This is a genomic window from Liquorilactobacillus ghanensis DSM 18630 (assembly GCF_001435235.1).
Lineage (GTDB): Bacteria > Bacillota > Bacilli > Lactobacillales > Lactobacillaceae > Liquorilactobacillus > Liquorilactobacillus ghanensis.
On the sequence record NZ_AZGB01000022.1, the window covers coordinates 57672 to 115342 of the forward strand.

At 35.3% G+C, this 57671-nt stretch carries 59 protein-coding genes and 1 pseudogene (2 of these 60 cut by a window edge); 52 read left to right on the forward strand and 8 right to left on the reverse strand.

Annotated features, from left to right (window positions below):
• The 3 genes from FC89_RS09465 to FC89_RS09475 form a co-directional block, all read left to right on the forward strand.
• On the forward strand, positions 1-81 hold the 3' end of the coding sequence (locus tag FC89_RS09465) for a hypothetical protein (RefSeq protein ID WP_057872318.1). 567 nt of this gene lie to the left of the window's left edge; only the last 81 of its 648 coding nucleotides appear in the window; the start codon falls outside the window, past its left edge; the stop codon is at positions 79-81.
• A 70-nt stretch (positions 82-151) separates the two neighbouring features.
• Positions 152-388 carry an SHOCT domain-containing protein gene (locus FC89_RS09470; protein WP_157060705.1) on the forward strand — a complete coding sequence of 79 codons (237 nt, stop codon included), beginning with the start codon at positions 152-154 and terminating at the stop codon, positions 386-388.
• A gap of 165 nt (positions 389-553) precedes the next feature.
• Positions 554-838, forward strand: a complete 285-nt coding sequence (locus FC89_RS09475) for a putative quinol monooxygenase (RefSeq protein WP_057872320.1) — start codon at positions 554-556, stop codon at positions 836-838.
• Between the two features lie 58 nt (positions 839-896).
• Here FC89_RS09475 and FC89_RS09480 read toward each other — a convergent pair whose 3' ends face one another.
• Positions 897-1583 (reverse strand): Crp/Fnr family transcriptional regulator, encoded by a 687-nt coding sequence (locus tag FC89_RS09480; protein WP_057872371.1) that lies wholly within the window; start codon positions 1581-1583, stop codon positions 897-899.
• 208 nt (positions 1584-1791) lie between these two features.
• Between FC89_RS09480 and larA the strand changes: the two genes are divergently transcribed.
• The 8 genes from larA to msrA all read left to right on the forward strand — a co-directional run bounded on the left by larA (position 1792) and on the right by msrA (position 10147).
• Positions 1792-3069, forward strand: coding sequence for a nickel-dependent lactate racemase (gene larA / locus FC89_RS09485; protein ID WP_057872321.1), 1278 nt, complete (start codon positions 1792-1794; stop codon positions 3067-3069).
• Positions 3070-3073: 4 nt separating this feature from the next.
• Entirely contained in the window at positions 3074-3838 is a 765-nt protein-coding gene (gene larB, locus FC89_RS09490; RefSeq protein WP_057872372.1) for a nickel pincer cofactor biosynthesis protein LarB, read from the forward strand.
• Positions 3835-5073 (forward strand): nickel pincer cofactor biosynthesis protein LarC, encoded by a 1239-nt coding sequence (gene larC, locus FC89_RS09495; protein ID WP_057872322.1) that lies wholly within the window; start codon positions 3835-3837, stop codon positions 5071-5073. Before larB ends, larC begins: the two co-directional genes overlap by 4 nt.
• A gap of 2 nt (positions 5074-5075) precedes the next feature.
• Positions 5076-5912, forward strand: a complete 837-nt coding sequence (gene larE / locus FC89_RS09500; RefSeq protein ID WP_057872323.1) for an ATP-dependent sacrificial sulfur transferase LarE — start codon at positions 5076-5078, stop codon at positions 5910-5912.
• Between the two features lie 4 nt (positions 5913-5916).
• Positions 5917-6636 carry an MIP/aquaporin family protein gene (locus FC89_RS09505; protein ID WP_057872324.1) on the forward strand — a complete coding sequence of 240 codons (720 nt, stop codon included), beginning with the start codon at positions 5917-5919 and terminating at the stop codon, positions 6634-6636.
• Between the two features lie 86 nt (positions 6637-6722).
• Positions 6723-7721, forward strand: a complete 999-nt coding sequence (locus tag FC89_RS09510; protein WP_057872325.1) for a HoxN/HupN/NixA family nickel/cobalt transporter — start codon at positions 6723-6725, stop codon at positions 7719-7721.
• Positions 7722-8050: 329 nt separating this feature from the next.
• Positions 8051-9220, forward strand: coding sequence for a 2-isopropylmalate synthase (locus tag FC89_RS09515; protein ID WP_057872326.1), 1170 nt, complete (start codon positions 8051-8053; stop codon positions 9218-9220).
• A 108-nt stretch (positions 9221-9328) separates the two neighbouring features.
• Complete coding sequence (msrA, locus tag FC89_RS09520) at positions 9329-10147, forward strand: peptide-methionine (S)-S-oxide reductase MsrA (protein ID WP_057872327.1); 819 nt, start codon at positions 9329-9331, stop codon at positions 10145-10147.
• Positions 10148-10206: 59 nt separating this feature from the next.
• Here the strand turns inward: msrA and FC89_RS09525 are convergent, their stop codons facing one another.
• A complete protein-coding gene (locus FC89_RS09525; RefSeq protein ID WP_057872328.1) occupies positions 10207-10695 on the reverse strand; it encodes a ferritin in 489 nt (162 codons plus the stop codon).
• A gap of 123 nt (positions 10696-10818) precedes the next feature.
• Between FC89_RS09525 and FC89_RS09530 the strand changes: the two genes are divergently transcribed.
• From FC89_RS09530 to FC89_RS09555, 6 genes are all read left to right on the forward strand, one after another.
• Complete coding sequence (locus tag FC89_RS09530; protein ID WP_057872329.1) at positions 10819-12642, forward strand: DUF2207 domain-containing protein; 1824 nt, start codon at positions 10819-10821, stop codon at positions 12640-12642.
• An 84-nt stretch (positions 12643-12726) separates the two neighbouring features.
• Complete coding sequence (locus tag FC89_RS09535) at positions 12727-13569, forward strand: metallophosphoesterase family protein (RefSeq protein WP_057872330.1); 843 nt, start codon at positions 12727-12729, stop codon at positions 13567-13569.
• Between the two features lie 106 nt (positions 13570-13675).
• Positions 13676-15283 (forward strand): putative polysaccharide biosynthesis protein, encoded by a 1608-nt coding sequence (locus FC89_RS09540; protein WP_057872331.1) that lies wholly within the window; start codon positions 13676-13678, stop codon positions 15281-15283.
• 131 nt (positions 15284-15414) lie between these two features.
• Positions 15415-15987, forward strand: coding sequence for a GNAT family N-acetyltransferase (locus FC89_RS09545; RefSeq protein WP_235804411.1), 573 nt, complete (start codon positions 15415-15417; stop codon positions 15985-15987).
• 14 nt (positions 15988-16001) lie between these two features.
• Entirely contained in the window at positions 16002-16484 is a 483-nt protein-coding gene (locus tag FC89_RS09550) for an AAA family ATPase (RefSeq protein WP_057872332.1), read from the forward strand.
• A gap of 205 nt (positions 16485-16689) precedes the next feature.
• The gene (locus tag FC89_RS09555) at positions 16690-17133 is read left to right on the forward strand and encodes a GNAT family N-acetyltransferase (protein WP_057872333.1); all 444 of its coding nucleotides are present in this window, start codon (positions 16690-16692) and stop codon (positions 17131-17133) included.
• A gap of 1 nt (position 17134) precedes the next feature.
• Here FC89_RS09555 and FC89_RS09560 read toward each other — a convergent pair whose 3' ends face one another.
• The gene (locus FC89_RS09560; protein WP_057872334.1) at positions 17135-17692 is read right to left on the reverse strand and encodes a TetR/AcrR family transcriptional regulator; all 558 of its coding nucleotides are present in this window, start codon (positions 17690-17692) and stop codon (positions 17135-17137) included.
• 189 nt (positions 17693-17881) lie between these two features.
• Here FC89_RS09560 and FC89_RS09565 point away from each other — a divergent pair, with 189 nt between their 5' ends.
• The 11 genes from FC89_RS09565 (at position 17882) to FC89_RS09615 (ending at position 30249) form a co-directional block, all read left to right on the forward strand.
• Entirely contained in the window at positions 17882-19633 is a 1752-nt protein-coding gene (locus tag FC89_RS09565; RefSeq protein ID WP_057872335.1) for an MFS transporter, read from the forward strand.
• A gap of 200 nt (positions 19634-19833) precedes the next feature.
• Positions 19834-20649 carry a bifunctional hydroxymethylpyrimidine kinase/phosphomethylpyrimidine kinase gene (thiD, locus tag FC89_RS09570; RefSeq protein ID WP_057872374.1) on the forward strand — a complete coding sequence of 272 codons (816 nt, stop codon included), beginning with the start codon at positions 19834-19836 and terminating at the stop codon, positions 20647-20649.
• 162 nt (positions 20650-20811) lie between these two features.
• Positions 20812-21234: a nucleoside-diphosphate kinase gene (gene ndk, locus FC89_RS09575; protein ID WP_057872336.1), complete on the forward strand. Its 423-nt coding sequence runs from the start codon at positions 20812-20814 to the stop codon at positions 21232-21234.
• Between the two features lie 246 nt (positions 21235-21480).
• The gene (locus tag FC89_RS09580) at positions 21481-21933 is read left to right on the forward strand and encodes a LytTR family DNA-binding domain-containing protein (RefSeq protein ID WP_057872337.1); all 453 of its coding nucleotides are present in this window, start codon (positions 21481-21483) and stop codon (positions 21931-21933) included.
• Between the two features lie 3 nt (positions 21934-21936).
• A complete protein-coding gene (locus FC89_RS09585; RefSeq protein WP_057872338.1) occupies positions 21937-22647 on the forward strand; it encodes a LiaF transmembrane domain-containing protein in 711 nt (236 codons plus the stop codon).
• A gap of 32 nt (positions 22648-22679) precedes the next feature.
• The gene (locus FC89_RS09590) at positions 22680-24419 is read left to right on the forward strand and encodes an ABC transporter ATP-binding protein (RefSeq protein ID WP_057872339.1); all 1740 of its coding nucleotides are present in this window, start codon (positions 22680-22682) and stop codon (positions 24417-24419) included.
• Positions 24403-26184 carry an ABC transporter ATP-binding protein gene (locus FC89_RS09595; protein ID WP_057872340.1) on the forward strand — a complete coding sequence of 594 codons (1782 nt, stop codon included), beginning with the start codon at positions 24403-24405 and terminating at the stop codon, positions 26182-26184. Before FC89_RS09590 ends, FC89_RS09595 begins: the two co-directional genes overlap by 17 nt.
• Before the next feature lie 573 nt (positions 26185-26757).
• Entirely contained in the window at positions 26758-27315 is a 558-nt protein-coding gene (locus FC89_RS12955; RefSeq protein ID WP_057872341.1) for a hypothetical protein, read from the forward strand.
• Between the two features lie 86 nt (positions 27316-27401).
• Positions 27402-28340 carry an N-acetylmuramoyl-L-alanine amidase family protein gene (locus FC89_RS09605; protein WP_338040053.1) on the forward strand — a complete coding sequence of 313 codons (939 nt, stop codon included), beginning with the start codon at positions 27402-27404 and terminating at the stop codon, positions 28338-28340.
• A 324-nt stretch (positions 28341-28664) separates the two neighbouring features.
• Entirely contained in the window at positions 28665-29480 is an 816-nt protein-coding gene (locus FC89_RS09610) for an undecaprenyl-diphosphate phosphatase (RefSeq protein WP_057872343.1), read from the forward strand.
• Between the two features lie 139 nt (positions 29481-29619).
• Complete coding sequence (locus FC89_RS09615) at positions 29620-30249, forward strand: N-acetyltransferase (RefSeq protein ID WP_057872344.1); 630 nt, start codon at positions 29620-29622, stop codon at positions 30247-30249.
• A 72-nt stretch (positions 30250-30321) separates the two neighbouring features.
• On the opposite strand, the gene FC89_RS09620 is transcribed toward FC89_RS09615, so the two are convergent.
• Positions 30322-31080, reverse strand: a complete 759-nt coding sequence (locus FC89_RS09620; RefSeq protein WP_057872345.1) for a CPBP family intramembrane glutamic endopeptidase — start codon at positions 31078-31080, stop codon at positions 30322-30324.
• A gap of 280 nt (positions 31081-31360) precedes the next feature.
• Here FC89_RS09620 and FC89_RS09625 point away from each other — a divergent pair, with 280 nt between their 5' ends.
• Entirely contained in the window at positions 31361-32239 is an 879-nt protein-coding gene (locus FC89_RS09625) for a LysR family transcriptional regulator (protein ID WP_057872346.1), read from the forward strand.
• Between the two features lie 93 nt (positions 32240-32332).
• Positions 32333-33274: an NmrA family NAD(P)-binding protein gene (locus FC89_RS09630; protein WP_057872347.1), complete on the forward strand. Its 942-nt coding sequence runs from the start codon at positions 32333-32335 to the stop codon at positions 33272-33274.
• Positions 33275-33460: 186 nt separating this feature from the next.
• Here FC89_RS09630 and FC89_RS09635 read toward each other — a convergent pair whose 3' ends face one another.
• Complete coding sequence (locus tag FC89_RS09635; RefSeq protein WP_057872348.1) at positions 33461-34828, reverse strand: FAD-binding oxidoreductase; 1368 nt, start codon at positions 34826-34828, stop codon at positions 33461-33463.
• A gap of 253 nt (positions 34829-35081) precedes the next feature.
• Between FC89_RS09635 and FC89_RS09640 the strand changes: the two genes are divergently transcribed.
• From FC89_RS09640 to FC89_RS09660, 5 genes are all read left to right on the forward strand, one after another.
• On the forward strand, positions 35082-35495 hold the full coding sequence (locus tag FC89_RS09640; protein ID WP_415588588.1) for a GNAT family N-acetyltransferase: 414 nt from the start codon (positions 35082-35084) through the stop codon (positions 35493-35495).
• Between the two features lie 213 nt (positions 35496-35708).
• Positions 35709-36557 carry a PRD domain-containing protein gene (locus tag FC89_RS09645; RefSeq protein ID WP_057872349.1) on the forward strand — a complete coding sequence of 283 codons (849 nt, stop codon included), beginning with the start codon at positions 35709-35711 and terminating at the stop codon, positions 36555-36557.
• 128 nt (positions 36558-36685) lie between these two features.
• On the forward strand, positions 36686-38656 hold the full coding sequence (locus tag FC89_RS09650; RefSeq protein ID WP_057872350.1) for a beta-glucoside-specific PTS transporter subunit IIABC: 1971 nt from the start codon (positions 36686-36688) through the stop codon (positions 38654-38656).
• Between the two features lie 14 nt (positions 38657-38670).
• The gene (locus FC89_RS09655) at positions 38671-40107 is read left to right on the forward strand and encodes a 6-phospho-beta-glucosidase (protein ID WP_057872351.1); all 1437 of its coding nucleotides are present in this window, start codon (positions 38671-38673) and stop codon (positions 40105-40107) included.
• Complete coding sequence (locus tag FC89_RS09660) at positions 40108-41568, forward strand: glycoside hydrolase family 1 protein (RefSeq protein ID WP_057872352.1); 1461 nt, start codon at positions 40108-40110, stop codon at positions 41566-41568.
• A 118-nt stretch (positions 41569-41686) separates the two neighbouring features.
• Here FC89_RS09660 and FC89_RS09665 read toward each other — a convergent pair whose 3' ends face one another.
• A complete protein-coding gene (locus FC89_RS09665) occupies positions 41687-42562 on the reverse strand; it encodes a helix-turn-helix domain-containing protein (RefSeq protein ID WP_057872353.1) in 876 nt (291 codons plus the stop codon).
• Positions 42563-42848: 286 nt separating this feature from the next.
• Between FC89_RS09665 and FC89_RS12425 the strand changes: the two genes are divergently transcribed.
• The 9 genes from FC89_RS12425 to FC89_RS09710 all read left to right on the forward strand — a co-directional run bounded on the left by FC89_RS12425 (position 42849) and on the right by FC89_RS09710 (position 50848).
• Entirely contained in the window at positions 42849-44033 is a 1185-nt protein-coding gene (locus FC89_RS12425; RefSeq protein ID WP_083485463.1) for an MFS transporter, read from the forward strand.
• Between the two features lie 25 nt (positions 44034-44058).
• On the forward strand, positions 44059-45288 hold the full coding sequence (locus FC89_RS09675) for an ATP-grasp domain-containing protein (RefSeq protein WP_057872354.1): 1230 nt from the start codon (positions 44059-44061) through the stop codon (positions 45286-45288).
• 67 nt (positions 45289-45355) lie between these two features.
• Positions 45356-46519 carry a hypothetical protein gene (locus FC89_RS09680; RefSeq protein ID WP_057872355.1) on the forward strand — a complete coding sequence of 388 codons (1164 nt, stop codon included), beginning with the start codon at positions 45356-45358 and terminating at the stop codon, positions 46517-46519.
• Between the two features lie 82 nt (positions 46520-46601).
• The gene (locus FC89_RS09685) at positions 46602-47099 is read left to right on the forward strand and encodes a GNAT family N-acetyltransferase (protein WP_057872356.1); all 498 of its coding nucleotides are present in this window, start codon (positions 46602-46604) and stop codon (positions 47097-47099) included.
• 147 nt (positions 47100-47246) lie between these two features.
• Positions 47247-47711 carry an HIT family protein gene (locus tag FC89_RS09690; protein WP_057872357.1) on the forward strand — a complete coding sequence of 155 codons (465 nt, stop codon included), beginning with the start codon at positions 47247-47249 and terminating at the stop codon, positions 47709-47711.
• Positions 47712-47726: 15 nt separating this feature from the next.
• Positions 47727-48212, forward strand: a complete 486-nt coding sequence (locus FC89_RS09695) for a GNAT family N-acetyltransferase (RefSeq protein WP_057872358.1) — start codon at positions 47727-47729, stop codon at positions 48210-48212.
• 181 nt (positions 48213-48393) lie between these two features.
• Positions 48394-49206, forward strand: coding sequence for an alpha/beta fold hydrolase (locus FC89_RS09700; RefSeq protein ID WP_057872359.1), 813 nt, complete (start codon positions 48394-48396; stop codon positions 49204-49206).
• A gap of 285 nt (positions 49207-49491) precedes the next feature.
• Complete coding sequence (locus tag FC89_RS09705; RefSeq protein WP_235804412.1) at positions 49492-50283, forward strand: DMT family transporter; 792 nt, start codon at positions 49492-49494, stop codon at positions 50281-50283.
• A 100-nt stretch (positions 50284-50383) separates the two neighbouring features.
• Positions 50384-50848, forward strand: a complete 465-nt coding sequence (locus tag FC89_RS09710) for a GNAT family N-acetyltransferase (protein ID WP_157060707.1) — start codon at positions 50384-50386, stop codon at positions 50846-50848.
• A gap of 199 nt (positions 50849-51047) precedes the next feature.
• Here FC89_RS09710 and FC89_RS09715 read toward each other — a convergent pair whose 3' ends face one another.
• On the reverse strand, positions 51048-51410 hold the full coding sequence (locus tag FC89_RS09715; RefSeq protein ID WP_057872360.1) for a nuclear transport factor 2 family protein: 363 nt from the start codon (positions 51408-51410) through the stop codon (positions 51048-51050).
• 202 nt (positions 51411-51612) lie between these two features.
• Here FC89_RS09715 and FC89_RS09720 point away from each other — a divergent pair, with 202 nt between their 5' ends.
• From FC89_RS09720 to FC89_RS12605, 4 genes and pseudogenes are all read left to right on the forward strand, one after another.
• Positions 51613-51942, forward strand: coding sequence for an ArsR/SmtB family transcription factor (locus FC89_RS09720; RefSeq protein ID WP_057872361.1), 330 nt, complete (start codon positions 51613-51615; stop codon positions 51940-51942).
• 49 nt (positions 51943-51991) lie between these two features.
• A pseudogene (locus FC89_RS12430) lies at positions 51992-52156 on the forward strand (L,D-transpeptidase family protein); the annotation flags it as partial.
• A 68-nt stretch (positions 52157-52224) separates the two neighbouring features.
• Positions 52225-52407 (forward strand): transposase, encoded by a 183-nt coding sequence (locus FC89_RS09725; RefSeq protein ID WP_157060708.1) that lies wholly within the window; start codon positions 52225-52227, stop codon positions 52405-52407.
• Positions 52408-52864: 457 nt separating this feature from the next.
• Entirely contained in the window at positions 52865-52927 is a 63-nt protein-coding gene (locus FC89_RS12605) for a putative holin-like toxin (RefSeq protein ID WP_232457175.1), read from the forward strand.
• A 232-nt stretch (positions 52928-53159) separates the two neighbouring features.
• Here FC89_RS12605 and FC89_RS09730 read toward each other — a convergent pair whose 3' ends face one another.
• Entirely contained in the window at positions 53160-54080 is a 921-nt protein-coding gene (locus tag FC89_RS09730) for a DMT family transporter (protein WP_057872362.1), read from the reverse strand.
• Positions 54081-54111: 31 nt separating this feature from the next.
• On the opposite strand from FC89_RS09730, the gene FC89_RS09735 reads away from it, so the two are divergent.
• From FC89_RS09735 to FC89_RS09745, 4 genes are all read left to right on the forward strand, one after another.
• Complete coding sequence (locus FC89_RS09735) at positions 54112-54522, forward strand: MerR family transcriptional regulator (protein ID WP_083485466.1); 411 nt, start codon at positions 54112-54114, stop codon at positions 54520-54522.
• A gap of 85 nt (positions 54523-54607) precedes the next feature.
• On the forward strand, positions 54608-55858 hold the full coding sequence (locus FC89_RS09740) for a hypothetical protein (protein ID WP_057872364.1): 1251 nt from the start codon (positions 54608-54610) through the stop codon (positions 55856-55858).
• 361 nt (positions 55859-56219) lie between these two features.
• Positions 56220-56393: a hypothetical protein gene (locus FC89_RS12610; protein WP_157060710.1), complete on the forward strand. Its 174-nt coding sequence runs from the start codon at positions 56220-56222 to the stop codon at positions 56391-56393.
• 495 nt (positions 56394-56888) lie between these two features.
• A protein-coding gene (locus FC89_RS09745; RefSeq protein ID WP_057872365.1) for a D-2-hydroxyacid dehydrogenase crosses the window boundary here: on the forward strand, positions 56889-57671 show its 5' portion. The gene runs 177 nt beyond the window's last position; only the first 783 of its 960 coding nucleotides appear in the window; its start codon is at positions 56889-56891; its stop codon lies off the right edge, out of view.

Below are 57671 nucleotides of genomic sequence, written 5' to 3' on the forward strand. Positions count from 1 at the left end.
TATTTACCCTTATTGGTGATTGCTGCCAAGGATACCTTTTTATGGATTAGCGGCTTTTTCGCAAAGAATAACTCGCATTAAGATTTATATTTGTAATCAGAGCGATTTGATTTTATACTTTAGGCGAAGAAATCAACGTTAGGGGATGAATATGATGATGTGGAGTTGTGGAAATTGGAATTCATTCATGGGCTGGCACATGTCAAGAGGCTGGTTGTTGGTCGGATTATTAATTGCAATTGTAATCATTTTGGGCTTTTTCTTTAGCTACTTATTTATTAAAAATCAGCGACCGACAACTGCTTTTAAAATTCTCGATGAGTCTTATGCCAAGGGAAAAATTTCTTACCAGGAATATTTGACCCGTAAAAATAATTTAAAAAAATAAATTGGTTTGCTTAATATTTAAACAGGGCTTTCAATTATTAGTACATTAATAATTGAAAGCTTTTTGATTCTTATTTGCTTGTTAATTTTAATAAAAGGAATAAAATATAAATGGATGGTTATTTTTGTAGAAAAATATAATATAAATAGAGGAGATTTTATTATCATGAAAGTTATTAATGTATCCTTAGTTGTAAAACCTCAATTAAAAGCCGAATACGAAGAATTTATTGCTGATTTAGTCAGAAATTCAGCACAAGAGACCGGAAATTTGTATTATGGTCATTTTAAAAAACTAGACAGTGATAATGAATATGAAATTATTGAACATTGGCGTGATCAAGCAGCTGTAGAAGCACATAATGCAACTCCTCATTTTCAAAAGTTTTTAGCCGGAGTCAATGACTATTTGGTTAAGGAACCTGAAATAACCCGTTTGATTCTTGAATAAATTATAATTGGATAAGCAAAGAGTCAGCAACAGTGATTAAAAACTGCTGCTGGCTCTTTTAATATGCAATATAATCATCAAGCTTTTTTGAGTTTTTAATAATAATCCGTCGTTTATTGTCGTTACTAGTAGTAAATTCAATAACAGATTCATCTTTTAGTCTACGCATCATACGGCTGACACTAGTATGATTGGCAATGCCACAAAAACCGGCAATATCTTCATTAGTGACATTAAAGTCAATCAAGATTTTGTTTGAATTCGGTAAATGACGACCGAATTTAAGTGCCATGTCCCGCAAAAAATTTGCTAAAGCCCCCAGTTTGCCATTCATAGTTAGACGCTGCAGCCGTGAAAAATTTTCTGACAAGCGATGACGATAATATTGTTTAACATAATTTTGCAGTTGCGGATTGGAATTAACGTACTGCCAAAATTTCACACGATTTATCTGATAAAATGCTGCTGTTTCAGATTCAATTCGAACATTAAAGGGTTGTTCATCATATTGCAAGGCTTCATCGTGTAGTAGAGAAATTACATCGGGTTGGTTAATATACGAAATATTGAATTCCCGTCCATCCTGCAAAATAACTGATGTTTTTATAATACCTTCTTTTAAAATAAAAACGCTGGCTGCCTTTAATCCATGAAAAGTCAAATAGGTGTGATAATCTTTGGTGATCGTTGAAATCTGTTTATCTTTCAAAAAGTTTACTAAATAATCAATATCTTTGTTGGTCAACAATAATTTGTTCCTTCCTGCGATTCTCAATATAGTCAGAGCCTATTCTACCAATATCAGGTATCACATTACCTTATCATTTGATAATAACAAATGATATTAAAAAATGCTAATTGAATTTAACAATCATGATTGACAATGAGAATTGATTTTAAATAGGTATCATGAAAAAAGTAAGTTATCAAATAAGCAAGAAGGAGAAATTCACATGGTAGAAATTAAGCTTCCTTATGACCATGGTTTTGTAACTGCTAAAATTAATTCAGCTAACTTAGCTGGAACATTAGTTTCCAAAGCAGCTACTTATCAGACGCATTTTTCAGAAAAAGAACTGGTGGAAAAATCACTCGATGATCCAATTGGTAGTCCTAAACTAGAGACTTTAGCCAAAGACAAAAAGAATATTGTGATTATCAGTTCAGATCACACTCGGCCAGTTCCGTCACATATTATTACTCCGATTTTATTGCAGCGCTTGCGGCAAGCAGCTCCAGCAGCACGAATTAGAATCTTAGTTGCAACTGGATTTCATCGTCCCTCAACTCATGAAGAATTAGTTGCTAAATATGGTAAAGAGATCGTTGCTAATGAGGAAATTGTGATGCATAAATCTCAAGAAGATGCTGATATGGTCAAAATCGGCCAGCTCCCCTCTGGTGGTGATTTAATTATCAATAAAATAGCTGCCGAGGCCGATTTGTTGATTTCCGAAGGATTTATTGAATCACATTTCTTTGCCGGTTTTTCTGGTGGGCGCAAATCTGTTTTGCCAGGTATTTCATCTTATAAGACGATTATGGCCAACCATTCTGGTGAATTTATTGCTGATAAACATTCAAGAACCGGTAATTTACAGCATAATCTGGTTCATCACGACATGGTATATGCAGCAAAAAAAGCTGGATTGAAATTTATTTTAAATGTTGTTTTAGACGAAAACAAGAAAATTATTGCATCTTTTGCTGGTGATTTAGAGGCTGCCCATAAAAAAGGTACAGACTTTGTTGGCGATTTGGCTGGTGTTAAAGCTATCAAAAGTGATATCACAGTGACAACCAATGGCGGCTACCCACTGGATCAAAATATTTATCAGGCAGTTAAGGGAATGACAGCGGCTGAAGCAAGCAACAAACAAAACGGAACAATTATTATCGTTGCTGGTTGTCGTGATGGTCACGGTGGTGTTGGTTTTTATCATAATTTAGCAGATGTGGCTAAACCGCAAGACTTTTTGGAACTCGCTACCAATACACCGCGTTTAAAAACTGTTCCAGATCAATGGACTTCTCAAATTTTGGCCCGAATTTTATCTAATCATCATGTAATCCTGGTATCAGACTTAGTTGAACCGAGTCTGGTAACTAATATGCACATGGAGTTAGCGACCTCGATCGAGCAGGCTTTAGCCTCAGCTTACGATCGAGCAGGCGAGTCCGCAAAAGTTACAGTGATTCCTGATGGCTTGGGCGTTATTGTTAAGGACTGATCTGATGAAAAAAAATGAATTACTAATCGAGCTGGAACACGTTGCTGCTCATAAGATTACTCCGCAGCAAGCCGCAAATAAGCTGAGCAAAACTGATTTTACAGAATTGAATTATGCCAAAATTGATACAGCCAGAGAAAAACGCACGGGCTATTCAGAAGTAATTTACGGAGCAGGCAAAACAGCAGCACAAATTTGTGGAATTGCAAGCGTCATGAAAAAACAAGGTCAGTCGATTTTAGTTACTCGCGTAATACCTGAAAAAGCCGTTAAGATTCAAAAGGAATTTCCTGACTTGGACTATGATGCAGTCGCTCAAATTATGACATTAAACCCAAAGAAATCAGTTCATATTGGTGAGATTGCGATTGTTACTGCCGGAACTTCCGATATTAAAGTTGCAGAAGAAGCAGCGATCACAGCGGAATTTTTTGGTAATCATGTAACTCGCATTTATGATGTCGGTGTTGCTGGAATTCAACGATTATTTGCCAAGTTAGAAGTTATTCGTCAAGCTAAGGTAATTATTGTAATTGCTGGGATGGAAGGCGCATTAGTGAGCGTTATTGGTGGCTTGGTCAATCAACCGGTAATTGGCGTACCAACAAGTATTGGTTACGGCAGCCATTTAAACGGACTTACTCCTTTATTGGGGATGCTAAACAGTTGTTCTGCCGGAATTAGTGTTGTCAATATTGATAATGGATTTGGTGCTGCTTTTAATGCCAGCATGATCAATCATTTAGCCGTTAAGGAGAAAATCAAATGAAAACGTTAGTATTAGATGCTTTTTCCGGCATCAGTGGGGATATGTTTTTAGGAGCTTTATTTGATTTGGGACTCTCACGGTCAGCATTGGAAAAAGAATTGGCTAAGTTAAACGTTGGTGGTTATCAATTGCAAGTTAAACGAACAAGCCATTCAAGTATTTATGGAACTGATTTTGATGTCATTTTAGCTGATCAGCAAATTAAGGATAATGGAATTACTGAACATGGTCACCATCACGGCCGGAGTTTTGCGACTATTAAACAACTAATCGAACGCAGTAATTTAAATGATTCAGTTAAACAACGGACACTCAAGTTATTTCAAGAAATTGCTTTAGCTGAGGCGCATGTTCATCAAAAAGAAATCAGTGAAATTCATTTTCATGAAGTTGGTGCGATTGATTCGATTGTTGATCTGACTGGTGCGGCGATTGCACTTGACTTAATGAAAATTGATCAAGTTATTGTCAATAATTTAGCTGATGGAACAGGTACAATTAAAATCGCCCACGGAATTGTTCCCGTGCCTGTCCCAGCAGTTATGCAACTGCGAGTTGGAACAAAAATTTCGGTTCATCTGCGGCCGGAGGTAAAAACCGAGTTAATAACGCCAACAGGTATGGCACTAGTTAAATGTTTTGCAACTGGATTTGATACAAATCCCGACGGAATCCTTGAAAAAACCGGTTACGGTTTCGGTAAACGAGAAATTGGCAGTTTAAATGCTTTACGCGCCAGTATTTATAATTCTTTACTTAGTAATCAGGCTGTTGAACAAAAGCAAGATCAAGTCATGTTAATTGAAACCAATTTAGATGATATTACAGGTGAACAGTTGGCTGATGCAATTACAGATTTGTTGGAACGTGGAGCTAAGGATGCTTGGAGCGAACCAATTGTGATGAAGAAAGGACGACCGGCTTATAAACTTTGCTTATTGGTCGAACCAAGACAGCGGCAAATTCTTATTAAGTATTTATTCGCTAAAACACCGGCAATTGGTGTTCGGCAAAAATTACTGCAACGGGAAATTATGCAACGAAAAATTAAGTTAATCGCAACTTCTTACGGTGAGTTACACATTAAAGAACTAACTTATGCTGATATCAGTAAAATAACGTTTGAACATCAAGAATTAGTCAGGTTAGCTACTTTAAACCATTGCTCACTAACCGAATTAAAAACAAAAATTTTGGCTGAAATACGTCAAAATCCTCAAATGAAAGGAATTTAACAATGAATTTATTAAACAACAAGGAACAAAAATTACAATCAGTTTTAGCTAACTATGATCGGGTAGTTGTCGGCTTTTCCGGTGGAATTGACTCAACATTAATTTTAAATGAAGCTTTACAGGTTTTAGGTAAAGAGAACGTTTTGGCAGTTGTGGCTGATTCTGAATTATTCAGTGAAGAAGAATATGTAAAAGCAATTGATCTGGCTGCTAAGATGGAAGTTAATGTCAAAGGAATTCAGCTTGATTATTTGGCAGAAAAGCATATCAAGCATAACACGCCGGAATCATGGTACTACATGAAGCAGATTTTTTATCATCAATTGCATCGAATAGCTGCTAAATTTAACGCTGATGCTGTTTTAGATGGCATGATCATGGATGATGAAGCAGATTTTCGTCCTGGTTTACGTGCCCGTGATGAGGCTGGGGCGGTTTCCGTTTTGCAAGTTGCTGGATTTTATAAAACTGATGTTCGTCAATTAGCTCAAGAACACGGCTTAACTAACTGGAATAAAGTTGCTTCTTGTTCAGTTTCGTCTCGTTTCCCATACTATACTGAATTAACCAGTGCTAAATTGCAACAAGTAATTGCTGCAGAATCTTACTTGCGTCATGTTGGTTTTGGTACTGTCCGAGTTCGGGTCCATGATAAATTAGCTCGAATTGAAGTCCCAGCAGATCGCATGAATGACTTAGTTGCACAAAAAGATCAAGTTACTGCTAAATTGCAATCATTAGGGTACGAGTATGTTTCTGTTGATTTGGAAGGATTTGTTAGCGGTCGGATGAATCAAACTCTTTCAGCAGCGAAAAAAGAAAAAATTTTAGTGGGGTAAAAAAATGCATTATTCATTATTAGTTCGTTGCCTGGCAGAGTTTATTGGAACGGCAGTTATGGTGGCTTTGGGAAACGGCTCAGTAGCAAATGTTGAGTTAAAAGGAACTAAAGGCTTTCACGGTGGTTGGGTATTAATAGGTTTTGGTTATGGAATCGGTGTGATGATTCCGGCATTGATGTTTGCAAATGTTTCTGGAGCTCAGATCAATCCGGCGATGACAATTGCATTAGCTGCTACCGGTAATTTTCCGTGGAATGAGGTCTTGCCATATATTGTAGCTCAGTTATTAGGGGCAATTGGTGGACAACTATTAATCGTTTTAGCTTATAAACCGTATTACGATGAAACCACTAACTCAGAAAGTATTTTAGGGACTTTTGCTACGATCGATGCAGCTAATAGCTGGTTAAATGGCTTTATTAACGAATTTATCGGAACATTTCTGTTAGTGTTGGGAGCTTTATGCATTACGGCTGATAAAGTTGATTCACGTGCTGATTTTATTGGTTTAGGCTTTTTAGTGATGTGTCTGGTGGTATCTTTTGGTGGACCAACAGGACCAGCTTTGAATCCAGCTCGTGATTTGGGTCCAAGGCTACTACATGCTGTTTGGCCCTTTAAATTTAAAAAAAGTTCACAATTCAGCTATAGTTGGGTTCCAATTATCGCTCCAATTGCGGGAGCTGTTGTTGCAGCGGAAATTTATCAAGGAATTTTTTAGAAGTTGGGACAAATACAAACAGCAGGTCGGTCATTTTTATAATAGCCGTTCTGTTGTTTTTAATTTATTGATTTGGAGTGGAAAAAATGAGAAAAAAATTAACTACTATAAATTTCCGTTACTATTTCTTTGTGTTAATACTGCAGTCATTTGCTTTGGGTTGGTTATTCTTGATTGCTAAACAGCACACAGCCGTTTGGGGCTTGGGTTTAATTGCGTATACTTTAGGTTTGCGGCATGCTTTTGATGCCGATCATATTGCAGCTATTGATAATACTGTTCGCAAGTTAATTAATCAGCAGCAAGAAGCTGCCGGAACAGGGTTCTATTTTTCTTTGGGACATTCAACCGTTGTTTTTTTGCTAGTTGTTGCAGTAAATTTCTCACTAAAATTATTTAAAACGGACTTACCATTTCTAGAAAAAACTGGTAATTTAATTGGCGGAACCGTTTCAGGTATCTTTTTATTACTGTTAGCATTTGCTAACGTAGTGATTTTGAGTAATTTATTTCAAATTGCTAGAAAGAAAGCCAACCATCTTTTGAATGACCGAAAATTAAATCAATTATTAGCCAAGCGCGGTTTCTTAGTTCGAATTTTAATGCCTTTGTTGAATTTAGTTAAACGAAGTTGGCAAATGTATCCGATTGGTTTTTTATTTGGTTTAGGGTTCGATACAGCGACGGAAATTGCTTTATTAGCAATTGCCGCCAGCAGTGATCAAACATTGCTTGGTTGGAATAATTTAGTTTTTCCGGTAATGTTCGCCGCTGGAATGAATTTAATGGACACCACTGATTCTGTTATGATCACCAGTGCTTATCGTTGGGCCTTTGCCAGTCCTGATCGTAAAATTTATTACAATTTAACGGTTACTTTAGTTTCAGTCGTTGCTGCATTTTCCATCGGCCTTATTGAATTGCTACAAGTTGCTACCAGCTTTATCAAGCAAAGCAGGACTAAGTTAAATTGGCTATCTAATTTGAACTTTAATCAGTTGGGAATTTGGTTAACATTATGTTTACTGGCTGCTTGGTTGTTAGCATACTTTAAATGGCAGCAGCAAAATAAATCAACGATTTAGGCGTCAATTAATTTAAAACTATTAGTTTTTGATAATTGAAATCGGAATAAATTTATTACAATTTAATTATTTTAATAATTAAGCTTGACTTTCTTATAAAAACAAGTTAGATTAGTGACAAGCAATTACGAAAGGAGTTTTCATCATGGAAAAACTGCAATTTAATTATTCAATTGAATTCGCCCTACTACTATGACCGAGGACTCTGACAATTTGTCGAGTCCTATTTGGTATTGTAGGATGGGGCTCGTGCAAGATAGAAGCGTCTCATTCTACATGAATGAGGCGTTTTTTATTTTATATTTTTAAAAATTTAGGGGGAGTTAAATATGACCAAACAAATCCAATTTTTCGATACAACATTACGTGATGGCGAACAAACTATCGGGGTGAATTTCTCGATTCAAGACAAGCTGATACTGGCACAAAAAATTGCTGATTGGGGTGCCGATGTAATCGAAGCCGGTTTTCCAGTTGCTTCTGAAAATGATTTTAAGGCAGTTCGGCAGATCGGTAAGAATGTCACAAACTGTAATGTCATCGGATTAGCCAGATGCGTAAAAAAAGATATTGATGCAGTAACTCAAGCTTTAGCCGATGCTCCAACTGGTCAAATTCATGTTTTCATTGCTACCAGTCCAATTCATCGAGAAGCCAAACTGCATATGGATCAAGCAGCAGTAATTAAAAAAATCAATGAATGCGTTAGTTATGCGCATAAATCATTTGAACATGTTGAATTCTCACCAGAAGATGCCACTCGAACTGAATGGAATTTTTTAGTAACAGCTATTCGGACAGCCATTAATGCCGGAGCCGATGTAATTAATATTCCAGATACTACTGGCTATACCAATCCTGATGAATTTGGAGCATTATTTGATTATTTAAAAGAAAATATTCCAGAATTTGATCGAGTCACATTTTCAGTTCATTGTCACAATGATTTAGGGATGGCAACCGCAAATGCTTTGGCTGCTGTTAAACACGGAGCCAGTCGAATTGAAGGAACAATCAATGGAATCGGCGAACGGGCTGGTAATACAGCATTGGAAGAAGTTGCGGCTGCAATGGATGTCAGAAAAGATTTTTACCAAGTTGAAAACCAGGTTGATTTAACCAAAACCTATGAACTGGCAAAATTAGTCAGTGAAAAATCCAAGATGCCGATTCCACATAATAAACCAATTATCGGTGCCAATGTTTTTGCGCATGAATCAGGAATCCATCAAGACGGTTTTTTGAAAAATCATGCTACTTACGAAATTTTAACACCACAAAGTGTTGGAATTGCACATTCTTCAATTCCATTAGGCAAATTGTCCGGCTCACATGCTGTTGCTGCAAAATTAAAACAGCTGGGGTATCAAATTACATCTGCTGATATGCATAAGATTTTCCCGATTTTCAAACAGGTTGCTGATCAGCAGGCAATCGTTTCTGCAGAAGACTTGCGTCAAATTATGCAGCGCTTTGAAAAGACCGTTCAAAAAAGCTAATTTGTAAACCACTTCAGCATAAGTCATTCTAGTTGACAAAAGGACCTATTTTTTGGTTTTCTTACTTTGATAGGAGACTGAACGTATTTATCAAAGAAGGTAAAATCAATGAATGATCTGCCCAACTTATCTGAACAAGTTTATAATTTAATTTTGAATCCGGCTACTCGTGATTGGGAGAGGCAACAATTAGTTGCGGCTAAAAATGCACTAACAGAACGAAATGTAGCCACGGTTTGGGCTGAACTTGAATATCGTTTACGTCCACTCGCAGTTCGAAATAACCTTACGCCGGCGGTTGCTGATTTTTACGCCATTCTCAGTCATGATGAAAACGGTGGTCAATCATTTGATTTGACGATTCATTTTGCGTCAGATCCGCCTTGGCAAAAGCGGGCAATTTTTGCTGGTGGCTGTTTTTGGTGTTTAGTTGAACCATTTGAGCTTCGGCCGGGTATTATAGCAGTTATTTCTGGTTATACCGGTGGCAAAACTGCAGCACCAACTTACGAAACCGTCAGCAGTCAAAATACCGGTCATGTTGAGGCGGTTGAAATTATTTTTGACAGTCGCGAGATTGATTATGAAGATTTGTTGGAACTTTATTGGAAATTAATTGATCCAACAGATGTCGATGGTCAAATTAATGACCGCGGCAGCAATTATCGACCGGTCATTTTTGTTCGGGATCGGCAACAGCGACAAGCTGCCGAAAAATCTAAACAAGCATTAAATGATGCTAGAAAATTTTCTAAACCGATTGTTGTTCCAATTGAAACAGCAACCAAATTTTGGCCAGCCGAAAACTATCACCAACAATTCTATCGAAAACATCCGCAACGCTATCGATTGATCGCTCGGACCCGTAAGCAGTATTTGCTGGCATTGCGGGTTGCTGGTAAGCTTAAAAATATTTTTTCTAAGTAAAAAAAGGAACTGCGACAATAAAACTTGTCCAGCTCCTTTTAAATTTACAGCTAAAGCTATTATTTGTGATCAGAACTTTGACCCATTTGCTCATCCAGAGTTAATAAGTCTTTGCCATCAACTAAATCATATTTAGCGATCAAATTGCGGGCGTTGACTTCTTCTTCGATTTGTTCGCTGATAAAATAATTTAAAAAATTTTGTGTTTCAAAATCATTTTTTTCTTGAGCCAGCTGATAAATCTTGCGGATGCAATCGCTAATATATTGTTCATGCTTCAGCCCACCCTCCATAACTTCTTTAATGGAGGCATAGGTTTGTGAAGTATGCTCAATTGGTGTCAAATTAACTTTTTGATCCATATCATGTAAAAAGTTGATGAAACGCCAACCGTGTTCTATTTCTTCATTTGCCTGATCTTTATACCATTTTGAAAAGCCATGCAAGCGGCGTTCTTCAAAGAAATTATAAAAATCCAAATAAATATATGCTGATTGAAATTCTTTGTTGACCTGTTCATTTAACAGTTGATAGATTTGTTTTTCCATTGTTTTTTGCTCCTTTCAAGATTTATTTTAACATAATTTTTGCTGAATGATTAATAGTTCACAAAACAAGTTAAGTTTGAGATAATTCACTTAGGGGAAATTATTAAATTTTGGGGGAGTTAGATGAAAAAACAAGGGTTAGGTATTTTAGTAGGCTTCTTTGTTGGTTTATTAACTATTTTTTCAATAAATGTTCATGCTGATCCGGATTATGAAATTACAAATTATCGGGTGCAGGCTAATGTTCAAACTGATGGCTCGGTTATTTTAACGCAGCGAATCCGGTATAAATTTGCTGATTCCGCGCATGGCGTTTATTATCAGCAAGCGCTTGGAAAACAGCAGGAAATAGAAGATGTATCAGTTGCTGTCCAGCAAGCAGGGGAAACAAGACAAATCCCGCTCGCATATAATGGACTAGATAATACTTATCAAGAAACTGAACCTGGTAATAAAATTAAATTAAAAGTTTTTCATTCACTTGATAATCAGACTGCAACCTTTATTTATCGCTATAAAATCACTGATGTTGTTATCAATTGGATTGATACGGCGGAACTGAATTGGAAAATTATCGGCAGCGGCTGGGATGTGCCTTTAAATAATGTCAAAATTACTATTCAACTGCCACGACATCCGGTTGATCAGCTGCAGGCTTGGGTGCATGCCGATACTGACGGTCACGTCGATGTTGATCGAGCCAAAGGACGGGTGGTAATCACAGCTAAGAGCAATCCAGAAAACTCGTTCATTGAAAGTCATTTACTGTTCTCACCGGGAGTTACCTTTGAAAACGAATTGATCAAATCGGAAAAAAGAAAAAAGGTTGTCCAAAAACAAGAGGCTGCTTTGGCTAAAAAATCAAATCAACAGAAAAAACGACATATATTGTTACAACACCTACTTTTTGGCGGAATGTTTGGTCTAGGTTGTATATTGTTTTTATTAGTTTCCATACTTATTTTACGAAATAAGTATCCGCAACAAGCTTGGCCGGTGTCATGGCGACATGCAGTTCATTCGTTTGAGCTTCCCAGTTTGCCAGTCGCCGTTTGTCAAGCTATCTTGCATAATCGGAAGCCGGATACCAAGGCCTTGAGTGCAACTTTGTTAGAATTAGCAGTGCAGCGAAAAATAAAAATTGAAGAGCTGCCAGGTAAAACTAAATTTGGTAAAACCAAATCCGATTATCGAATTACGCTCTTGGATCAGCAGCTGCTAAAATCAGCAACTATTTGGAGACGACTCTTTAATAAAGTTGGCGATGGTGAAAGTTTCACTTTAACTCAACTTAAGCAGGCTGGTAAAAAAAAGACTACCAGTGCATCGTTGCAAAAAGCCTTTACTTCATGGCAAAAAAAGCAGAAAAAATTGGCTGACTCACAGAAATATTTAAAGGAACCCATTAGATTTCGTGATAATTTAATTACTATTTTAACAATTCTGGCGTGTGGATTGCTGTTGGCCGGTAGTATTTTGCTGCAGCAAAAACTATTGATTGTTGCTGCTGGAGTCTTAAGTTTGTTGATTGTTGGGATAGTCGGTTTCTTTTTGAAAAAACACTCGCCATATACTGCTAGCGGATTGGTATTGGTTAATCAGCTGCGCGGCTTTAAAAAAATGCTGGCAGATATCGGCCGTTTTAATTTGAAAGAAGTCGGCGAACTGGTTCTTTGGGAAAATGTGATGCCATATGCAGTGGTTTTTGGTTTAGCACCCAAAGTTGCAGCTGCAATTGAAACTAATTTCAGTGTTGAAGAATTAAATAATACTTTCTTTTTATATTATCCAATCTCGGCTAGCGGTAATAATATTAATTTTGGAGCAAACTTTGCCAAAAGTTTTTCATCCAGCATAACTTCAGCTTCAGCCAATGGTAGTTCCGGTGGCTTCAGCGGTGGCAGTTCTGGCGGCTTTGGTGGCGGCTCAGGTGGTGGAGCCTTCTAATTATGGTTAAGATTGAAATATGATTGGATTATTCTGAACAAAAAAATATTTTTACTATTTAAAATCATAAAAGAGGTTATTATTTTGAAAAAAATAGCATTGATTGCTGATGTTCATGGAAATTATACTGCCTTGCAAGCAGTTTTAACTGATGCGTCGCAACGTAAGGTTGATGATTATTTAGTTTTAGGTGATATTGTCAATCGCGGACCTGCTCCAGAAAAATGTCTTCATGCCCTTCAAGCCAAACATCCAGCAGCTTGGGTAATTGGTAACCATGAACAAGTTTATCAAAGTCTGCTGCAGCAAAAATTTCAAAATTTTGCTGATAATGAGAAGGCAATTTTGGCTATTATTACTTCCGAATTTGATCGTCGTTATTTAACGCATAATGAGTTTAGCTGGCTGGCTAACTTGCCTTTGTGTCAAGAAGTAACTATTGAAAAGCTTAAACTGCGTATTTTTCATGCAACACCAACCAGCTGTCGGGGACACTTGACCGTTCCAACAGCTCCGCAAGCTAATTTTGATGAATTGTTAGCTGCTTCAACTGCTCAAGTGGCAATTTATGGTCACACTCATCAGGTTTTATTGCGGCAAACAAGTGATGGCCGGTTGATTATTAATCCCGGTAGTATTGGATTGGCCGTTTCCAAGCAGCAAAGTTTGGCTGCTGCTCAGGCTAAGTATGCCATCTTAACGATTGCTGACCGGCAATTATTGGATTGCCAATTTCTGTCTGTTCCTTATGATGTAGATTCAGAAATCAAGTTAGCTGAAAAACGCCGGGTTCCATTTGCAAGATTGTATACTTTCTTATTGCAAACAGGAACTTTTACTTATACTGAAACTAATGTTCATAAAGAAAATGCGGCTCATAATTATCGTCAAACTGCCCAGCAATTAATCGCACAAAATAATTGGTGATCGGAATAGTTTAAAAAAATGTTAAAAACTCTGGGGCAGCTTTCGTGTTAAATTAGATACTAGTGGTATTAACAATTAACACGATTTGACGAATTGAGGAATTTTTTTGAAAAATAAAATGTTATCAGGGACATTTTGGATGTCTTTTGGCAGTATTTTTTCACGGATACTCGGAGTAATTTATATTATTCCTTGGTTGCTGATGTTAGGTTCACAACAAAACCAATATACAGCGCAGGCTTTATTTAATGCTGCGTATACGCCATATGCATTATTTTTAGCATTAGGAACTTCCGGTTTTCCAACAGCTATTTCACGAAAAATTGCTATTTATAATTCCGAGCAGCGTTTTCGTGACAGCCAACAACTATTTCGGGCTGCCATCTTTTTTATGTGTATCTCCGGGTTAGTCTGCGGATTGCTGTTTTACTTTGCAGCACCGGCTGTGGCTGGTAGTTCACCAATTCTGGGTGGCGCGTCAGCAGTCAGTATTATTCGTGCTTTGGTACCAGCCCTGTTTATTTTACCGGTAATGAGTATTATTCGCGGGTGGTTTCAGGGAAATGAAGATATGAAGCCCTTTGGCGTATCGCAATTAGTTGAGCAATTGGTTCGTGTACTCAGCATCTTGTTATTAACTTTTATCAGTTATACTTTATTGCATACTTCGTTGGAAGTTGCAGTAGCTCTAAGTACATTTGCGGCATTTACCGGTGCAATTGCGAGTTTGGCTTACTTAATGAATTATTATCACCGCCAAAAACCGCTTTACCAAGAATTAAAGGCTGCTAGTCAGCCAGCTACAGGTTTAAATACCAAACAATTATTTTGGCAGATTTGTAAAGAAGCACTGCCTTTCGTTTACGTCGGTTCGGCAATCACAATTGCGCAGCTGATTGATCAGTTTACCTTTAAGCAGATCATGCGACTCGGCAGTCAACTGAGCTTGACCGCTATTCAAAATATGTTTACACTTTTTTCTGCTAATCCCAGTAAGATTACCACAGTAATTGTTTCGTTGGCGATTGCAATTTCGGGGACGACTTTACCGCTTTTAGCCAGTGCACACGCTGATCCGCAAAAAGCGGCAGTAATTATTCAAGATAATTTTCGATTGCTGTTTGGTTTACTGGCCCCGGTAACTATTATCTTGGCTTTATTAGCCGGTCGAATCAATACAGTCTTTTTTGGTTATAATTTGCATGGTAGCTGGCTAATGTTTTGGTCAATTTTGATTACATTCGTTCAAGCGATTTTTACCGACGTTTTTACTTTGATCCAGTCGTTGGGGAAACATCGTATGGCGGTCATTTTACTCAGCATTACACTTTTAATTAAATTTATTTTGCAATATCCGCTGGTTTATTTCTTTCATGATTACGGAGCACTGTGGGCAACTGCCATTTCGTTTGGTTTAGTTGCAGGGTATTGCGTTTATTACTTGATGAAATTATCTAACGAAACCAAACTAGCTGATTTTGCCGATCTCGGACTATTAAGTCGAGCAAATTTGATTTTTGCTGTTTTAGCAACTGGATTGTTGGGAATCCTCAGTTTATTTTCAGTTGCTGATACGCGAATTGCTTCATTCCTATTTTCTTGTGTTTATGGCTTGCTGGCCTTAGGAATCTTGGCAGTAATTGCTTACTATTATAATCTGCCTAAAATAATTTTAAAATTAAAATGGGGCAGAACCCAATATAAGCATTTTTAAAAATTTATAGTAGATAATTTGAAAAGTCATGGAAGATAACCATGGCTTTTTTTGAGAAAATAAAAACGCGTGATAAATAAAAAATGCTAAAATATGAAAAAGAGATATTGACCACTTTACGGTAGTAATAGATGGGGGAGGGGAACTTAACGCAAATTAATAAATTGAAAATTGAATTACGGCAATTAAAGCAAGCAGAGTTGGCGAAATTTTGGCAACTAGCTTTTAGTGATACTGAAGCGGAATGGATCAATTGGAATGGGCCTTATTTTGCCGAGTCATTACCTAATAAACTTGAATTTATCCAAGGAATCAGTAGCAAAGACTATTTAATTAATCCATTTAAAAAAATTATTTGGGTAGATAATCAAATGGTTGGAATGGTTTCAGCGCGTTATGTTGATGGTGATTTAAAACGTTGGCTTGAAATTGGCATTTGTCTTTATCAGTCAGCTACTTGGCGACAACATATTGGTTATTATTCATTAAAATTATGGCTGGATCAATTATTTCGAGAGACTGATTTGCCACACATTGGACTAACAACTTGGTCCGGCAATTATCGTATGCTGGGATTGGCAGAAAAGCTTGGTATGAAAAAAGAAGCGCAAGTCCGTCAAGTCAGATACTGGCAAAATCAATATTGGGATTCAGTTAAATATGGAATTTTAAGAACCGAATGGCAGCAAATAAAAGACAAATAGGAGAAAAATCAAAAATGTTAAGTAGTTTGATTCTTATTCGCGGGAATTCTGGCAGTGGAAAATCGACCTTGGCCCAAAAACTCCAGCAGTTTTTGGGAACAGAGAGCTGCTTACTGCTGCAGCAAGATAAATTACGCCGGAATTTGTTGCACGCAGATGATCACGTTGCTTCACCGGCAGTTGATTTGTTAGATACACTGCTCAAATTTGGCAGTCAGCATTACTCACTAACAATTCTTGAAGGAATTTTACGTAAGGATGTTTATGGTGAGATGCTAAAGCAGGCGATGATTTATTTTAATGACCAAAAACTAATTTATTATCTTGACTACTCATTTGAAAAAACAGTTTCTTTTAATTCACTAAAAGAGCAACCCTTTTCCGTTATTTTACTGCAAAAATGGTGGCGTGAACAAGATTGTTTGACTGCTAATGATCGACTATTAAATGGAAATCTTGAAAGTAATTATCAAAAAATCATTAATAATTTGCAGTAGTAATTTGTAACAATAGGTAAGAATTACTGCTTTATTTTCAATCTCTTTTAGATTGCATGAATTAGAAAAAATTTATTTTATACTTGGCTAGTCAAAGTCATTACACCCTTACTGTTTATAATGCTGGCAATCATCTTGAATTTATGCTTAATTCATAAACTAATTAACTAACGGAATGAAGTGAAGTGTTATCAAACTAAGAAAAATGGATTCAAAAGAATTTAAAACGTATTGTGAATCATCGATCAAAAAATACGCTCAAGAAAAAATTCGTGTTGCTACTTGGTCATCGGCAACTGCTGAGAAACAAGCAGCTGCCGAATTTCAGCGTCTATTACCACAAGGCGCTGCCACACCGGCTAATTATCTTCTGAAAATTATTATGTCAGCTGATGTTGTTGGCAATCTTTGGTTAGCAAGAGTTACTCAAGAACCAGCAACCGCTTATATATATGATTTTGAAATTTTACCAGCCTTTCAAAATCAAGGTTTGGGTACCCAAGCAATTAATTTAAGTTGTAAGTTTGCACAACAACATGGTTTTACCAAAATTCGTTTGCATGTTTTTGGCGGAAATCAACGAGCAGTGCACGTTTACCAAAAAGCAAATTTCGTAACAACCGATATCATGATGGAACGAAAGCTGTGAATCAATGCTGACTGATTTTATTTAGACCTTTCAACAGTGTTTGCACCATAATTTGTGGTTCTTCAGGTTGTTTCTTGGCCAACCAAGTATTTAAAATATTCCAAAACCCACCAACTGAGAAGCTCATAATATATTCGATCTCAGTTGCGCTGCCTTCGATATGCCAAGGAGCTTTAAAATCTCGGTATAGATTGCTGGCCTGAGGTGACATTCTGGACAAAAAGAAAATAAATAGATTTTGATTGATCAAAATTCGAATTTTCTCACGTTCTGGCCACCAAAATTCAAAAAATACTATTAAAACCTGCTCAAAATTCATTTTTGATATTTCCAGACTTTGTAACTGCGCAATATATTTTTTAATCAGCTGATCAGCGTAATAATCCAGCAATAGATCTTTACTTTTAAAAGAGCGATAGAAGGTCCGGCGTGATAATTGCGCTTGTTCAGCTATTTCTTTAACTGTGATCTCATTATAATTTTGCTGTTGCATCAAAGTAAACAGTGCTTCTAACAACCATGTTCGCGACTGCATTGCTAATCGTTCTTGTCCATTCATTTTAAATTATTCCTCCATGTCACAATAGTATTTCCAATGTAGCACTTAACCAAATTGGCTAGTTTTATCATTCAGTAACTATTATAATAAATTTTAGCAGAGATGTCACACGTGCGCACTTGTGACTCTGTTGTGCCAAAATGGCTTAGCATGCTAGCCTTAAAGAGTAATCTGGAGGGCTTTATTACAATGAACAAACAAAAAAAGTATTTTTTACCAGTTTTGTTACTAGGAAATTTATTATGTATGATGGATACTTCTATCATGACAATTATTTTACCGAAATTACAGTCAGCTTTTAATGAAAGTTTGACTAGTTTATCGTGGGCACTAAATATTTACACAATCTTTTTTGCGGCTTTGATTATTCCATTTGGTGGCTTGGCTGAGCGAATTGGACGAAATAAATTTGTTTTTGGCAGTTTGATAGTTTTTGGCATAGGATCCTTGTTATCAGGTTTGGCTCCTGATTTAAAATGGATGCTGCTTGCACGAGCAATTCAAAGTATCGGAGCTGCCGGAATTATTCCGACTAGTATGGTGATTGGACTTGAGCACAGTACACAAGCTAATCGAAATAAAATTGTTGCTGCTTTAGCTGGTGTTCAAGGATTAGCAGTAGCTCTTGGACCGGCGATCGGTGGAGTTATTGCAGAGTTTTGGGGCTGGCGTTGGGTATTTTTAATAAATCTTCCTTTAGTAGTTTTAGATTTACTATTGTTTTTCCGTGCTTTTTCACTAAAACATGAATTAACTAACAAAACGTCAATTGATTGGTTGGGAGCTGTATTAAGTATGACAATGCTGTTTTGTTTGTCGCTGGGATTGATCCAAGGTAACAAATGGGGCTGGCAATCATTGCCGATTATCCTGCTTTTGGGCGGTGCCGCCTTATTATTAATTGGCTTCCTGTTTTGGGAGAAGAGCCAAAAGAATCCAATGATTGATTTGACTCTTTTTAAAAGCCGTAATTTTAATGGAGCCAGCTTGGCATTAGTTTTATGTAATTATTTTCTTGGCGGCATGGCAGTTTTGATTCCAACCTTTTTGACACGCGTTCAAGGAGAGAGTGAATTAAAAGCTGCACTATTGATTACGCCATATTCATTAGCTGTAATGTTTTCCGTAATTGCGACTTCGTTAGTTATTAAAAGAATTAATAACAAGCTGCTGATCAGCCTTGGTTTTTTGACCATTGCACTTAGTTATTATCTTTTAGGAAATTTAAAGGTCACTGACAATTATCATCAGTTGATCATTGCTGATATCATTTTGGGCATCGGTTATGGTTTGGTCGCCGCAACTGCTAATATTCTAGCGGTTGCCGATTTTCACGGTAGTAAATTAACGGCTTCGCAAAGTGTAGCGAATGTTTTGCGCCAAGTCGGAATGGTGCTGGCGATCGCGATTTTTACAGCTGCTTTATCCGCTAATATTTCAACAGCTAAAAAGCATACATTTAATTATGCTAAGCAGCAAATACAGATATTACATTTCTCTTCTAAGCAAAAAAATTTATTGACCGCTAAAATAAAAAAACGATTGGCTCCCAATAATACTCAGCTTGAACAAAATGGTCAGCAATTTAAAACTGTTCGGCCACAAATAAGTAAAACAGCGCAACAAAAGTTGGTTAAACAAGCCTATCAGCAACAACTAGAACTATTTAGTCAAAAAAATAAGTTACTTCCAACAAAGATTCCTAAGATCGTTAAAGTCCAAATAAAGCAAACCGTTGAAAAAAATGTTAAATCAGCTATCCGCCAACAAGAACAGCATTTTAAGCAACAATTGGCACAGTTAATTCATCGTATAAAAACAAAACTTAAACAACAGTTGACGGCAGCTTTTTTGAATATTTACAGTACCATGTTTTGGGGAGCATTGCTGGCGTTACTAATTGTACCGATATTTAAATTTGAGCATCAAAAAGAATTATGAAATTTTAAATTAAGTTGTGTTAAATTGTTTTTTAAAACGTAATACTTATTGAAAATAAACAATTTTGTTGGTTAGTTATGCTATACTGGGTACAATAATTTTACTTACTGTTGGAACTAATTTGATTGGTCGTCCAAGTAAGTAATTATTATTTTAATCATGAATGGTTTACTTTAGTAGTTAACAAGAAAGGTGATTTTATGGTGAATGAGTATCCTCAAGTAATGACAATTGCTGGTTCAGATAGTGATGGTAGTGCTGGAATGCAGGCTGATCTTGAAACTTTTTTCACAAGGAAAGTGTACGGAATTTCGATAATGACAGCTTGCGTTGCTGGTAATTCATATGGAATTCATGCCAGTGCTACTTTACCGCTTGACTTTATTCGCCAAGAATTTGCAGATACCGCAGCTGATTTTAAAGTAAAAGCTGCTAAAACCGGCATGCTTGCTGATACCGAACTGATCAAAGAAGTTGTTGCTGATTATCAAAAATATGCTTTTGGACCATTAGTAGTCGATCCAGTGATTATGACCAAGCACGGCAACCAGTTGTTGGAAGAACAAGCAGTTGATACTTTGCGTAAATTATTGATCCCACTGGCAACCGTACTTACGCCTAACTTTTATGAATCGGAAAAGTTGACGGGAATGCAGATTAAAACTGATGTTGATTTGGAAAAAGCTGCTCATAAACTACAAGAACTTGGTGCAAAAAATGTAGTTGCAAAGGGCTCCCATCATGATCCGCAGCAAACAACAGTTAAAGATTTTGTTTTGTTGGCATCCGGTAAAAGCTTTTGGCTGACTGACCGTTATTATCCAACAACACATATCAATGGAACTGGTGACTCTTTATCAGCATGTATTGCAGCTGAGATAGCTAAAGGAACAGACATTGAAAAAGCTATTCGCATTGCTAAAGATTATGTCAACACAGCTATCAAGCAGGAAATAGCCGTTGGTCATAAGTTCGGTCCAATTAATCATTGGGCACCAACTTTGAACAAATTCTGAAAAACAATTCTTTTTAATTAGACACAGCCAATTTAGTAAAAAAAGTACTGAATAATAATTTTTTTGATTTAAAAATGGTAATGTTTTTAAATCAGGTCTTGCTTTTTTAACTATAAAGCTGGAAAATTAAAATGTATTGAATTCTAGTTTGGAGGAATGAAAATGGCAAAAGAGAGAACATTAATTCTGATTAAGCCTGATGGAGTTGCTGCAGGACATGTTGGTGAAATTATTGCGCGAATCGAACGCAGGGGCTATCAGATTACAGCTTTAAAAGTAACACAAGCAACTGACGAAAAGTTGAAAGCTCATTATTCCGAAAAAATTGATAAACCTTATTTTGGCGACATTGAGTCATATATGAAAGAAGGACCGATTGTTGCTATTATTGCAACTGGTGTTAATATCATCAATGCCTTTCACAAAATGGCAGGAAAAACGAATCCAACCGAAGCAGCTCCTGGGACTATCCGGGGTGATTTTGGTCATGAATCCGAGGATGGCAATTTGCGCAATGTTGTGCACAGTTCTGATGGAATTGCTGCCGCTGAAAAGGAAATAAAAATTTGGTTTCCTGAATTTTAAATTCAATTCAATTTACTAACAAACATGAAACTTTAAAAAGCCAGAGCACAAGATGTGAAGTACCCTAAAGTTATCGGAGATAAGCTGACAATTTTAAGGCAGTTCAAAACTGCTGTGGCTTTTTACTTACTTTTAAAACAGTAAATTAAGACCTCTTATACTGAAAAACTAACCACTTGCGCGCTAAATATTTTCATAACTGCAAAATTATGGTTTACTTAATAGCAATGAGAGGAGGCCAAACAGATGAAAATTAAAGTTGAGATCGATCCTCAGCTTAGTGAAACAGAAGTCATTGTTCGAACTCCCAAAATTGACGAGCAAGAAATCAATTATTTATATGATGTCATTGCTGAAAAAAATAAGAAAATGAAACTCAAATTATTTCAAGGAGAGACAACTTATTATGTTAATTGCAATGAGCTGCTTTTTTTTGAAACAAGCGGTCGTTTCATTCAAGCACATACTAGCTCGGCTGTCTATGATACGCATTTTAAACTATATGAACTTGAAAAATTACTGCCTGCCAATTTTATGCGGGTTTCCAAATCAACTATTCTTAATACTGATCAAATCTTTGGCTTAACCCACTCGTTGACAAATAATTTGGTAGAATTTCAAAATACATATAAACAAGTTTATGTTTCTCGTAAATATTTCAAAAAATTAAAAGATACACTCGACAGTAAGGAGCTGTAGTCTATGCGAACAAGAAAACTTATTACCGGCGTTGGATTGCTGGGATTAGCCGTATTACTTATTTTGAATAAGTTAGAAATCATTTCATTTCACTTTGAAATCTGGACAATTATCCTTACCATCTTTTTTGGAGTTACTTTAATTCAAGGATTAGTTCATCGACGTTTGACAGAAAGTATCTTTTCAATTGCCTTTCTTTGCATGATCTATGCCTCAGAACTGGGAATTGAAAAATTGGTTCCGTGGACCATTTTAGTAACAGCCTTGTTAATCGATATTGGTTTATCGTTGATATTTCATTCGTTTTTCAAATATTCATTCGGATGGAGCAAGCTTGGAGGGAAAAATTATGATGATGCTAAACAAGCGATTAACTCCGATGAAAAAATAATTATTAACGAGCGGATGTCCAGTAGTATTCGCTATGTCAAAACTGATCATTTGCAGCGCATAAAAACCAATGTCACTCTTGCCACGCTTAGGTTGTACTTTAATCAAACCGAACTGCAAAATCATCAAGCTACTCTAATTATTAACAGCACGCTTAGTGAAATCCGATTATACGTACCTAAAGAATGGGATGTTGCAATTAATATTGATAATATCTTAAGTGAGATCAAGGAGGAGAATAAACCAGCGCATGAAGTGCTGACCGAGCGCTTAAATCTTCGCGGCAGTTTAAATCTGTCTGAAGTGAAAATAATATACGTTTAGCGTAGTAATTAAATTCAGGAGTGTAATTAATCATGGGAATATTAAAACCTTATTTCAGAAAAAATCTGCTTTCGATTTTGGGAGCAGTCATTTCGGTAATTATTCTAGCCGGTAATACTTTATGGCAGCCTAAATTACTGCAAGTTATCATGAATGCGATTATCGCCAATAATCGCGGGCAAGTTTTTGAATACGGAATCCAACTGATCGTCTTAGCGGTCGTCGGAATCATTGCCGGTATTTCAGGTACTTTTTTTGCAGCTAAAACAGCTCAAGCAGTCACTGCCGGTTTGCGAGCCGATACTTATCGCCAGATTCAGCAATTTTCTTTTGGAAATATCGAAAAATTTTCGACTGGCAGCTTAGTTGTTAGATTGATCAATGATTTAAATCAGATTTTAAACTTAGTGATGACGTTACTGACACAAATTTTGCGTATTCCAATTTTGTTTTTAGGGGCGTTTATTTTAGGAATCATGACCATCCCGCGCTTATGGTGGATTGAAATTTTGATGGTTATTCTGATTGTTGCTCTATCTGCACTTGTGTTTTCAAAAATGGGCAATTTATTTAGTCGTTTCCAAACATGGCTGGAACGGATGAATAACGTTGCCAAAGAATCGATGCAAGGAATTCGGGTGGTAAAATCTTTTAACCAAGAAGAAAACGAGACACAAAAGTTTGCGAAAACAGCCAATCAACTTAGAGATCTCAACTTAACGATCGGTTATTTGTTTGCCTTAATGATCCCGGGCTTTACCTTGATTTCAAATATTATGATATTATTGGCTGTTTATTTTATCGGCACGAGCATTGTTCAACATCCCCATGATTTGGCAGCAATTGCATCGTTTATCTCATACTTGATGCAGTTAATGTTTGCAATTATTATTGGAGCAATGACTATGACAATGTTTTCTAGAGGGATGATCTCTTTAAACCGGGTCAAAGAGGTGCTGGAAGAAAAACCGGCTCTGAAGTATTCGACCCAGGCTGATATTCAGCAATTAAATGGTGAGGTCGAATTTAAAGATGTGAGTTTTGCTTATCCCGGTGCTACTGAATTAGCACTGAAAAATATTTCTTTTAAAGCCGCAGCCGGTAGTTTTATTGGAATTGTTGGTTCAACTGGTTCCGGTAAAACAACTTTGGCGCAACTGATTGCTCGTTTATACGATCCAAGTTCCGGTTCAGTCCAATTTTCAAACCATGATTTGCGGGAAATACCTAGTGAGGTGTTGCGGCAAACAGTTAGTTTCGTCTTGCAAAAAGCTGTTTTGTTCTCTGGAACGATTGAAGACAATTTGAAGCAGGGAAAAAAGGACGCTTCTCATGCCGAAATGAACTGGGCACTTAAAGTTTCGCAAGCAGCTGAATTTGTAATGAATTATCCTGATGGTGTCAAACATTATGTAGAAGAACGATCAGCTAATTTTTCCGGTGGGCAAAAGCAGCGACTTTCAATTGCTCGCGGAATTATTAGCAAACCGCCTATTTTAATTTTGGATGATTCAACTTCAGCATTGGATGCTCAATCAGAGCAATTGGTTCAGCAGGCGCTTGCGACAGAGATGAAAGCAACAACTGTTTTCATGATTTCAGAAAAAATTTCTTCAGTGATCAAAGCTGATCAGATTTTAGTTCTTGATCAAGGAAAATTAGTTGCAGTCGGAACGCACCAAGAGCTGGTTAAGAATTCATCAGTTTACCAAGAAATTTATGCGGCGCAACTTGCCAAAGAAGGGAGAGTTGAAAATGCAGAGCTTTCGTGAACCATTAGCCTATTTTAAACATTATTTAAAACCGTATTGGAAAGGCTTGCTGCTGATCGTAACTTTAACGATAATTTCAACTTGGGCGCAGATTGAAGCTCCTGTTTATCTCGGCAAGGCAATGACTAGTCTCAGTAAGTATTTGACGGCTTATCTAAATCCCTTGACGCGGCAACAAGCATCCCTAAATAGTTTTTATCATATCCTTTGGCTGATTTTTATTTTTTATCTATTGTCTGCGTTCACTATGTTGATTTCGAGCTGGTGGACATCAAGAATCAATGCTCTGTCAACTAATCAAATGCAACGCGGTTTGTTTGGTAAGCTGCAGCGGCTGACCATCAGTTATTTTGATCGTCATCAGGATGGTAAACTTTTATCATTGTTTACCTCGGATTTGGATAATATTTTCAATGCGATGAATCAAGCTATTTTTGAACTGATTACCCAGGTGGTTCTGTATGTTGGCGTGATCTGGATGATGTTTTCACTCAATGTTAAGCTGGCTTTGGCTACGGTTGCTTCAACACCAGTGGTAATTATAATTGCCTATTTCATTATTCGCAAAGCACGATATTATATTGATCGCCAGCAAGAAGAAATTGGCAAATTAAATGGTTACATTAACGAACAAATTAACGGAGAAAAAATAATTATCACTAATGGCTTGCAAGAACAATCAATCCGTGAATTTAACCGTTTAAACGAGAATGTCCGGCAAGCAACTTTTAAGGGACAGTTTTATTCAGGTATTCTCTTCCCACTGATGCAGGGATTTTCACTCTTGAACTTAGCGATCGTAATTGCTTATGGTTCATGGATGGTTGTAAATGGTGAGGTCGGACAAGCGGTTGGTTTAGGTTTAGTTGTAACTTTTGTTCAATATTCACAACAATATTTTCAACCAATTACCCAAATTACATCAATGTATTCAATGCTTCAACTAGCAATGACTGGGGCGAAACGGTTGCTGCGTGTTCTTAAACAACCGGAAGAACATGTTAACTCTGCCGGAAAACAGTTAACACAAATAAATACCGGTGTGAAATTGGAAAATGTCCATTTTGGATATGATAAAGAAAATGAAATTTTGCACGGGATTAACCTTGAAGTGGCTAAGGGCAAAATGATTGCACTAGTTGGGCCGACCGGTTCTGGGAAAACGACGGTAATGAATTTATTAAATCGTTTCTATGATGTTACAGATGGTCATATTCTTTTTGATGATGTTGATGTTCGTGACTTTGAATTACATGCTTTGCGGCGAAATATTGGTATTGTTTTGCAGGACTCAATTTTATTTTCGGGAACAATTGCTGAAAATATTAAGTTTGGTAAGCCAGATGCCAGTGATCAACAAATGATCGCAGCGGCTAAACAGGCACATATTCATGAGTACATTGAAAGCCTGCCTGATAAATATCAAACCAAGGTTGATGAAGAAAATTCAATTTTATCAGTTGGGCAAAAACAATTAGTCAGTATCGCGCGAACTTTACTAACAGATCCGACTTTTTTAATTTTGGATGAAGCTACTTCAAATGTAGATATGGTGACTGAAGCTAAAATTAAACAAGCTATGGATAATGTCATTGCCGGTAGAACAAGTTTTGTAATTGCGCATCGTTTAAAAACGATTGTTGAAGCCGACAAAATAATTGTCTTGAAAGACGGTCAGATCATTGAACAAGGGAATCATCAGCAGTTGTTAGCGGAAAAAGGTTTCTATTATGATCTTTACACGAATCAAATGGTTTTTGAATAGACATTTTTAAATTTTAGCGTAACAAAAATTGGATATTTAGTCCGAAAAGACTAATTTTAAGCATTAATTTTGTTTTTATGTTGCTAATGTGTAACATTAAAATAAATCAATGCTTTTTTGTTACATTGATGACATTTTGAGATATATTTTTAATCTTTTGTTATCTAAAATTACAATAAAATGTTATAAAATTATTAATAGAGATAATAATATATTACTTACAAGCGGGGTGAAGCGATATTAAACGGAAGACTAAATTAAATTTCTGTGGAATTTTATTAACTGTCAGTTTAGTTTGCTTTGCCGCTGATCAAGCCAAAATTCCCAATATTTTAGCTGATGCAGCAAATCAAACAACCGCCAGAATACAGACAACCAGTTCAAGTGCAAGTTCGATCACCGATAATTCAGCAGCTAGTTCAAAACAAAGCTATTTAAAAGCGACTGTCAACAATTCTTCAGCATCTGACAATTCAATAGATAGTTCGACAACAAGCAGCAGTGAAGACCAGACAAGTTCAAGTTCTGCGGATTCAGCAAGTACGTCTTCTGCTGATAAAGGAACTGAAAGCAGTGCAGAAACAAGCAGCAGTGAGAATCAGACAAGTTCAAGTTCTGCAGATTCAGCAAGTACATCTTCTGCTGATAAAGGAACTGAAAACAGTGCAGCAACAAGCAACAGCGAGAATCAGACAAGTTCAAGTTCTGCGGATTCAGCAAGTACATCTTCTGCTAATAAAGGAACTGAAAACAGTGCAGAAACAAGCAGCAGCGAGAATCAGACAAGTTCAAGTTCTGCAGATTCAGAAGACAGCTCTTCGTCTAATAAAGAAACTGAAAGCAATTCGACGACTTCAATCGTCAGTTCAAGTGATGACTCAAGTTCTACCACAACTGCTGGTACGAGCAGTTCAGCAGCGGCGACCGAAACGCCACAGCCTGCTGCAAAATCAATGGCAGAAAAGACCGAGAGTATTGCACCACCAGCATCATCAACTCAGCAAACAACAACTAATAAAACTAGTACTTCTCAAGTTAGTTCCCAAACTAGTATTTCTACCAGCTCAAGCAGTTCGGCAACGATTGTTTTTTATTCCAAGAAAGCGACCACTGCTAAGTTGGCAACGGTAATTGCACCATTAAATCATAAAACAGTCAATATTGATTTAAAATTAGCAGATAAAATTCGTTCCAATCAGGCAGCCTATTTAAACCAAATGCGAGCTAAAGGTGTAATTAAACATGTTCGACCATTCAGCTCAAAAACTAGTCAGCAGGAGTTGAATGCTGAAATTGCCTGGGTGCATGAATTGATTCAACGACAATTACAACAAGTGGGGCAGAGTAATTTCTGGCGGGCAACCTTTAGGACCATTTTGAAGGATAATGATCCGTTTGAGAATCCTATTTTCCTGCGAGTAAATCATTTTAGTGCAGAAAATTTCTTGGATAACTATCAAAATTTCTCACAGACTCAATCAGAAGTTTCACTAGATCCATTACGTAAAATTTTGTTTAAAATTGACTCTCAAGGAACTATTCAATTATTAGGAATTAATTCTCAACAACGATTGCTTGAACTTGAAAACAATATCCCTGCCAGTGGTTGGTATCAAATTGGACAAGGAAATTTTTATTACAATCAAACTGGTACTTTGCTAAAAGGCTGGCAAACAATTGGCTCAAAGAAATACTATTTTGAACCAACTGATGGTAAGCTTCAAACCGGGATTCGGACAATTAATCAAAAGACTTATTTCTTTGATTTTCAAACCGGTGCAATGCAAACTGGTTGGCAAAAACTCGGCAAGGGTATGATTTATACTGACAATCAAGGACAATTGCAAACTGGTTGGCAAACAATAAATGGAGATCATTATTTTTTCAGTCAGCAAACTGGTTTTATGTTAACAGGTTTTGCTGAATTCAAGCTTGCAAATGCAACTTACTATTTTGCTCCAGACGGAAAACAAGTCTTTGGCCCACAAACAATTAATCAGCATGATTACTTATTTGATCAAAAAACTGGGAAAATGAAAACCGGATTACACTATCTTCCCGAAAAGCGAAAAATTGTTTTTTATGATAATACTGGAAAAATGGTTTATCAGCAATCAGCGGCTGAATTTGCTGCCAAGCATACTCAACAAATTTAACCAATTCTCAAGTGAAAAACTATTTTAAGCATCTCGATAACGCAAAATTGGAATTTTTCCCAATTTTGCGTTTTTTTGTGGCCTTATTGAAAAAGACTTAATTTAAAATTCGCGATAAATGATGTTTATTATATGATTTAAATATTCAATCGTATATTATGATAATATAGTTAAATTCATCGTTATGCTTTATTTATGAAACAAAATATGATATTTATCTTAAGTTGTTAAATATCTGGCAAAGTGTTTTAAGAATTACTAATAAGTATCTAAAAATTGTCCTTGGCAAGTTACAATTAACTAGCAGTTGAGGAGGACATTTAAATGAATTTTTTCCAAACAATTATTTTAGCAATTGTTCAAGGAATTTCAGAATTATTTCCAATTAGCAGTGTTGCACATTCGGTCATTGTTCCGTATTTATTTGGTTGGCAGCTTGATCCTAGTTTTTTGAAACATAATTTTTTAGAGTTTGTAGTAATGATGCATATCGGAACGACAATCGCACTCTTAATTTATTTTCGGAAAGACTGGGCTAAAATCTTTCGTTCGATTTTTAACGCACGTGATTCAAAACAAACTTTGAAGTTAATTATCTGTGGGACGATTCCAGCTATTATTTTAGGTGGTATTTTCGAGAAAAATATTACAAATGCCTTTAGCGACGTTGTATCAGCAGCCAGCTTTTTAATATTAAATGGTATTTTGTTATTTCTTGGTGAACGATTACGCAAAAAGGGAAGCAAACGTCTGGAGGACCTGAATTGGTGGCAGGCAATTATTATTGGTGTTTTTCAATCATTTGCTCTAATTCCAGGCTTTTCCCGTTCTGGTTCCAGTATGACAGCTGGTTTTTGGATGGGGTTATCAAATGAGGAATCAGCAAAGTTTTCAATGTTATTATCCACACCAGTAATTGCTGGCGCAGCAGGTTTGGAAATTCCGAAAATGATTGCCCATCATCCAGCAGGTCTTTTGAGTTTATCATTGACTGGCGGAATTGTTGCTGGATTTTTCGCCTTTTTAAGTGTTTATTTCTTAATGCACTGGTTTAATCGTAAAGAAATCAATACAATGGGACCATTTTCAATCTATTGTATTGTGATGGGAGCCGGCGTATTACTTTCAAAAATTTTATAGAATTTAAAAAACTACACGACAAATACAACTTCAGTGTCTATTAATGGACGTTGAAGTTGTATTTGCGTTTCTCAATTAGGTAACTTACCGATATAATAAATATAAAGTTACAGTAAGTAAGTGAATGGAGGAAAGCAAGATGATTTTATATCGAAAAGCCGAGATGAATGAATTAAAGCAAATTACAGAAATGTGCGCGCAAGCTTATCGAAATTATCCGTTGTTTCATATTTTACGGACTGAATTTAAATCTCATGATCAGTACTTTGCTTTTTTAACTGCACTAGAACATATTTATGCTAAAACTTTTATTAGACGACGTTTGTGTTTAGTTGGCACTCAAGCTGGTCGAATCGTTTCAGTAGCTATGCTGCAAAATCCACAAATACCATCAATTGGAATTATTGAATATTTACGAAACGGTGGGGCAGCTATTTTTAAGCATGCAAATATTTTTTTAGTCACATCATTTCTTAAATTGGTCGATCGAACCGAAGCGGCACGGACAAAAATTACCGAGCCTAATTGGTATCTTGCTAATTTAGTTGTTAATCAGAAATTACAAGGACAGCATCTGGGTAGTGATATGTTAAAAAAGGGTGTTTTACCATTTATCAAGCAACATAAGGGAAAGCTGCTGACCTTTAATACTAACACTGAACAAAACAGTAAATTTTATCGTAAAAATGATTTTATTGAATTTGATCGACGATTTTTAACGTGGAAAAATAACCAATTGGAAAATTGGAGTTTTCTGATGCACTTATAAATTATAAAAAAACATCTGCTATTGATTTATCATCATTTGGTGAATTTATTAATAGCAATTAAACTATTGTAATCAAGCTGTTTGTCTGAGTAACAATTTATCAGCGTATATCAGATAAACTATACTAACCAAAAATAATGGTACCAAGATTATCAGCAAGTCGCCCCAACTACCGCTGTTAAGGTGAGGTGCATATATTGAAGAACTCCAATCAATAAGAAAATGTAAAATAATTACCCATAGAAGCCGGTTAGTAATGATGCGTAAAACTGCTAAAAATGTTCCGGCGGCAAACGTATAAACCATTTGCTCAAAAACTGCCTGCGGAGCCATACTAGTAATATTAACAAGATGTAAAAAACCGAAAATCAATGCGGAATAAAGTGCAGCTTTAGTTAATTTATAAGTGGAGCTTTCGTATATTGCATGTCCCAAGAAACCCGAAAAAAATAACCCGCGAAAAATAGCTTCTTCTAGAATTGCAGCTGCTAAAGCAGTCATCGTGTTTAAAATTAAAAATTTGCTTTGCAAAACCTGAAGAATATTAGTAGGAACTTGTTCGACGAGTAATAGGATAATCACAACAATCAGTATGATCCATCTCCAGATCCATGATGATTGGGTCCATAACAAGTTCTTTTTGAAAATTTTAAACGATCCTAAAGCATAATAAGCAATTAGCAGTGCAACAATGGCAATAATAAAGTTTGCTGTTGTTTTAAAAGTTAAAGAAGTATCGTAAAAGAACAGACTCAAAAAGAAGAAAAGTAAAAATAGCATAACTCCCCAGTAAATTTGTCTTCCCCAAGACCAACGATTTTTAAAAAGCATTCAAACCATCTCCTATCAATATGATATCATTATAATATCACAAAAAAGCATTTTTAAAAGATACTTTTAAAAAATGTTTTAATTACATATTAAAAGTTGGCTAAAAGCAATTAATCCATAAGCGAAGTCTACCTGTTTTCTAAGCAAGTTAAGTTCTATATAATATAAGGTGGTTCTCTTAAATTAATAGCAAAAACCTGGTTAATGCTTGACGGTAATAATTATTTTAAAATATTTGCGTGTTAAGCTTGTAGTGATAAATAGAAATGGTGGTGTTAGGTTGAATCTCAATTCTTTAAAATATTTTGTTGACGTTGTTAAGCTGGGAAGTTTTACTGCGGCTGGTAAGAAAAATTTAGTAGCACAAACAAGCATTTCACAACAAATTCAGCAGTTGGAAAATTATTTTGACTGTTTATTAATTGATCGCTCTCAAAATCCTGTTAAACCAACAAAAGAAGGGCAAGTATTATTTACTGAGTCAGAAAAATTATTAAATCAATTTCAAATATTAGAAAAAAATGTTCGTAAGAGTACGACAAGAAAAATTAGAATCCAATATTCATCGATTATGGATATTCAATTACTGGATAAACTATTAGACAAAGTTACTAAAAAGCAGGATTTTAATTTTGAAATTGAGAAAGTTAGTTTAAGTAATATTTCAAAATACTTGAATCAAAACAAATATGATTTTGCTATAACATTTGATTCGGAATTTTATCAAGAATCAGATATTGAGACATTGACGTTAGATCAAGGAAAATATTTGGCAGGGGTTGGTAGTCACCACCCGTTTTATAATTTGAGCTCTTTAACTATGCAGCAAGTCTATAGTTCTTTATTAATAATGTTAAGTCCGCAAAAAATTGGAAAATCTTATCAGTTAATGCTCAATCGGTCACTTGATAAAAAATATCATCCGCAAATTTCGTACTTAGCTGATGATGTTGAAAGTGAGTTGCTTTTAATTCAGCAAAAGAAATTACTGGGTTTTTTCCCTGAGCATTATCCCTTGAATCTCAATAATAACTTAATAAAATTAATTCCAATCGTTGATAACCCGCATAGATATAAGATCGTTTTAGCTTACAAACAAGAGAATTTGAGTCAAGTAGGGAAACTATTTTTAAAAGCGGCAAAAGAAATCGTTCCATAGGAAAAACCTATAATGTTATCTAAAATCCATATTAGACTTTGTGATTATTTTCACCTATATTGAAGTTAGTAAAAAGTCAGGAGGATTTTTAAAATGAAAAAAATTATACTTACAGGTGTTGATGGTAATTTAGGTTCGCAGGCGGCTTCCGAATTGTTGCAGTTGACTAATAAAGATAACTTGCTTTTTTGCGGCTACAACACTGAAGTATTAGCTAACTACCAAAAACAAGGTGTCAAGACACAACAAACTGATTTTAATAACTTGCAGGGACTGGCTGAAAAATTTGGTAATGCAGATGTTTTGGCTCTAATATCAATGCCTTTTGTTGGAGAAAAAAGACAACGAGCTCATAAGAATGTGATTGATGCAGCCAAAGCAGCCGGAGTTAAAAAAATTGTTTATACTTCACTGGTTAACGCTGACGATCCAACTAATCCAAGTATTGAAAAGATCGACCATGCTTTTACAGAAGATTATATAAAGAAAAGCGGTCTCGATTATATCTTTTTGCGTAATTCACAGTACGCTGAAGCGATGATAACCAATTACTTTACCTTTGTACAGCAAGGCTCGCTTTTAAAAAATAATCAGGGTGAAGGAAAAATGGCTTACATTTCCAGAAAAGATTGTGCCAAAGCAGTTGCTTATGCTCTGTTGGCGGCTGATCTGCACCAGCAAGTTTTGAATATAAATGGCAAGCAGCTAATGACTATATCTGAGTTCATTGAAATTGGCAACCAAAAAACCGGCAATCAAGTTAAATATCAATTTATTTCCGATGAAGAAGATTATGCTGTATTTGATGCAATGGGTGTTCCCCGAACAACCGAGGGTAAATTCAAAAAAGATTCCGAAGCTCCATTTTCTTCAGATGGAATGGTGACGTTTGGTAAAGCGATAAGAGAAAACAAAATGGCAAGTTTTACTAAGGATTTTGAACAACTGACTGGCAGTGAACCGCTAAGTGTACAATACATGTTTGAGAATTCACAAGAATTTCAAATTGGACAGCGTCATTCTCTGGATAAGTAAAAGAAAATATGAACAAGCTCGTATTCTCTATGCAAATAGATTAATAAAAGCTCTCTCATACTAATTTGAATAAAAAAAGTATGAGGGAGCTTGATTATTATTGGTCAATTTTCATAATTACTAGTGTCTCTCGCAAGCGCACTAATGAAGCCATTAAACTGCACTAAAAATAAAAAACATTACTTTTTAAACCTTGCGTCCTGGGTTCAAAATGTTGTTCGGATCAAAGACGTGTTTGATTTTGCGCTGTAAAGTGACGATGTCTTGTCCCAGTTGTGAAGTAATCCAACCATATTTCAAATCACCAATTCCATGTTCTGCTGAAATTGTACCACCCAGTGACTGTGCAAACGCAAAAATTTTTTCGATAGCGTTCTTGACATCTTGAGGAACTACAGCAGCATCTTGTGGAATTGCAATATTGGGGTGGAAATTGCCATCTCCTGCATGACCGCCTAAAAATGCTTTAACTGGTGAAGTGAACTTAAGATTATCAACGAATTCTGCAAGTTCCGGTAATTTAGATAATGGCACAGCCACATCTTCGACTATAAGCCTTCCATAAGCTGCTTCGGCTTGGTAATAATCTTGTCTAATTTTAACAATTTTCTTGGCGTATTGTGGATCTTCAGTTACTGAAACATGCAAAGCATTGTTTTGCTCCAATAGTTCTTTAAGTGCGGTTAATGCTCCAACCGGAGTTACATCTAATTGGAAAATCAAGAGGGCGGCTGCTCCATTTTCACCCATATTAGTACCCTCTAAAGCATCAAGTGCTTCAATTGAAGTTTTATTTAAAGCTTCTAACATTGAAGGACGTAGGCCACTAGCAGATATTTTTTCAACGGCAACGCTCAATGTCTTCATATTGGGAAAAGTTGCTAAACCTGTTGTTGGGTTGCCGAATGGAATCGGCAGAATGCGAACGGTTGCCTCTACCACGATTCCCAGCGTTCCTTCAGAGCCAACCAGCAAATCAGTCAAATCATAACCGGAATTGTTTTTGAAACACTTTCCGCCAGTTTCGACAATTGTTCCATCTGCTAAGACAACTTTAAGCCCTAGTATTGACTGTTTTGTTGTTCCATACTTTAATGAGCTCATTCCCCCGGCATTGGTAGCAATATTTCCCCCAACGGTACTAATTGGTTTAGAACCTGGATCAGGAGCAAAGAAATATCCTTGCTTACGAACTTCTTTGTCCAACGTCCCGTTTAAAACGCCGGCTTCTACTACTGCTGTTTGGTCGGCAGTATTTATTTCTATAATTCGGTTAAGCTCTGTCAGTTTTAAGACAAGGCCGCCATCTTGACCAGCTGAGCCGTTAACAATTGACGTACCACTGCCGTAAACCGTAACAGCAACTTTTTGTTGATTGGCAAATTTAACGGTTGCTTGTACATCCGAAATGCTTTTAGCGACAATTACGGCAGCAGGTTTATTACCATTAATTATTTCTTGTGTGAATTTATTCTGTCCGTAATCTTTACGTGTAGCTTCATCAGTCAGTAATTCTCCAGTTGGTAATTGTAATTTTTTAAAATCTAAAGTCAATTTTGTCTTCCTTTCTAGATAAAAAATCGTTCTTCTAATATGAAGAACAGCTTTAGCTATCATCCAATAGCTAATCAAAAAATAATTTACTTATTTTTTATTTTTAATGTAATTATGAATTTTTAATTTTTGAAAGTCAAGGCTGCAGTTTATAAATATAAGCAGTCGTAAAGATATTGCAGATCAATGTAATTTTAAAATAAGTAACTATTGTTTTAATTATTGGATAAGATTACATTAGAAGTAAATAATTATGGAGATGGATAAATTGATTACTTATACTAACAAGAAACAAATAACAGCCAACGACTTAGCGCAATTATTTAAAGCAGCAGGTATTCATCGACCAGTGAATGATTTACCTCGTTTGCAAAAAATGTTGGAAAATGCCGATATTCTTTGGACAGCTTGGGATAAACAGCAACTCGTTGGAATTGCCAGAGCATTGACGGATTTTAGCTACGCTTGCTATTTATCGGATCTTGCTGTTACCAAATCACATCAAAAGCAGGGGATAGGTCGTAATTTAATTGAAAAGCTTCGCTCACAAATTGGGGCTGATGTTTCTTTGGTTCTTTTGGCAGCACCATCAGCTTTAGAATATTATCCAAAAGTAAATTTCGAAAAAATTGACAATGCTTTTTTAAGAAGACGGCGTCCTTTCTAAATAACTTGCAGAAAATGCAGTATGTAGCTGATAAATAATTAGAAAAAATTTATAAAAACTTATTGACAGCGCTTGCAAAAATTGATATTATAACTTCATAAAGCAGAGCGTGTTACTGATTCGATCAGGCATTAACCCACTTTTAGATTAGTTGCTATCAGCAACTTAGCTATAGTGGGTTTTTTTAATACTTAATTTCAGGGGGAAGTGATCATGAAATTCATCAAAAATTTTAATAACAACGCTGCTTTAGTTGAAGATGATCAAGGTACAGAATGGATTGTCATTGGAAATGGTGTCGGCTTTGGCAAAAAACAAGGAATGTTGGTTGACGATTGTAAGATTGAGCGCCGTTTTATAACTGCTGAGAAAAATGGCCCTGATATTGAAAACTTTAAAGAAATTGAATCGCGATCATTAGAATTAACAACAGAGGTTATTGAATTAGTTGAGCCCTTATTGAAGATTAAATTTAATGATTATCAGTATTTTGTTTTAGCAGACCATATTGACTTTTCTTTAAAGCGTGTTCACGACGGAATTGAAATCAGTGATGGAACAGTTATTTGGGAAATCAGTAAATTATTCAGTGAAGAATATCAAGCAGCCAAGAAAGCAATTAATTTGATAAATCAAGCAGCACAGGTGCAATTACCTAGAAACGAAATTGTATTTATGACCTATCATTTTGTAAATGCGAGTATGGATGGATCCCGGCTTCAAGATACAATCAAGATCACGAAATTAATATCGGGAATTATTGATATTGTACAGTACCAATTTCATTTGAGCTTAGATACCGAATCTTTTAATTATAGCCGCTTTGTTACTCATTTACGTGCACTAATGGTTCAAAGGGTCAGTAAAACCAATATAACGGCAAGTGAACTAGACCCAGCATTACTCAAATTAATGCAGTTGAAATACCCACTTGCTTACGAAACAACTGAACGAATTAGCAATTATCTGCATAAAGAAACAAGTTGGGAGCTGCAGCCAGACGATAAAGTATATTTAACTTTACATATTTGGCGTGTAACTCATCGGCAAAAAAAAGAATAAAAATGTTTTTGGTGTGTTACTGGTCAAGCAGGCATTAACCCAGAAAACTTTGCAGGGTACTTTATCCTAATTAGGAAAGTACTGTAAAGTCTTCTGGGTTTTTATTTTAAATTTAGGAGATGAAAACAATGAAGTATGAAGATCTTAGCAAAAAAATTATTGATGGGGTAGGCGGTAAAGAAAATGTAAACAGCGTGGTTCATTGTACCACAAGATTAAGATTTAAATTAAAAGATGAGGGAGCAGCTAAAACTGATCGCTTGAAGACGACTGATGGTGTTATTACGGTTGTTCAATCCGGTGGCCAATACCAAGTTGTAATCGGAAATCATGTGGCGGATGTTTATGACGATTTAATTAAGGTCGGTGGTTTTCAAGACGGCGGGGCGGTCCCAGATGATTATGGTGAAAAATCTGATATGAACTTATTAGATCGTTTTATCGATTTAGTTTCAGGGATATTTACGCCGATTTTAGGACCTTTGTGTGCCGCTGGAATGATTAAAGGTTTTACTGCCATGTTTGTAGCTCTCGGTTGGATTTCTTCGACTTCAGGTAGTTACTTAATTCTGCATGCTATTGGAGATGCCTTCTTTTACTTTTTACCAGTTATTCTGGGGTATACTTCAGCTAATAAGTTCAAAGTTGATAAATTCGTGGGAATGGCGATCGGTGCGATTTTATGTTATCCCGATATAGTTGCCATAAACAGCAGCAAAACTATTTTGTATACCTTATTTAAGGGAACTTTCTTTGCTTCGCAAATTCATACGACCTTTTTTGGTATTCCTGTAATTATGATGAATTATACTTCATCAGTTATTCCGATTATTTTAGCAGTTTGGTTCGCTTCACATATTGAAAAATGGGCAAGAAAAGTTATCCCTGATGTCGTTAAAACCTTCTTGGTACCTTTTGTTACCTTAATCGTTACCTTACCGGTTACTTTTATTGTAATTGGTCCAATTGCAACATGGCTCAGTACCGCTATCTCAGATGTTACCGTTGCTATTTACAATTTCAGTCCGGTTTTTGCTGGACTTTTAATGGGAGCATTCTGGCAAGTATTTGTTATGTTTGGGCTCCATTGGGGATTTGTTGCCGTCATGCTTACTAATATTGCTTCTAAGGGGTACGATCCAATTGTTGTCCTTTCCTTTGCAGCATCATTTGCACAAACTGGTGTTGTACTCGCAATGACACTTCAAACAAAAAATGAAAAGACACGAAGCATTGGTATTCCAGCGGTTATTTCTGGCATTTTTGGAGTAACAGAACCAGCTATTTACGGACTTTCGCTTCCGAGAAAACGGCCATTTGTTTTAAGCTGTATTGCAGCAGCTGTAGGTGGTGGAATCCTTGGTTTCTTTGGAACTAAAGCATATGTTAACGGTGGTTTAGGTATTTTCGCTTTTCCAAGTTACATCAATTCAGCGAGTGGAATCAACATGGCGTTTTACGGTTCTATCATTGCAGCAGTTGTTGGCGCAGCGCTTGGATTTATTTTACAAATACTTTTTGGTAAAAATTACGTTGATATAGAACCGGCGGCTGAAGGGGTGCCAAGCGACGCACCTGCTAAATCAACGGATCCAGTTGCTGAAGCAGCAACGGTTGAAAGCAGTACCACAACCGTTTTCAATAAAGCAACAACTTTGGCAAGTCCGCTTTCTGGCAAAATAATTCCATTAAATGAAATAGAAGATAAAGTATTTGCTTCTGAAGCCATGGGTAAAGGAGTTGCAATCGAACCAACACAAGGAATCGTCTATGCTCCAGCTGATGGAGAAGTTATTTTAGCTTTTCCGACAGGGCATGCAGTAGGACTAAAAACGACTGATGATGCAGAATTATTAATGCATATTGGAATGGATACGGTTAACCTTGAAGGGCGAGGCTTTGAGATGCTTGTAAAACAGGGTGATCAAGTAAAAGCGGGCACTCCACTAGTCAAATTTAATATTGAAGAAATTAAAGCAGCCGGATATAGCGTGGTTACACCATTAGTTATTACAAATTCTAAAAATTATCATACCGTAAAGGTAATAACTGATAAAAATGAAGTTGACCATAATGAAACACTGTTGGCACTATCGTAATGAAAGGAGAAAAAATGAAATTTCCAGATAATTTTTTATGGGGCGGGGCCACCGCAGCTAATCAATGCGAGGGAGCTTATTTAACTGACGGCAAGGGATTATCATTGGTTGATATCCTGCCTGCCAAAGCAGAAAAAAGAAATGAAGCCTTATTTAATCCGGAACAGGCTTTGAAAACGAAATATCAATATTATCCAAGTCACCAGTCAATCGACTTCTACCATCACTTTCGGGAAGACATTAAATTGTTCGCCGAAATGGGTTTTAAGGTATATCGAATGTCGATTAGTTGGCCAAGAATTTTTCCTAATGGGGATGATGAAAGCCCCAATGAACAAGGATTAAAGTTTTATGATCAAGTTTTCGCGGAATGTCGTAAATATAAAATTGAACCACTAGTAACCATTAACCATTTTGATGCACCCTTGGCTTTATTTAAAAAATATAATGGTTGGGCTAATCGTAAACTAGTTGATTTATATTTGAAATATTGTGAAGTATTGTTTAAGCGATATAAAGGACAAGTTAAATACTGGCTAACTTTTAATGAAATTAATATGATTTTGCATATTCCTTTTCTTGGCGGTGGGCTTGATGTAAGAAATTCTGAAAATCCAGAACAATTAAAATATCAAGCTGCTCATCATCAATTAGTAGCATCTGCGCGTGCGACTAAGTTAGCACACGAAATTGACAGTGAAAATCAGGTGGGATGTATGCTGGCGGCCGGACAAACATATCCATATACTTGCAATCCTAAAGATGTTTGGGCAGCTTTGACAGCTGATCGTGAGGGCTACTTCTTTATTGATGTTCAGTCAAGAGGATATTATCCGAGTTATAGTCGAAAAATATTTAAAGAAAAAAATATTGAATTGCAGTGGGCAGCAACCGATCAACAAGACTTACTTGAAAATACTGTAGACTTTATCTCCTTTAGCTACTATTCTTCAAGGTTAACAAGTGCTGATCCAAGCGTAATGGAAAAAACGGCAGGAAATATATTTGCTTCCCTTAAGAACCCGTATCTGAAAACAAGTTCTTGGGGATGGCAGACGGATGGCTTAGGGCTACGGACAACGATGAATCAAATTTATGATCGCTATCAAAAACCGCTTTTTGTCGTTGAAAATGGTTTAGGCGAAAAAGATGAGGTTACACCCGAAAAAGAAATTCATGACCAATACCGCATTGATTATCTAGCAGAAAATTTACGGGAATTAGGCAATGCAATTGAAGATGGTGTAGATTGTCTTGGATATACTAGTTGGGGATGTATCGATTTAGTTTCAGCTGGCAGTGGAGAAATGTCAAAACGTTACGGATATATTTACGTTGACCGTGATGATCAAGGAAAAGGTTCTTTGCGGCGATTAAAAAAGGATTCTTTTAAATGGTATCAAAAGGTCATAGCAACAAATGGACAATTTTTATTAGAGGAAGGTGTTTAAATGTACAGCAAAAATGTTCCTAGTGGTTTTCCTCGTGGATTTTTATGGGGCGGGGCCACCGCAGCTAATCAAGTCGAAGGGGCTTGGAATATTGCCGGTAAAGGAATTTCAACCGCCGAAGTAGTAAAAAGGTCTACTAATCGTAAAGACTTTACGATGAATCAGATAACAAAACAGTCATTAACAGCAGCAATCAATGACTCGAGTACTACAACCTATCCCAAAAGACGCGGCGTTGATTTTTATCATCATTACAAAGAAGACATCAAGCTTTTTGCCGAAATGGGTTTCAAAGCATATCGTCTATCAATCGCGTGGACTAGAATTTTTCCTAATGGGGATGAAGCTGAACCAAATGAACAAGGTCTTTTGTTTTATGATCATGCTTTTGAAACCTGTTGCAAGTATGGTATAGAACCAGTAGTGACAATTTCACACTACGAGATGCCGCTCGGATTAACACTCAAAAATAATGGTTGGGCAGCAAGAGAAACCATCAATGAATATACCAAATTCACTAAAGTCCTTTTTGAAAGATACCGTGGAATAGTTAAGTATTGGTTAACGTTCAATGAAATCAACGCGGCTGTTTGGGGATTTAATGGAACTGGTGCTCTTGATGATGATTTACCGAATGACCAAAAAATGCAATTACGTTACCAAGCTTTGCACCACCAATTCATTGCAAGTGCATTGGCTGTTTTGCAGTGTCATAAGCTTGATCCTGAAGCTAAAATTGGATGTATGCTTGCCAGGATGCAAACATATGCTAAAACACCAGCACCGCTTGACGTCCGGGCAGCTCAACTGCAAGATCAACTTAATTTATTTTTTACCGACGTCCAAGTCCGTGGTGAATACCCTAACTATATGAATCGATATTTTTATGACAATGGAATCGAGTTAAAATTTGCTGCTGATGATGAAGAAATTTTAGCAAAAGGTAAAGTTGATTATTTAAGTTTTAGCTACTATATGTCAACGGTAACAGCGGACGATAATAACATTACCAAAGCAACAGGAAACTTCGCATTGGGAGAAGCTAATCCATATTTGACGTCAAGTGAATGGGGTTGGCAAATCGACCCCGTTGGACTTAGAATTGCTTTGAATGAGCTTTGGGATCGTTACCAAATCCCTTTATTTATTGTAGAAAATGGATTAGGAGCGGTAGATGAATTGACGCCGGATCGAAAAATTCATGATGATTATCGGATTGATTATCTGCGGAAACATATTATTCAGATGAAAGAAGCCATTCAAGATGGTGTCGAGCTAATCGGGTATACAACTTGGGGACCAATTGACTTAATAAGCGCTTCTACTTCTGAAATGGCCAAACGCTATGGCTTTATTTATGTTGATCAAGACGATGAAGGTCGAGGTAGTTTGACCCGAATTCGTAAAGATTCATTTTACTGGTTTAAGAAAGTAATTGCATCAAACGGGCGAGAAGTGTAATAGACAAAATTAAAATTAGTTAAACGAGCAACTGTCAGTATCTGATTATAGATGTTGACAGCTGCTTGTTTGTTTATCTAGAATTCCAATTTTTAGGAACTTTTTCCCCACTACATAATTAAATAAAATTAACTGCCTTTTTTGCTGATCTAAGTATCCGATTTTCAAGTGTCTCTAATTCGGTGGCATGTTCTTCAAAGCCTAGTAATTTAAATTGAGCAATTACCAATTTAGCACTATCTTTTTTACCGTGTAATTCCTGAAGTAGTCCTAGATAATATTCACACATTAAACGATCATATGCTTTCCTCGGCGAACTTTCAGATATTTTAATTAATTGCGCTACATAATAGCGAACATCCAACAGTTTTTGCCGTTCAAATGATAGCACTATACAATTATTCAAAAATATTGATATATCATTTTGATATGAAGCAATTGAACTAAGCAATTTAGTCCTTTTAAGCAGTACTGAAAAGGTTCCTCTAATGTAATCACTATTAAAAATATACAAACAATTTGAAAATAAAGATATTTCAAAATGCCCCCACTGCTGCACGCGATTCAGATAGTTTTTAATAATGCGCTTATCTTCATCAACATCATACAAATCTTTTGAATGCTTTTTATTAAGAAACAATTTGAGCTCGATTGACATACAGCAAAAATAAAAATCATGTGTATTTTCATATTTAGATCTAAAGCCTCTGATTCGTTCAGCAATTTCTTCATCATGTTTTTTAGTTATTTCATTATAAAAATATGCTGATAAATATTCTTTTTCTGGAGTAACGCTGTCATTCAAGTAAAATGAATATTCTTGGACTGTGACATTAAGCCGTTCCAAGTACTTGAACAAAAGGTCACTAGAAACATTTGAATGATTGTTTTCAAAAGATGATAGTGTGGTTCTACTACAAATTCCAGCCGCTAGTTGTGTTTGCGACATATTTCTTTCTTTTCTCAATTTTCTAATTAATGTTCCATGTTCCATGAGCTTACCTCCATAAATGACGAGATGCTTTACAATATAATAACCTGTTTTGAATCTGATTGTAAAATTATTGATGAATTAATTATGAAAGGGCGGCAGTTTGGAAAATTAAAAAATGTTTGTGAAAAATGATTGATTAAATATTGGAGGAAGCAAATTATGACAAAATCATTGATTAGTTCTTCTAGCCGGCAAAGTGCAAATTCAAAAATTTTAACCCGGCTAGTGGTATGTCAGCGGAAACACGGTGAAATCAGCTTCAACGAAAGAAGGCGGAGAAATAATCATGCTTAAATTATTGCGAATCAAACAATTCAGATATTTTTTTCTTGCAGATATTATTTCGGGATTTGGAGTTGGATTAACGACTGTTGGAGCTAATTGGTATCTATTGTCTCAAACTAAGTCCAGTAAATTAGTTGGATTGTATTTAACAGTTAATGTTATTGCTGGCTTTGCAATGTCACCATTGGCTGGTAGTCTTACAGACAAATGCAGCCGCAAAATAGTAATTCTGTGGTCTTTTCTTGGACGTGCTTTACCCATGTTGTTAATTGCCGGATATTTTCTAATTTGGGGATTTAATCTCTATGTAATGTATTTTCTCGCGTCTTTAACTGGTGCTGGTTGGATTACTTACATGTCTGCTTCTCGGAGTTATATTCAAAGCATAATCCCAGAAAAATTATTAGGATCAGCAAATTCATTTGTAGAAGTATCCTTGCAGGTGGGGATGTTTGTAGCTGGTGCAATATCAGGAGTGATATTAAACTATACTGGTTTTATGGCGATTTTGGTAATAAATATTATCATGTTTTTAATTGGAACAGTATTGATAATGCGGATTCCTAAGGATGTACTGCATTTTGCGGCTGAAAATGATGTACACGCAAGCTTCATTAATGGTATTCGGTATATTTTTTCAACGCGAATTGTTGTAATTGTTGGTGCCTTGTCCATATTACCTTTACTGGTTACACAATTATTTAATGTAACTTCTCCAGCGTATGTAGCAAGTGTGTTAAATCAAAATAGTATTGTCTACGGAATGGCAGATATGCTTTACGGGATTGGCGGTCTGACTGCTGGAATACTTACAGGTTGGATAATTTCAAAACTTGAGAATAAAAAAATAATTATCGCCTATTTTTTTCTTGCCAGTTTAGCATTAGTTTCTCTTTACGCAGGTAGGAATGTGTTCTTAATGTATATTTGTACTTACGTGATTGGATTATCAAATTCTTCACTTCGGATCGTAACCAACACAGTATTAATGAAAAATGTAGCTGCAAGCTATATGGGACGAACAACTTCTGTTTTGAATGGTACAGCACAATTTATCGAAATTTTTGCATCTTCATGGATGGGGATAATGAATGATCAACAAGGTGCTAGTTTTGGCTTTCTAATAATGTTCATTATTATGCTTATTGGGCTATTGTTGAGTGGCTTGGTTAAACGAATGGCTTAGTTTCTATCCAGAAAGGACTGATATAATGAATAAAAAAAGAGTTTTAATTGTTGAACCAAGTTTTTATGGGGTTAAATTTGTTGAAGCGGCTAAAAATCTTGGTAACGAGGTGATCGTAATAGTTAGCAAACGGTCCAATCCTCAAAAATATGGTTATGCAGCAAGTTGCGATGATTTGATTGTTGCCGATATAAGAGATGATAATGCTATCTATCAAGCTATCATAAATAGCCCATATGCTAATTTGGCGGCATTAATTCCCGCAACCGACTATGTTACCGAAGTTACAGCAAAGGTTGCGACGCGCTTGGGTAAATTTTCAAACTCAGTTAAAGCAACTAAACGTGCACGTAATAAAGATCTAGCCCGTGAGCAATTTGCCAAAAATAATGTTCCGTCAGCGAAATTTCAAGTAGTGAGCAATGAACGTGATGCTAAACTTGCTGCTTATAAAATTGGCTATCCTTTAATTTTGAAACCTACTAATACAGCAAGCAGTATTGATGTTTTTTATATTCGAAATGAAGCTGAACTGCAAATGCGCTTTGAACAAATCGTTAAACTTAAAACTAGTTATATGAATCTCCCCGTACGGCATGAATATATTATGGAGGAATTTTTAACTGGACCAGAATTCAGCGTTGAACTTTTCTTATATCAAAATCAAATTGCTTTTTCTGATGTAACTGAAAAGCACACAACGCAGCCGCCATTTTTTGTAGAGTTGGAACATATCTTTCCAACTACTATTGAGATTGAAAAAAAGAGTGAAATTATTAATACGGCCTATCAAGCTGCTCAAGCTCTAGGCTTTCATGATGGTCCACTGCATATAGAAGTTAAGTTAACTAAAAATGGCCCCAAAATTGTGGAAGTAAATGGACGACCTGGCGGAGATAATATAACTTCAGATTTAATGATCAATGCTTATGGGGTCAATATTTTTGAGAAGACTGTTCAGTTATATTTGCATGAAAAATTAAGTTTTAAGAAAACGCAACAAAAATTTACAGCAACCGTATTTTTCTTTGCTCAAAGTAAAGGGATCCTTCAAAAAATTAATGGGTGGAATAGCATGTGTCAACAAAGCGGTGTAGTACGAGCAAGTATCACAAAAAGAGTTGGCAGCTTTGTCCGACCGCCTGAAAATTCAGATGACAGAATTGGTTACGCAATTTTGTGTTGTAATACACTAAAAGAATTGCAGCAAGCAATTAATAAGGTTAAAAATCTAGTTACGCTGACAGTAATATAAAAATTTTCTTCCAGAGCATTTTATTAATGCTATAATTAGCTGATTAATTATGAATGGAGTTATTTTTATGCGCAAATTAAATGTGATGGTAATTGCTTTATTGGTTGTACTTGTTTCCGGCTGCAGCGTTCAAAAAAAGAAAAGCACAGCCCAGATAAGCACAATTAAAACTACCACCAACAAAATAGTAAAGCCGGCTGAAAAAACTTGGACATTCAGCAAAGGGGTCAGCTCCAAACAAAGTCCAGTTCAAGGAATATCTAACAAACTAACCACCTCAGTTATTTCGAAAACGGACCAACTTTCTAGTTGGACAACTTCCAAGGGGCAATTTATAGCCAGCCCGGTTAAATATAAACGCATTTCTTTTAACAAATGGCAGCATGATCTGCGGAAAAATTATGTTAAAAGCGCTCAAAATGAAATTCACTTAATGAGTGTCAATCAAGTTAATGCTGTACTGAAAAAATTAGGTGCAAATTTCCAAATTACTAAGCTATCAGATTTAATTTTTTTAGAAACAAAAACCAGTGGGATGACTATCCCACAAGGCTTCGTAGCTAAAGGACACCATCTATATGCAGTTAATATCCAATATGTCGATACTGATCAGCCGATTACCGTTGAACGCGGACAATTATTTACTGATACAAGTACCAAAAAAACTGGCAGCCAACTTTCACTAAAGGAGTTAAATGGGACTTGGATAGCAGCCGCAACCACAACCAGTGCTAACGATAGTGGAAAAATTTTGATTAAAGATGGTTATTTGTACCAGCATCGCTATAACAGTTTTGAACGTTCAGCCATTCAAAATTTGAATTCATATTCGTTAATTTCATTGAACCAAAATCAAACCTATGCTTTGCAAAAAGCCAACGCTGCGAATGCTGGTTATCAATTAACTCAAAAATCAGTAGCGAGCGGTGATAGCCTTGGTTATCTCTACTTGTTCATTAACGATAAAAAATTAATCCGCATTGGACAAGGTGAAACTACCAGTTATACGCGAACCAGTACGTTAGTTGCAGCAAATGATTTACCACAAGATGATTTAACGATCTTTAAACAAATGGATCAGAAAAATCCTGGCGAAGCTGCTTCAACAATTACAGTTCGTGCAGATGCACCAATTGTGGGGATGAGCAGTAGTATTAAATATTTGACTGATTCAGCAGCTGGACAAATTACCAGTAATCAAACCGTTAGCTCGAATAACGATACCAATTAGTAGAAACTCGCAACTGAGTAATTGCCCAAAAGTCGCTTAAAAATAAGGGGGACAAACGCAAATTAAACTACAGACAAAAAGATTGTATTTTTCTACTTGGACAAAGGATGAGCTGGATTTAGCGCTTAGTTTATGGGAGAATCCTAAAGTAGCTAAGTATATTCATAAAAACGGTATTTTCACCAAGGAAGAAATAGAATTACGTTTAAATAATGAAATTTCCAACCTTGAAAAAGTCGGTGTCCAATATTTTCCTATATTCTTTTCAAAAAATCACGAATTTATGGGAGTGTGCGGTTTTAGACCCACCAAGAAGTCGGGAGAACTCGAATTTGGAATTCATCTATTGCCTAAATTTTGGCATAAAGGTCTGGCAACTGAAGCAGCTCAAGCTATTATCGCATATGCTTTCACGTCACTAAAAATAAACAGCATTGTAGCTGGTCATAATCCTCAAAATAATGCTTCAAAGAAATTATTAACGGAACTAGGATTTAAATTTGTCCGGAATGAATATTATCCACCAACCGGTCTGAATCATCCGACCTATGTTTTATCTGAATACCATAGCTGTGATTGATCCTGAATGATTAGGATACTAGGAATGTTAATGTTGAAATTAGTTGAATGCAGCTATAAATTTAAAAGTTACCAATAAGGATCTTGTTCTTAGCAGTGGCAATTGATCTATTATGAGAATATTTATTACAGGGGAGGAGGAACTTAGATGACAGAATGGTATGAAGATCGAATACGCTCGGCTATTAATGGAACAAATCCGATGGTAATGACAGAATTAGCCGGTGGATATGCTGTTTTTGGTGATGTCCAATTTTTGCCAGGATATTCTGTTTTGTTGCCCAAAAGAAATGTTGCATCTTTAAATGATTTGGCTATCGATGAAAGAACTGCTTTTTTGCGCGATATGAGTATTTTAGGGGATGCTGTCCTCTTTGCTTGTCACGCAAAAAGAATTAATTATGACATATTAGGAAATACCGATAATTTTCTTCATGCGCATGTTTTTCCGAGATATCTGACAGAAGATGCCGAAAAGTTAAAAAAACCAGTTTGGTTGTATAGCTCCGACTATTGGACCAATTCGAAATATTTGTACGACCCGCAAAAGCATGATCAACTACGTCAAAAAATAACTGACTATCTTATTAGTCATACAAATTATCGTTGTTGAAGGGGGTGCGAAAAAATGATTACATATCATATTTTCAAAAATACAGATGCTAAAGAAGTGGCTGATTTAGTTGAGAAAACAATGCTGACTACGAATATTCAAGATTACTCTGCAGCATATTTAAAGAAGGATTTGAAACACCTAACTGCTAAGGACTTTGTTGAAAAAGCAAAATACTTTCATTGCTATGTATTCCTAGATGATAGCAATAATAAAATCGTAGCTGTTGGCTCGATTGGTCCCTACTGGGGAAAAACGGATGAGAGCAGCCTGTTTAATATTTTCGTTTTACCAGAATATCAAGGACGAGGAATCGGCACGCGGCTTATCAAAGTTTTGGAACAAGATGTTTATTTTAAACGAGCTAAACGAATTGAAATTCCTGCTTCAATCACGGGTCTGAAATTTTATCAAAAAATGGGTTATTCATTTAAAAATGGTGTAAAACTACTTGATGACGAAAAACTATATCGTCTTGAAAAATTTAATAAAATTCAGTAGGCTTCGCCATAAAGGAGAGGAAACAACTGAAAAGGCTAATGAAATATTGTCAAATAGTGTTTTAGTATAGAAATTAAAAGTAGTTCTATTTTTAAAAAATTGAATAAATTCAGTATATTAATTTCTAAACAACATATAGTTATTTCAATTACAAATTTTTTCTGCAGGGAGAGTTATCTTAATGTATCAATCGGTTAATGGAATTTTAATTCATTATGAAATAATAGGTGCAGGAAAACCTGTTGTTTTTCTGCATGGCATGTGCTTGGATCTTATTTCCATGAAGCTCAACTATGAAGATAGTTTCAGTAAAAAGAACGGTAGCTATCAACGAATTTACATTGATATTCCGGGAATGGGTAAAAGTCAATCTTTCTTTAAAGTTCAGCCCTCAAGCGATTATTTAGTCGAGCTAATTATTGAGTTCTTAAATTTAATAAAGGTTGATAATTTTTATCTTTGTGGTCATTCTTACGGTGGATATTTAAGTCTTGGACTAGCATATAAGTATCCTAAGCGTGTAAAAGGTCTATTTCTAACTTGTCCAGTCGTGACAGCAAATCCCAATAAAAGGGTTACTGCCTCACACATCAACATTAAAAATGATAATTTCAATATTCCTAAAAATAAATATACAGAAGATTTTTTAGAAATGAACGTAATTATTAACGAGAAATCCTGGAAAAAATACTTAAATGAAATTACTGTGGGTCTTGAAAAATACAATGCTAAATTTCTTGAAAAACTTCAATCCAATAATTTTGAATACTACAGATTCCAAAAAGAACAAACAATTAAAAATTGGAACTCGGATATACCAATTTTCTTTTTGCTAGGTAAACGCGACCAAGTTGTTGGTTTTAAAGAGCAGAAAAAATTAGCTGCAAACTTTAAAGATTATAATTTGCTTATCCTTGAAGAAGCAGGACATAACTTACCAATTGATCAATCGAATTTATTTTCTAATTGCGTTAATTATTTTTTTAAATTATGACAAATTTGCACCCGTGTATCATGGATTGAATTTAGGATAGTATTTAGCTACTATGAGAATGAAAACATTATTAAAGGAGGTAATAATGATGATTTTTGCACCGTTAAGTGAATGTGATGTTCCAGCGATCCGTTAGTTAGCGGATCGTATCCGCTAACGATTTCAGCTTAAATTGAAATCTCAATGCGGAGGAAAAATAATGAAAATAAAAAATTGGTTAGGTCCCTTATTACTTAGTTTATCAGCTAGTATTTGGGGCGGGATGTTTGTAGTAGTCAAAATCGTGTGGTCCATGTTCCACCAGTCGAATTAGTATGGTTGCGCTATCTAATTGCCATAATCGTACTAATTTTGATTTCGTTAATTAGAAAAGAAAAATGGACAGTTAATAAAACGGATTTGAAATTAATTTTTTTAATTGGACTAATTGGTAATACAATTTCAATTGTAACTCAAGAAACAGGTACCTGGTTATCCAGTGCCCAGACAGGTGCAGTAATTACATCAGCTACACCAACTTTTATGATTTTGTTTGCTTGGTGGCTTTTAAAAGAAAAGTTAACACGAATTAAAGTGCTATCAGTAATCATGGCAACTAGTGGTGTTATTTGTATTGTAGGCATTCACTTAACTGGACATAATGTGTTATTGGGTGTTTTGTCATTAATTGTAGCAGCTTTAACTTGGGCGTTAATGTCCGTTCTGATCAAAAAATTATCTGGAAACTATACCGCTTTACAAGTTACGATTATGTCGGCTTTAGTTGCCATTATTTGCTTATCACCAGTGGTAATCGCCGACCATCAGGTGCTAAGACGAATTGATTTCTTTAATCCGATAATTATTTTGTGCTTGTTGTATTTAGGTGTTGTTTCAACAGCCTTAGCGTTTGTAATGTGGAATCGAGGATTACATTTAGTCAGTGCTGGTAAATCTGGTTTGTTCTTTTTACTACAACCGATTGTTGGAACTCTATTAGGTTGGCTGCTTCTAAACGAGAAACTAACTTGGGGATTCTTGGTAGGTAGTTGTCTAATTATTGGCAGTGTTTGGGTCGCCATTCGTTTTGAAACTTGAATCTGGCGTTGTTGCGGAGCTAAAAAAAATTTACATCCTACTATTTGTAAATTGATAATAAAAGTTAATTAGGAACACTTTTTTGGGGGGGAAAAATCGCATGGAGAATATTTCAATATCTTCAATCACTTCTGTATCAGATAATCTTTTTAAACTTTTGCTAGATGCAGATCCTTCAAAAAATATTGTACAAAGCTACTTGAAAAGGGCTTATAAATTTATTGCCATTTTTAAGGGTGCTCCTGTGGGAATTGTACTTTTAATAGACACTCGGCCAGAAACAATTGAAATAATTAATATTGCTGTGTCTAAAGATTATCGCAATCAAGGAATAGGTGGTAAATTGCTTGAATATTCTATTAAATGGGCTAAAAGTAAAAAATACAGAGTTATTGAGATAGGAACTGGAAGCACCAGCTTTGGTCAGTTATACTTGTATCAAAAATATGGTTTTAGACCGGTTTCAATTGATAGAGACTTTTTCGTGACTCACTATCCACACAGAATAATCGAAAATAAATTAGTATTAAAGGATATGGTGAGGTTACAACAATATTTATTTTAATGTACCAACCAACTTATTTATAAGAATTCATTAGCCAGAAACTTTAACAGGTATTGATGTTTTTTAGACGATGAAATAAATTACAGCTCATTGAGCCCTGTGGAACAGATGATAAAGTAAAAATTGAAAAAATCAATGGCCAAGATAAATGACATTTTTCAAGAACAGTTTTCAGGAAAAAACAATTAGTAAGCCGTGATTATTTCGTTATTTTAACTTGTAAGAATTTAATTTTGTTTTGCTTATCAAATTTGTAAGTATCATATCCATGGAGTGCAAAAAGTTTGCCATTATTTTTTCTACCGGCAACGGACCATTCTGCTTTATAACAATCTTCGTCAATAGATACTTGACAAAGGTGCTGTAATTCTTTGTTGTCTTTAAAAAAATTTTGGAAAAAGTTTACTATTGAATCATGATCTTTACCGATAAAACCATTTGAGCCTTCAACAATGGCATCATTCGCAAATAAATGAACAATTTTATTTAGTGATCTATTATCATTTGAAGCTAAGTCGGAAAGTTTGAAATAAGACTCAATTATTTTTTCTTTTTGATTCATATGAATTCCTTCTTTCAACTGTTTAGTATATGCTAAACAGTTGTGAAATACAAACTATTAAGCAAACAATTGTGCTACAAGGAGAGAAGAATCTATACCAGTTAACTAATGACAATTAGAGACTAACATGTGGTGTTCAAAAAACAAGTATATTAAGTAAAAGGATTGTAACTTGTAAACATATAATACGAGGAGATACTTTATGAAGCAAAAACTACTATTAAGTGTAGATCTTGATAAAATAGAATTGCCACAAATATTAAAGTCATTAAGTGATCCGACTCGCTTATCAATTGTGGCAACTCTGTATTCTAATAATAAAGAGTGTTCTTGCGCAATTTTTGAACATCTGGGGAAGAAAAGTAACTTATCACAACATTATCGTAATTTGAGACTGAACGGATTGATTTCTGTTAGACGTTCTGGAATTCATAGTTATCTTAACTTGCGAAAAAAAGAACTCAATCAAAAATTTCCAGGACTATTAGAAAATATCTGTCGCAATTGGAAACACAATAATAATTCGATTTAAAAATATTTTAAAAAACAAGCCCAAGTCAAAAATGCATAGGTATCGTGAATATCTATTTCGTTCCACGCCAACTGATTCTCAAGGAGACTTTATTCAATCTGACGCAAACGATCTAGGTAAAAAGCCATCTTCTCATGGCTGTGTCCATTTGAGTATTTCCGACTCAAAATGGATTTATGAAAATATTAAATATGGAACAAAAGTTTGGAGTTAGTATAAAACTTGAGACAGCTTTTGCGAGAGTGTAAAATTATTTCTTAATTAAGAAGGAATTGTTTCATAATGGCAAAACGCTATCTTGCCGAATTCAAGCAAAATATTATTGATTTATATCAGCACAAAATTAAGTCAGCTCCTGAATTAGCTAAAGAATATGGTGTTGGTTACTCCACTATTTTAAAATGGGTTTCTGGTAGTCACGGCTTAACTGCTGATGAAGCTAAGGCTCAAATACAAACGAATTAAACGATTGGAAGAGGAGAACCTGATTCTAAAAAAACGCTGAAGCTGTTGGCAAAAGATTGATCTATCCATTGATCAAACAAGAAAGCGATGTTGGAAACCAAATAAAGAAACTCCCATTTTGAGGACTTCCTAGCTCCACCATAGTTTGACGGAGACCCAAAAATGGAAAAAAATATGAAGAAGAAGTTAAATTAAAAGAGATTTTACGAAATCAGTATTTAAAAATCATAGCTGGGGCGCATAATACAACTAAAAAAGAAATTATTGATCTGATCAATAACAAGCTGAAATAAAAAGATGTAACAACAATTTAATTGTTTTTCCTGTATAATAGGACAAGCAGGAAGTTTTAAGGGCGGTGGCTGTCTTTTCCCTTGTGAGGTGATGTCTATGGGAACATGGAGTAATCTTCAGAAAGGTTTCACAGTCAATGAGTGTCTTTCAGGCACTCTCGTTGATGTTGCTGTTTGGCACATTTTTAATTGCGCTACTCAGCTATATTGACAAAAGAAACAAATAAAAAGCCGCCCTGCGTAACTTTGGTCGGTTACAGAGCGACAATGTAGTTTTGTAAATCTAGGCCACCGCCTTTGAAGCGGCTTGCATGGGAAGTCTTGTTGGCGCAAGGCTTCCTTTTTCTTACTCACATTATAGCACGAATCTTTGAGACTTGGTACTAACTATTTATACTTCGCTAGTGATTTTTCATTAATTTGGGTAAGTCAACATACTTAATATGATTAGATTAAAAATTAGTCACGAATCGTCTTATGTGGATCACGTATTAGTGATATTCCAGTACCAATTACAATAATAATCATTCCAATCAGAGCATTTTCGGTAATCTTTTCATTCAATAAAATTGTGGCAAAGATTGGTGCTATAGCTGGTTTAAGAAAGAAAATTATATGAGAAACTGAGGGGTATTTATGGGTAGCTATTGAATAAACCGTAAAACCACCCGCAGTAACGATAATTCCTGCATATAATATAGCTAGTAAACTATGCGGAGTAATCTTTAATAAAAGCGATTGTCCCAAAAACTTAACAGCAAAATTTTGTGAATGATATGATATTATAATTATAATTTCATGCAATATCCACAAATACAATGATCCCAGTAGAAAAACTTGGCTTGTGACGGTGATTGAATCACTGTGATTTTTGTAAATATATTCTTTTGACAATGTTGAATAAAGTCCAAATAAAATTGAACTAAGTGTAGCAAAAATTAATCCAGAGAATATAAAGTAATGGTTACTCCAAATTATGATCATCATGCCTAGAACTGCTACAGCTAACGAAATACCTAATTTTCGAGAAATTGTTTTATGGAATAAAACATAATCAAATAAGGAACTAAAAATTGGATTTAAACTAAAGATAATCGCAACAATTGAAGCCAAATATTGTTGAATCGCAATTTGATAAAAAGACATGCTTAAAATAATGAAAATGATGCTTAAGCCGCTAAGCAGCATAAAGTGCCTTTTTAAAAGAATTTTTTTAAAGTCTGTTTTGTTTGCTAAAGTGAATAAAAATAGTCCACCAATTATAAAACGATAGAAAGTCAGCTGAAAGCTATTAATTTGAGGTGAGTTAATTAATTTTAAAGCCACCTCCGTTGTTGACATAAGAAAAATTCCAATTAACAAAGTCAAAGTTTTCGTCATAAAGTAATTCTCTCCCTTCGGTGGGATTATTATGCACTTTAGAGTACACTCTAATGCAAGAGGTGATTTTTTGAATTATTCAATCAATGAGATTAGTCGTTTAACAAAACTAAGTAAATATACTTTAAGATATTATGAAAAAGAGGGTTTAGTACCTAAAATAAAACGTAATTCGAGTGGTTACAGGATTTACGATGAAAAAGATTTAGAATGGCTAACTTTTTTGCTCAAGGTTAAAGAGACTGGAATGCCAATACAAACATTAAAAAGATTTTCTAGAATTATGTTTAATCCAAAAACAATTCCTGAGCGTCGAAAAATATTGTTGGAACACAAACAGCATATTATTCAACAACAAGAAAAATTACAGAAGTCATTAGATGCAATTGATAAAAAATTTAAAAAATATGATGAGATACAGCGTAAATCAATCGAATTATAAAATTTTGCAAATCCATCTCTTCTTGTTTTTGTGTTGACTTATAAATATGGTAATATTACACTGCAAACATTAGGAGGTTCTTCTTATGTTAAACATCTATAGTGACTTATTACCCATTAGTTTCCACAATTCAAAAGAGAAATATCGTACAACTTTAGAACACAACGGATTAGATAGTCGTTTTGTTGACAAGCTATTCAACGCAGATTTTATTAATGATAAAAAATTAGCTTATTCAAAATTGGTTAGAACCTGCTTTTCTTTAAACTTGCGTAGTGTTGGAAACAGTGATTTCGATAGTATGGTGGTTCTTAAAGGTAAGAACGATGCAGGTAAAGAAATTACAGATAAACCATACAAGTATGATAATAACTTAAAGCTTATGTTCATCTTGAATTATTCCAAGAAATTATATCTATGGCAAGGTTTAAAATCAATTTCAAATAACTTTGATAATATTGAACGATTTGAGGTTGAACACAACAAATCTGTTCTGGACTTCACTAAAGCAGATATGTTATCTATTGTTAAGTATTACAGAGAAAAATATATCAACTATATAACCTACCGTAAGTGTATAGCCGACATTAGTGAATTTATCGACTTCTGTGTTGAAAACTTTGAAGCTATTCACATAGTTTATAAACGTTATTGGAGTTATAAAGAAGTTATAAATACAATTCCACAAACAAAGATGATGAATCGATTTTTTACATTAAAAGATATTAATGATATTGTAAAAAATGAAGATTGTCTGCAAAATACGATTGTGCCATTGCTTGTATTTAGCGGTGTTCGTTTAAGTAAAGTCGATAGCTTAAATGAAATGGTTAAAATTAAAGAAGAAGAATTGGCAAAAGATAGTATTCATATTAACAATAGCGATATGAGTAGAGAAGTCAAAGTCACTCCACAAGCAATGAAATATCTGCAAAAATCTTTAAAAGAAAATTACTACACTATGAAGTATGACAACAAGACAATTGAGATACCTCATACTGGTTATTTATTACGTCCATTTGGATATAACAAAAAAATTAATAGTAGTATTAGTGAGGCCGCTGTACAAAAACGGTTGCGTTATTTCCAGCATAATTACAAAGAACAAATTGCTGATCGTAAATTTGATTATTCAACAATTCGTAATTCCGGGAAAATTACTAATATCTCTACACAAATGATCCTTGGCTATAACATTGATGATGCAGTATATCAGACTTTAATTAAGTTTGGTGACCTTGACGAAAAGGAAATTCTAGGCAAGCCAACTACGCGTGCTCAATATAGTATGTACAAATTACGTCAAACATTTCTGAAGGCAAAAAATAAAAAATAAACTAAGAGGATAATGGAAGTGTTAAATAATGCTGTTTTAAATTCCACAAGTGTAAATATAAACTTGGTCATTGGTACATTCCATAATTGGTCAACATAAAGAAGAAATAATTTTTTAAGAAGCGATTAGTAAAGAAAAGGGGCTATTTATTGCGCTATATTCTGTATAAATAAATAAAAAAATTAATTTCACAGAATGATCCATATTATGCGCTATTTATTAAACAAAAATTATACAAATTAGAAAAAGTCAAACAATAGTGCCAAATATGTTATATAATAGAAACAAATAATATATTTGGCATGATGTATTTATTTCCATTAATAAATTTTAAGTAAGTAAAAAGCAGAAGGTGATCACAATGATTCTTTGGTTATGGCAGCAGACGTATTGGTTTCCTGCGGTTATCTTTTTAGGAGGCTTAGCTGTGATTTCTTGGCTATTCGAAAAGATTGTTAATGAATTTACTTATCTTTGGTTATGGATTGTTAGATGGTTTGAAGATACTATAAAGGGACAAAAGTCTAATCGATAATAAGTACATACTGTTAAAAATGAATAGTAAACACATTGATAATTAAAAAGCGGCATAATGATATTAGCCGTGTGCTAAATCATCAATAACATTGTGTAGACAAAAATCTACATTTTCAGCTTACTTTAGAGTTCTTTTCTTTGCGTTATAGGAAACTAATTAGGCTTATCATTCCTAGTTTTGTGTTATATTAATGATAAGTAAGTACTGTACTGGAAATATTATTAAAATAATGAAAACCATTATCGATGAATAGGAGTTTAATTTTTATATCAATATCTCAAGTAGGTTGCCACCAGAATACAAACTACTAATCGGGTAACTCCAAAGTGTGTTTATTATGTTTAAGCTGAACGTGGACGTTATTTTTATAATTCCAGCGAAAGTGAGGAAGCTCATTATTGACTGATTTAAGGACAATTCTCGTCGTAAGTGTACTGTCTCGGTTATTTGATAATAAAGTGTAGGCTAAACTTTGAGCAAAGGCGGGATTTTATGAAAATTATACTTTTGGATGGTTATGAATTAAATAAAGATTTAAACTGGGATTTATTGAATCAACTGGGAGAGTGTACTTTTTATAGCCGAACACCGGTTGCTGATAAAAATGAGATTCTGAAACGGATCACTGATGCTGAAATTGTAATTACCCACAAAACGCCACTAGACGATGATATTATTAGTAAAGCTCCAAAACTAAATTATATCGGTATTATGGGTACCGGCTATGATGTTGTAGACATTGATAGTGCTCACAAAAACAACGTTACTGTCACTAATATTCCTACTTATGCTAGTGACGCAGTGGCACAATTTACTTTTTCTCTATTACTTGAAGTGACTGGTCAAGTTGGACTTCATAATCAACTTGTTCATCATAATAAATGGTCAAAAGTTCCGGATTTTACTTTCTGGGATAAACCATTATTCGAATTAAAAGGTAAGACACTTGGTCTGATTGGTTATGGCCATATTGCACAGAAAGTTGCTAAACTGGGACATGCTTTTTCTATGAATGTTATTTTTTATAATCATCGTCCAAGAAACACAACTGAACAATGGATTAAACAGGTATCTTTAGATGAACTTTTGCAACAATCAGATGTAATTAGTTTGCATGTTATTCAAACTCCAGAAACTATTAATTTAATTAATAAGGACACCCTTAAAAAGATGAAGACCGGAGCTATTTTATTGAATACAGCACGTGGAAAGTTAGTTAACGAATCTGATCTTGCGAATGCTTTAAACAACGAAAAAATTTATGCATATGCTACT

Excerpts from the sequence above, each read along its gene's own strand:
- FC89_RS09470 (WP_157060705.1), top strand. The coding sequence starts at position 152 with ATGATGATGTGGAGTTGTGGAAATTGGAATTCATTCATGGGCTGGCAC.
- FC89_RS09475 (WP_057872320.1), top strand. The coding sequence starts at position 554 with ATGAAAGTTATTAATGTATCCTTAGTTGTAAAACCTCAATTAAAAGCC.
- larA (WP_057872321.1), top strand. The coding sequence starts at position 1,792 with ATGGTAGAAATTAAGCTTCCTTATGACCATGGTTTTGTAACTGCTAAA.
- larB (WP_057872372.1), top strand. The coding sequence starts at position 3,074 with ATGAAAAAAAATGAATTACTAATCGAGCTGGAACACGTTGCTGCTCAT.
- larC (WP_057872322.1), top strand. The coding sequence starts at position 3,835 with ATGAAAACGTTAGTATTAGATGCTTTTTCCGGCATCAGTGGGGATATG.
- larE (WP_057872323.1), top strand. The coding sequence starts at position 5,076 with ATGAATTTATTAAACAACAAGGAACAAAAATTACAATCAGTTTTAGCT.
- FC89_RS09505 (WP_057872324.1), top strand. The coding sequence starts at position 5,917 with ATGCATTATTCATTATTAGTTCGTTGCCTGGCAGAGTTTATTGGAACG.
- FC89_RS09510 (WP_057872325.1), top strand. The coding sequence starts at position 6,723 with ATGAGAAAAAAATTAACTACTATAAATTTCCGTTACTATTTCTTTGTG.
- FC89_RS09515 (WP_057872326.1), top strand. The coding sequence starts at position 8,051 with ATGACCAAACAAATCCAATTTTTCGATACAACATTACGTGATGGCGAA.
- msrA (WP_057872327.1), top strand. The coding sequence starts at position 9,329 with ATGAATGATCTGCCCAACTTATCTGAACAAGTTTATAATTTAATTTTG.
- FC89_RS09525 (WP_057872328.1), bottom strand. The coding sequence starts at position 10,695 with ATGGAAAAACAAATCTATCAACTGTTAAATGAACAGGTCAACAAAGAA.
- FC89_RS09530 (WP_057872329.1), top strand. The coding sequence starts at position 10,819 with ATGAAAAAACAAGGGTTAGGTATTTTAGTAGGCTTCTTTGTTGGTTTA.
- FC89_RS09545 (WP_235804411.1), top strand. The coding sequence starts at position 15,415 with ATGGGGGAGGGGAACTTAACGCAAATTAATAAATTGAAAATTGAATTA.
- FC89_RS09550 (WP_057872332.1), top strand. The coding sequence starts at position 16,002 with ATGTTAAGTAGTTTGATTCTTATTCGCGGGAATTCTGGCAGTGGAAAA.
- FC89_RS09555 (WP_057872333.1), top strand. The coding sequence starts at position 16,690 with ATGGATTCAAAAGAATTTAAAACGTATTGTGAATCATCGATCAAAAAA.
- FC89_RS09560 (WP_057872334.1), bottom strand. The coding sequence starts at position 17,692 with ATGAATGGACAAGAACGATTAGCAATGCAGTCGCGAACATGGTTGTTA.
- FC89_RS09565 (WP_057872335.1), top strand. The coding sequence starts at position 17,882 with ATGAACAAACAAAAAAAGTATTTTTTACCAGTTTTGTTACTAGGAAAT.
- thiD (WP_057872374.1), top strand. The coding sequence starts at position 19,834 with ATGGTGAATGAGTATCCTCAAGTAATGACAATTGCTGGTTCAGATAGT.
- ndk (WP_057872336.1), top strand. The coding sequence starts at position 20,812 with ATGGCAAAAGAGAGAACATTAATTCTGATTAAGCCTGATGGAGTTGCT.
- FC89_RS09580 (WP_057872337.1), top strand. The coding sequence starts at position 21,481 with ATGAAAATTAAAGTTGAGATCGATCCTCAGCTTAGTGAAACAGAAGTC.
- FC89_RS09585 (WP_057872338.1), top strand. The coding sequence starts at position 21,937 with ATGCGAACAAGAAAACTTATTACCGGCGTTGGATTGCTGGGATTAGCC.
- FC89_RS09590 (WP_057872339.1), top strand. The coding sequence starts at position 22,680 with ATGGGAATATTAAAACCTTATTTCAGAAAAAATCTGCTTTCGATTTTG.
- FC89_RS09595 (WP_057872340.1), top strand. The coding sequence starts at position 24,403 with ATGCAGAGCTTTCGTGAACCATTAGCCTATTTTAAACATTATTTAAAA.
- FC89_RS09605 (WP_338040053.1), top strand. The coding sequence starts at position 27,402 with ATGCGAGCTAAAGGTGTAATTAAACATGTTCGACCATTCAGCTCAAAA.
- FC89_RS09610 (WP_057872343.1), top strand. The coding sequence starts at position 28,665 with ATGAATTTTTTCCAAACAATTATTTTAGCAATTGTTCAAGGAATTTCA.
- FC89_RS09615 (WP_057872344.1), top strand. The coding sequence starts at position 29,620 with ATGATTTTATATCGAAAAGCCGAGATGAATGAATTAAAGCAAATTACA.
- FC89_RS09620 (WP_057872345.1), bottom strand. The coding sequence starts at position 31,080 with ATGCTTTTTAAAAATCGTTGGTCTTGGGGAAGACAAATTTACTGGGGA.
- FC89_RS09630 (WP_057872347.1), top strand. The coding sequence starts at position 32,333 with ATGAAAAAAATTATACTTACAGGTGTTGATGGTAATTTAGGTTCGCAG.
- FC89_RS09640 (WP_415588588.1), top strand. The coding sequence starts at position 35,082 with ATGGAGATGGATAAATTGATTACTTATACTAACAAGAAACAAATAACA.
- FC89_RS09645 (WP_057872349.1), top strand. The coding sequence starts at position 35,709 with ATGAAATTCATCAAAAATTTTAATAACAACGCTGCTTTAGTTGAAGAT.
- FC89_RS09650 (WP_057872350.1), top strand. The coding sequence starts at position 36,686 with ATGAAGTATGAAGATCTTAGCAAAAAAATTATTGATGGGGTAGGCGGT.
- FC89_RS09655 (WP_057872351.1), top strand. The coding sequence starts at position 38,671 with ATGAAATTTCCAGATAATTTTTTATGGGGCGGGGCCACCGCAGCTAAT.
- FC89_RS09660 (WP_057872352.1), top strand. The coding sequence starts at position 40,108 with ATGTACAGCAAAAATGTTCCTAGTGGTTTTCCTCGTGGATTTTTATGG.
- FC89_RS09665 (WP_057872353.1), bottom strand. The coding sequence starts at position 42,562 with ATGGAACATGGAACATTAATTAGAAAATTGAGAAAAGAAAGAAATATG.
- FC89_RS12425 (WP_083485463.1), top strand. The coding sequence starts at position 42,849 with ATGCTTAAATTATTGCGAATCAAACAATTCAGATATTTTTTTCTTGCA.
- FC89_RS09675 (WP_057872354.1), top strand. The coding sequence starts at position 44,059 with ATGAATAAAAAAAGAGTTTTAATTGTTGAACCAAGTTTTTATGGGGTT.
- FC89_RS09680 (WP_057872355.1), top strand. The coding sequence starts at position 45,356 with ATGCGCAAATTAAATGTGATGGTAATTGCTTTATTGGTTGTACTTGTT.
- FC89_RS09690 (WP_057872357.1), top strand. The coding sequence starts at position 47,247 with ATGACAGAATGGTATGAAGATCGAATACGCTCGGCTATTAATGGAACA.
- FC89_RS09695 (WP_057872358.1), top strand. The coding sequence starts at position 47,727 with ATGATTACATATCATATTTTCAAAAATACAGATGCTAAAGAAGTGGCT.
- FC89_RS09700 (WP_057872359.1), top strand. The coding sequence starts at position 48,394 with ATGTATCAATCGGTTAATGGAATTTTAATTCATTATGAAATAATAGGT.
- FC89_RS09710 (WP_157060707.1), top strand. The coding sequence starts at position 50,384 with ATGGAGAATATTTCAATATCTTCAATCACTTCTGTATCAGATAATCTT.
- FC89_RS09715 (WP_057872360.1), bottom strand. The coding sequence starts at position 51,410 with ATGAATCAAAAAGAAAAAATAATTGAGTCTTATTTCAAACTTTCCGAC.
- FC89_RS09720 (WP_057872361.1), top strand. The coding sequence starts at position 51,613 with ATGAAGCAAAAACTACTATTAAGTGTAGATCTTGATAAAATAGAATTG.
- FC89_RS09725 (WP_157060708.1), top strand. The coding sequence starts at position 52,225 with ATGGCAAAACGCTATCTTGCCGAATTCAAGCAAAATATTATTGATTTA.
- FC89_RS09730 (WP_057872362.1), bottom strand. The coding sequence starts at position 54,080 with ATGACGAAAACTTTGACTTTGTTAATTGGAATTTTTCTTATGTCAACA.
- FC89_RS09735 (WP_083485466.1), top strand. The coding sequence starts at position 54,112 with ATGCACTTTAGAGTACACTCTAATGCAAGAGGTGATTTTTTGAATTAT.
- FC89_RS09740 (WP_057872364.1), top strand. The coding sequence starts at position 54,608 with ATGTTAAACATCTATAGTGACTTATTACCCATTAGTTTCCACAATTCA.
- FC89_RS12610 (WP_157060710.1), top strand. The coding sequence starts at position 56,220 with ATGATTCTTTGGTTATGGCAGCAGACGTATTGGTTTCCTGCGGTTATC.